Genomic DNA, 57,671 nt, shown 5'->3' with positions numbered 1-57,671 from the left:
TTGGGCTTTCATCTGGCCGGATAACAGCTTGAGCAGGGTCGATTTGCCGCAACCGTTGGGGCCGACGATCCCCACCAGCTTGCCCCTCGGCACGCTGAAAGAGATGTCCCGCAAAATGGGGGTCTGCTGATAGGCGAAGTGGAGGCGATTTACGGTGAGCGTCATCAGTCAGCCCTCTGGCGATCGTTAACAAGAAGAAACAGCAGCAACAGGCCGCCGAGAATGCGGGTCATGATGCCGGTCGCCACCTCGTGGGGGCTGGCCAGCACCCGGACCAGGGTATCGCTGGCAAGCAGTAGCAGGGCGCCGCTAAGCGCCGCCAGCCAGAGCGGCACCACCCGGTCTTTCACCAGCCAGGAGGCAAGAATGGGGGCTGCCATGGCGATAAAGACCACGGGGCCGCCGATAGCGGTGCCGAGCGCCGCCACCAGAATGGCCTGCGCCAGAATGCCCAGTTGCACCCGATCGCCGTTGACGCCAAGTCCTCTGGCCATCTCGGGGCCAAAGCGCAGCACCGCCAGCGAGCGGGAGAGATAGACGATCCAGGGGCAGAGCAGCAGCAACAGGATGGCGATGGGGGTGATGGTGCTGTAACCCACGGCGATAAAGCTGCCCATATTCCACAGATAGAGGGAACTCAGGTGCAGCAGGGCCTGAGTGGACATCACGAACTGGCCGAGCGCCTCGAACAGCTCGGAGAGGCCGATACCTATCACCACGAACAGATAGCCCTGCTCACCCGGTTTGCGGCAGAGGGCATAGAGCACCAGCGCCGCGAAGATAGCGCCGATGGGGGCCGCCCACCAGGGCCAGCTGCCCACGGTCAGGTAGAGGGAGAATACGATGATGGCCAGAGAGGCGCCGTTGTTGACCCCCACCATGTCGGGTGTGGCCAGCCGGTTGCGAACCAGAGTCTGCACCAGACAGCCGGAGAGCCCCATGGCCGCCCCCGCCACCACGACCCCAAGGATGCGCGGCAGCCGGATCTTGAACAGGGTGAGCTGCTCAAGCCGCGTCCCCTCCCCCAGCAGGGTGTTGACCACCCCGACAAAGCCGAGCTTACCGCCGCCAACACTCAAGGCCAGCAGAGCCAGCGCCAGCAGCGCCATGGCCAGCAGAGCCAGCCAGCGCCAACTCGGCAGATGGATCAGCAAAGAGCGGTTGCCAGCCCGCAGGCAGAGCATATCGGTAGGTGTGCGCATCAGCCCCTCACTTGACGGTCAGCAGGGTACGAAAGCCCCCGCGATGAACGATGGCGATCAGCACAGGTGCACCGATCAGGGCCAGAATGACCCCGTTGGGCAACTCGAACGGCTGGATCAGCCAGCGCGCCAGAATGTCGGCCAACAGCAGAAACAGCATGCCGAACAGGGCGGAGAAACAGACCTGCACCGACAGCTTCACCGGCTCCACCAATCGGCCACAGTAGGCGGCCAGAAAGCCGACAAAGCCGATAGGGCCGGCGATGGCGATGGCACTGGCGGTAAACAGGGTGGCGGCCAGCAGCACGCCAATTCGCACCCGGTTTGGGCGGATCCCGAGCGCCTGGGCCTGACTGTCCCCCATCTGCATCAGGGTCAGCTGGCGACAGAGCAGCAAGGTGATGACAAACGCCGCCAGCACGAAGGGCAGCACGGCAATGATGGCATCGAGATTGGCCGCCGACAGGGAGCCTAATACCCAGAAACGGTATTGCTCCAGCACCATCTTGTTGGAAAACAGCAAGAAACTCGACAGACCACGAAATGTTGCCGAGAGGGCTACCCCGACCAGAATGAGCTTGAGAGGATTTGCGCTGCCAGTAATAGTGCTGAGTACCAGCACTATTACGTTGCCAAACAGAGCACCAAAACCAGCCCAAATCAGGTAACTGTAAGCTGATTCCGCTCCAAACCAGGTGATCCCCACCACCAGTGCAAATACGGCCCCTTCACTGACCCCCAGCAGGCCGGGCTCCGCCAGCGGGTTGCGGGTCGCGCTCTGCAACAAGGAGGCAGCCAGAGATAAAGAGGCGCCGACCACCATGGCGCAGAGGGTGCGCGGCAGTCGCAAGGTATTGAGCACCATGGCGAGCTTCTCGTCACTCGCCCAAGGCGCGTCACCCATCAGGTAGCCGAACACCTCGCGGGCACCATAAACACCCGCACCGGTGGCGAGCGAGAGGCAAAACAGCGTGCAGAGAAGGAACAATGCCAGCCAGAACAGAGGGGTCTGGTACTTAACCACCCTTTACGACTCCTTGCGTTGGGCCTGACAACATGCAGCCAAACCGACGTGAAAACAGGACGCTCTTGTGTCAACGGAAATAAAAACGCCGCCCGGACGAATACCCGGACGGCGCAATACTAAATGCAAATCATTTTTATTTGCAAGGGTGAATCAGGTATTCTTTCGCATCCGCTTAATTATCCATCACATCGTGACGGGTCTGGTGATAGGCCTCTTCACTCTTGCCCCGGCGCCAGTACGGCACGGCGTAGAGTGACTGACGATCCACCTCGAGCACGGAACGAAAATGGCGGCGCAGCGGCAGCACCAGCGCCTCTTCCCCACCCAGCCAGAAGAAGCCACCATCGCGCACCAGCGGCAGAGCAATCACATGCTCCAGCAGGCCGCTGGACTCGGGCTCGCCGACAAACCAGTGACAGCGCACCCCGACCGGCAGCGTCAACGGCTGAGCATCGGCCTGATCCGGCACCAGAATCGCAATTTCCCCTCTGGCATCGGCAGGCATCACCTCACACATCGCCATGATGGCGGGCAAGGCGGTGAGATCCCCCACCAAGCAGTAGTGATCGGCCGATTGCAGCATGGGGTTGGGACCACCCGGCCCGGAGAGGATCACCTTCTCTCCCGGCTTGGCATGGGTAGCAAAGGCGCTGGCGGGCCCGCCGTCACCGTGCAGCACGAAGTCGATATCAATTTCCTGCTCATCACGGCGAAACGCGCGGATGGTGTAGGTGCGGATCACCGGCTTGTCAGCCGGGTCACTCCAGCGCGGGCCGCTCGGGGTCATGGCAGGCAGCACCGGCTCTACCTGATGGGGCTGGGCCAGCATCACCTTGATATGGGCCCCACCGCAGGTAAAGGGATAGTCAGCCAACTCGCTGCCACCAAAGGTGATGCGACGCAAATGGGGGGTGATCTGGGTGATGGCTTTGACAGTCAGCAGACGGGGACGATTGGGAGGCAGAGATGGGGACACGATGGGGCTCCTCGTTGAGTGTGTCGCCCATGCTACACGCAAATAGGAATTACTATCAAATAAGATTATTTCTCGTCTAATAGCTACAAGCTGGATTCAAACATCCCCAACCACTGGCGTCCACCCCCCAATCCAGACATAGGCTTTATGCACGCTAGCTCCATGATTGGGCAAAGAAAGCAGCCGGACAACGCCATAGTTACAAAGGGTTCCATTTGCTTATTTCGACCATAGTTTTTCGAGATCAAATTTTATTTCCCAATAAGTTTCCTATCCTTAGTGAAGCAGTTAATGTAAGCACAGGATGCCAAACAGGATTGTATGATGGATGACCAGATCCTGATTATTGATGATGACGATCTCTCCCTCCCCGACGCACAGCAAGCGGGCTGGAAGGTGATGATTGTTGACGATGAGCCTGAAGTGCATCGCATCACCAAAATCACCTTGAACAAATTCGAGTTTGACAATCGCCCCATCGATTTTCTGCATGCCTATTCCGCGGCACAGGCCAAAGAGTTGCTGGCCACCACCCCGGACGTTGCCCTGTTGCTGCTGGACGTGGTGATGGAGGTCGACCACGCCGGCCTCGATGTCGTCAAATACGTCCGTGAAGATCTGCAAAACAAGATGGTACGCATCGTGCTGCGTACCGGCCAACCCGGCCAGGCGCCGGAAGATGACGTCGTCACCAACTACGACATCAACGACTACAAGGATAAAACCGAGCTCACCTCCCAGAAGCTGCGCACCCTGCTGCGGGCCAGCCTGCGCTCATATCGGGATATCCGCACCCTGGAGAGTAACCGTCAGGGGCTGGAAAAAGTCATCGAAGCCTCCAAGGGGATCTTTGAGAAACGGGCCCTGCGCCAGTTTGTCGAAGGCGCCCAGGAGCAGCTCAGCGCCCTGCTCCATCTGGGGGAAACCCAGATATACGACGTCAAGCAATACGCCTATGAGGTGAAGGATCAAATATTGGAGCCCCTGCTCCCCGGCCATCCCGCCATGCTCCTCACGGACGCGCCGGAGATCCTGCGCCAGGCTATGAGCAAGCGCAGCAACGTCTATAACGCCACCCAGATGGTGCTCTACTGCCAGAATCCGCGCCACCACCTGCTATTCCACATCGAGACCACCCGCCAGCTCAGCCAGATCGATACCAGTCTGCTGACGCTGTTTACCGAAAACATCATAGTGGCGCTGGAGAATATCCGGCTCAATGAGGTGATCGCCGACAACCAGCGGGAGATCATCTATCGCATCGGCGAACTGGTCGAAACCCGTTCAAAAGAGTCAGGACTGCACGTCAAACGAGTCGCGCTCTATACCGAACAGTTCTGCCACCTGATGGGCATGAGCGAAGAGCAGAGCGAGCTGGTGAAACGTGCCTCGCCGCTCCATGATATTGGCAAGGTGGGAATTCCCGATGCCATCTTGCACAAGCCGGGCAAGCTGACAGCGGAGGAGTGGGAGATCATGAAAACCCACGCCCAGCTCGGGCAGGATATGCTCTCCGGCAGCGATCTGGCGCTGTTCCAGATTGGTGCCACCATCGCTGGCAATCACCATGAGAAGTGGAATGGCAGTGGCTATCCCCGCGGTCTGAAAGGGACGGATATTCCGCTGGAGGGGCGGATTGTGGCGCTGGCTGACGTGTTCGATGCCCTGGGTTCGGATCGCTGCTACAAGAAGGCGTGGCCGCTGGACAAGGTGCTGGCCCTGATTGAAGAGGAGAAGGGGCAGCATTTCGACCCCCAGCTGGTCGAGCTGATGATGGCCAATCTGGACAAGTTCCTCGAGATCCGCGAGCAGAACAAGGATGTCTATATCGGCGAACACTGATAGCCAGCTTGTTCTGTTTATGAACTAAAAAAAACCGCCCTGCTTATCAGGGCGGTTTGCTATATCTGGCATCACGCCACTTCAGCACGAGGGTTACTGCTCTGGCAGATTGAGATCCAGCTTGGCAGCAGGTTGTCCGGCTTGCTGATTCTCGGCCTGCGCAGCGGCCAGAGCACGCTTCAGGGCACGCCGTTTTTGTATCACAACAAACCCGACCCCACCCAATACTGCCAGCAGCACACCACCACCCGCCAATGCCCAGATCAGCCAGCCCATTTCCTCCTCTGCCGGAGCTTCATGGGTCGCCTCGGCACTGGAGGCCGGTGCAGCGGCCGACACCACCTCTACAGGAGGCGGCGGTGGCGGGAAGACATTAAAGGTTTTCACCGGCAACTCGATTTTCAGCTCACGGCCGAGGCGAGTGGTGCCATAGAGAGTTGCTTTCACCTCATGCTGACCGACCTCCTTGATGTTGGAGAGATCGATATCAAGCTTGGGGTCACTGGCGGTCTCGCTGAACTCGTAGAGGCCGCCCACATTGCTGGTCACACTCCCCTTGACCACCACGGAAGCGGGATCCAGCTCATCACGGTCGATTAGCAGTGAGAGCTTGGCACCCAGCTCATCCGAAGGCGGCGACAAGTTATAGCTGAACGGATAGGGGTAAAGCAGCACATCCTGATAACGGGCACGGACAAACACCTGATTGCCCGTGCTGAACATTGCGCGGTACTTGCCACCGGGAATATCCTGCAGCGTCACTTCCGCCGTCATGATGCCATCGCCTGGCACCTCATCTAGCCCCTTGCCATCATCGCGATAGTGGCCAAGTACTTGATCCAGCACGACCTCTTTCTTATCGGCATCGCTGAACGATTGCAGCTTGACGGTCATGCCAAGATCAGAGAGATAGTATTTATCTTTCGGCGGCTTACCATTGATCAGCAACCACGCCTTGAGCTTGACCACCTCCCCCTGATAGAGCTGCATCGGCAGGGCAGCGATATCGAGCCGGATATCGGAGAGAATGCGCACCCGGTTGTCGGGATCCACCTCGCCAATCGCCTGCCAGGGGCCCGGCATGGGATTGCGCAGGGTAATGAGATCATGCTCCGGCAGCGCCAGCCAACCCACATCTGCGGGTTTGACCTTGCCCACGTAAAGCTTGCTGCCATCGGGGCGAACCAGGATCACGGACGGGGTGCCCGGCTTGCGCTTGATGATGAAGGTGATCTCCTTCACGCCGTAATCGATGCGAAAGCGGTTATCCAGCAGCGGAATATCGGAAGGGGCAAATACCTCGGTCGCCGCCGCCCCCAGCGAGAGCAACAACAGCAGACCGGCACACCACTTGCTCATTGCCGCCACAGACAACTTCCTCCCTTCTTCTGTACCAGATCCAGTCTCGCTTCGTGCAGGGCCTGAACCTCGGCACAGGCACGCACCACCTTGATGGCGGGTCGGTTGCTCTCCAACCGGCGAATGCTGGTGTCCTGATTGTTTTCGTTTTCGTTGCTCTCGGTGGCCAGATTGAGTTTGGTCTGACCACCGGTCATCAACAGATAGACGTCAGCCAGGATCTCCGCATCGAGCAGAGCCCCGTGCAGGGTACGGTGGGAGTTGTCGATACCGTAACGATCGCACAGCACATCCAGGTTGTTGCGCTTGCCGGGGAAGAGATCCCGCGCCATCGCCAGGGTATCTGTGATGGTGCAGATATCCGCCGTCTTGAAGTTGAGTCCGAGCTTGCTGAACTCGTAGTCCATGAAGCTCACGTCAAACGGTGCGTTGTGGGCTATCAGTTCGGCGCCGCGGATGAACTCGAGGAATTCATCGGCAATCTGGCTGAACGACGGTTTGTCACGCAGGAACTCGTCGGTGATACCGTGCACCTGGATCGCTTCCGGGTCGACCAGACGATCAGGCTTGATATAGACGTGATAGTGGTTACCGGTCAGCTTGCGGTTGATCACCTCCACACAGCCGATTTCGATAATGCGGTGCCCCAGATAGACAGGGCCGCCCGCCGTATTCATACCTGTGGTTTCAGTATCCAGAATGATCTGGCGATTCAGTTGGGGTGTGTTCATGATCCAATCTATGTCAAACTTCGGCTTTACTTACTCGCTAGTTTACCCCAAGCCTCATGTTAAAACAGATTGATTGCTCATGTTAAAACAGATTGATGTCTATACCGACGGCTCCTGCCTCGGCAATCCGGGCCCGGGTGGTTACGGGGCCGTCATGGTCTACGGCAAGCACCGCAAAGAGATTTCCGCCGGATTCAAGTTGACCACCAATAACCGGATGGAGCTGATGGCCGCCATCATGGGGCTGCGCACCCTCAACGAACCGTGCAAGGTACGCCTCACCACCGACAGCCAGTATGTCCGCCAGGGGATCACCCAGTGGATCATCGGCTGGAAGAAGAAAGGGTGGATGACCGCCAACCGCCAACCGGTCAAGAACGTCGATCTCTGGAAGGAGCTGGATGCGGAAGTGGGTCGCCACCAGATTGAGTGGCTCTGGGTGAAGGGTCACTCCGGCCATCCGGAGAACGAACGGTGCGACGAGCTGGCCAGAGAGGCCGCCTGCGGCAAGGATCTGGCCGAAGATACCGGCTACCAGCCCTGACGGGCCATTCCCGGTGTGGCGAGGGACTTTGGCAGTTGCCAGCGCCGCCGCACCGGGATCAGTGGAAAGCGCCGTTTACGGGCTGCAATCACGTATACCGATGCAAATGCCCTGCAATAATCCCGCCCGATACTCTCTCGCCACCAACTGTGCCAACTCTGTTTTCCCATAAACGAATAACCAAAGCGCTCGTCGAACATCACCTCGCATCCCAATAGATGCAGCCAGTCCGTCACCCGCCCCGGGGTGAACATCCGTGCTGACCAGGGCATTCTGCGCCGCAAGAACGGCACACAGTGACCGATCCCGACCAGACTCATGGGGTTATAGCCACTGATGATCAGCCAGCCATCATCGGTCAGCACTCTTTCGGCTTCGCGCAACACTTGGTGGGGATCGGCGGAGAAATCGAGGCAGTGAGCCAGTAGGCAGGCATCGACGCTGCCGGTCCGCACTGGCAGATCGAGGGGATCGCCATACATGTCGAGCAACCGCCCGCCGGGGGCGACCCCGACCTGGTGACGAATGGAGGAGCGTTTGCAGGAGAGTTCGGCGCTCAGGGCGCCAATTTTCAGCAGATGATACCCAAACAGATTGGGGCACCAGTTGTCGAGCCGATCCTGGATCTCGGCCGCCACCCAGTCCCCCATAGGCAATGCAGACCAGCTGGTCGGGATCTCGATTTGTTGTTCGGTACGTGCCACCTGCATAATAGGGCTCAACTCGGGGTTTCGAACGCCATCCTGTTATATAAGATACCCTCCCTAAAGAGAAGCAGACTCATGTATCCAGTGATCACAGTTCCAGCCTTTAATGACAACTACATCTGGTTGATCCGCCACGAAAATCACTGTCTGGTGGTCGATCCGGGCGATGCCGCCCCCGTGCTGGAGCGGCTCGAGGCATTGGGGCTGGTGCTCGATGCCATCCTGCTGACCCATCACCATCACGACCATGTCGGGGGCGTCACCGACCTGCTTGCCCACTTCCCCCACGCCCGGCTCTATGGCCCCAAACTTGACCCGATGCCGGATCACCACGGTCAGTGGCTGGAAGATGGCGATCAGATCAACTGGCACGGCCTCGCCCTCGAAGTGATCCATGTGCCCGGGCACACTCGCGGCCACATCGCCTACCACGGTAACGGCATGCTGTTTTGTGGCGATACCCTCTTCTCGGCCGGCTGTGGCCGCCTCTTTGAAGGGACGCCGGAGCAGATGTACCACTCGCTGCAACGACTCGCCGCCCTGCCCGATGAGACACTCATTTATTGTGCCCACGAGTACACCCTCTCCAACCTGCGTTTTGCCTATGCGGTCGAGCCGGACAACCCGGCGATCCGCCGCCAGATCGGGCTGATCAGCAAACTGCGGCAACAAGGGCTGCCAAGCCTGCCAACCCGGCTGGGTGACGAACGCACTTTCAACATTTTTCTGCGCTGCGAACAGGATTCAGTGAAATTTTCTGCTGAAAAGCATGGGCTAAAATGCGTGGAAAATCCGGTAGATACCTTCACCATCCTGCGTCAGTGGAAGGACGTTTTTTGAACAAACCTTGATCAGGGGGCCATTGCCCCTTATGATGCGAGCTGTTTTTCCTAAAAATGACCGGAACGAGATGAAGGTACGAACGGCCTTATTGGCAGCGCTGTTGCTCAGCGGCTGCCAAAACCTGAGCCATCAGGATGACCGGGCGCTAACGGCAATCGAGCCGATCAAGTCCCCCCAGGTCAAGAAAAAAGCGCATAAAAAACACTCTTCCCATTTCCTGTTTGGCGATGAACAGCTGGACGAAATGGAAGAGACGGACAATCTGTGGGTGCGTATCAGCGATGATATGCAACTGGAAACTCCGGACAACCCGCGCATCCGCCAGCAACGTGAGTGGCTGTTGCGCAATGATAAGCATCTGGCGACCATTGCCAGCCGGGCTGAACCCTACCTCTATCTGATGGTAGAGGAGATTGAACGGCGTGAGCTGCCAATGGAGCTTATTACTGTCCCGATGATCGAGAGCATGTTTGATCCTCATGCCCGATCCCGCAGCAATGCCGTCGGACTCTGGCAGTTTGTGCCAGCGACAGGCAGAAACTTCGGTCTGCGCCACGACAACTGGTATGACGGACGGCGCGATGTGCTGGCCTCCACCAATGCGGCGCTCGACTATCTGGAATACCTGAACCGCTTCTTTGACGGTGACTGGCTGCAAACGCTGGCCGCCTACAATGCCGGTGAAGGACGGGTGCGCAACGCCATCCAGCGTAACCAGCGCGCAGGCAAGCCGACCGACTACTGGTCGCTCGATCTGCCGCGCGAAACCCGGATGTATGTGCCCAAGATCCTCGCCATGGCTGACATGATCAGCAATGCGGACAAGTACAATATCCAGTTGCCGGTGCTCGCCAACGAGCCGAAGCTGCGAGTGGTGGAGACCGGCAGCCAGATCGATCTGAACGTGGCCGCCCAACTGGCAGGTCTGCGCACGTCACAGCTCAAGGAGGTCAATCCGGCCCTGAGCCGTGGTGTGATGTCGCCCCGTGGCCCTTACCGCCTGCTGGTACCGGTAGAATATGCCGATACCCTGGAGCTGGCACTGGCCGATCTGCCCAAGAGCGAGCGTATTCGTACCCGCTCCTATCAGGTCACCAGTGGCGATACCCTGTCGCGCATCGCCCAGAATCATGGCGTCAGCGTGAACGAGCTGAAGCTGGCCAACAATCTGCGCAGCAACAACCTGCGTCGCGGTCAGCAACTGGTGATCCCGACCCACGGTCAGGTCAGCAGCAAGGCCAGCTCCGCCAGCAAACCGCAACAGCTGGCAAGCCGTGGCAGCAGCCAGAAGGCCAAGGTCAGTTACAAGGTGCGCTCGGGTGACAACCTGTGGAGCATCAGCCAGGCACACGGCGTCTCCCACGAAGAGCTCGCCAAGTGGAATGGTCTGAATGCCAAGTCGGCGCTCAAGCCAGGCATGAAGCTGGTGGTCTATCCCAAGCAAGGGAAGAAGAGCGACAAATCGATGGTGTATCAGGTTCGCCGTGGCGACTCCATCTCCTCCATCGCGGCTCGCTTCCAGGTGGCCATCAACGATGTGATGCGCTGGAATCAGCTGGATAAAGGGGATTACCTCAAGCCTGGTCAGGAGCTGACCCTGTTTGTGAAGAACAACAGCTAAGCCTCACCGCTTGAACCCGATAAAAAACGGGGCCAGTCATCTGACTGGCCCCGTTTTTTATTACTGCGGCTAACCGCTGCTGTGTCTGAGCCGCCGACTAAAACAATGGCTTGGCGCCACCTGCGGATGCATCACCGCTCTGCAGGCAAAACTATCACCGCTATTCCCAGAGCCTTGTCGGCACCACCATAAGTACGGTGCGCTGGCCGATCGCCACATTGGCATTGGGGAAGACTACCGCCTCACGCGGCTTCTCGACGGTGTAGCGCAGCTCACCATCCTCGGCCAACACGAACCCTTGCGGAAATTCGGTGAAGTTGTCCACATCGCTGGCGAACAGGAAGCGAAAGTCCGCCGATTTTTTGGTGATTACCCGATCGATGGCAAACAGGGTGAAATCATCCGCCCGCCACGGCTCCAGCGCCACCTCATCCTGAGTGACCAGCTCCTGCAGCGCTTGGCGGGTTTCGATAAAGCGGGTCATATCGTTCTCGCCAAACGGGCGCACCTTGCCCAGCTCCACCGTGAAGGCATGGGCGCCATGCTGGCGGGAGCTATAGTAGCTGAAGGTCGTGGTCGGGCTGGCGGAGAGCAGAATGGTGCGCACCCCGCAGGCACCGAGGAACTGCACCTGCTCGCGGCAGTGAGGCCGCTCGTGGGGGAAGGGGTAGACGGCAAACTTCTCGTGGCGCGAACCGCGAATGGCGGTGTGCAGGTCGTAGTGGTAACGGGGACGAGCCGGATTGGCAAAGAAGCGGCTCACATACTGCTCGAGGCGCATGGCGCGGATCCGCTCCCGATTGCACAGCCCCTCCCCCTTGCTGTGTGCTCCGGAGAAGAGCCGGTTCATGTTCTCCTCCACCTCCCGCAGCCCCAGATTCATAGCAGCCGGATTGCCAAACAGGAACAGCACCCGATGACGGGCGCTCAGCTCGCCTGAGAGCAGACGACTCAGCAGCTGGTTGCAGATCTCGATGGGGGCGGTCTCGTTGCCGTGGGTGCCGCAGGAGAGGACGATATCCTTGCGTCCTCCCCGCTGGTCGCCCGCGCCACTGGCAGGCTCCAGACAGAGCACGCCCGTATCCCAGACGCTGACCCACGCACCATCGGGCAGAGCAAATTCAAAGGGATCGAGCTGCCACTCATGGCTGCGGGTCATGGCCAAAAAATCGTGCTGGGGAATCATCCGTCTCACCCTCTTGCGCTGGAACACTATGGCCGGATTATACGCAAGGCATCACGGCTTAAAATCGTTTTTTAAACAAATTCAAACATTAACGATACAAGTGTGATAACAATCGAACGACGACAGCAATGACGGTAGCGATATGGAATAAAGAGGAGAGGAAAAAGGATCAACGTAAAACGGGGAGAGATAAAACAGACAATGACAGACTTGGCGGCCGGGCGCCACGGGGCAGAACAGCAAACGACTCAGCAGAAAAACAAGGCATCCATGCCCGGTAGATCAACCACGCCAGAACGGCTTGGTGGTCTCTTGATAACGGTCAGCTTCGTTCAGGCCGATGTCTTTGAGCAGGTACTCGGGCAGCTCGGAGAGCTGGCGACGGCTGCGGCTGCGCTCCAGCCAGGTCAGAACGGTCATTTTAATGCGAGCAACCAGATTCAATTGGCTGGAATGCTGGTAACCGGTTTCGGTATAAGTCATGTTGGCCATGATGTGGCTCCTCTGAATATTTGTTTACGCACTGGGCTTTATTTGATGCGCAAAGCTTAGTCAGGGCGCAGGGCCGACTCAATTGACGAATTTTGATACGTTACATTAGGAAAACTAATAGTAAAAAACTGACTGATACAATTTTAATGCTTTGATTTATAAAGAATAATTAAGTCGCTATTCGACCATCAACGGCCCGCAGCATATTGTGCTGCATGGCACCACCTTACATATGCAATTTACCGCATTGCCTATGCACTCGCCAACAGACGTGCCATGGGTGGCAACCCCGTCATTACATTCGATCGTTAATTTTGCGATCTCTTTGTGATCTTAAATTAACACAATGAAACATAAAACAAACTTACTTTTCCTCCCGCGCAGCTCCCTCGATGAAGACCCGAAAACGCCCCTCTTGGCGCGCAACCGGCATACTGATATGGTTATTTACACAGTAGTTTATTCCCCTGCCCTGACGCCATCGTTTATGCCGTCAGAGGCGGATGAAACCACAGGATCATCAATGGATACCTTTACCCCGACCGCCGCCCTGCGTCAACAGATGGCCGCCATTGAAGCCTCTCTCAACCAGCTGGCCGATCTGCTTGGCCAACTCAAGCTGCAGGAGGCTCATGTCTATCCTCTCCCCCCGGTTGCACAGGGGGAAGAGCACGACCCGATCGAGCAAATCGAGGTGGGCTATCTCAACGGTGAAGCCGCACTGGCGGCCACCCTCGCCGCCTATCGGGATCACAGCGCCCGCCCCGGCTGCTCCACCAAGGCAACTCATCGGCTGCCCGGCTGGTTGCGCTTTCCTGCCGCCGCCGCTCCGTTGATCCAGCCTCTGGTTGAGGAGATCAATCAGCGCAAGCTCGATTTCAAAGCGCTGGTGCAGCAGGCGGGGGGACGGGACGAGAAGTTCGAGCTGGTACATACCGCCCTGCCCGGGGTGATCACCCTACAGGTCTACCGCAAACTGACCCTGTTGGCGGGGGAGCTGCAATCCCTCGGCTTTACCTGGGCTGACAAGCAGACCATCAATCGCCTCAGTCGCGAGCAGGTGCTTGAGATGCTGGAGCGCAGCCGCCGCTACATACCGGCCCTCTCCAACAACGAGGAGTGGAGCAAGATGGTGGATCAGGAGGTGTACGATATTCGCCGCCTGCCCGCCGATGCCGAGCTGCGGATCCGCCGCCCGGTCAAGACCCACCCGATGATCAATCTGCTCTGGCTGGAGCGCACCCCGCGCAAGCAGCAGATCAAGGCGAGCCTGCCGCTCTTGCTCTGCTCGGATACCCCGCCTGCGGTCACTCATCTGGGCAACTATCCCCCCAAGAGCCGGCAGGCGCGGCGAGATCGCAAGATTGGCGGCGAGCCCATCATCGAGCGGCTGCACCTCTATCTCTATCAGGGGTGACTGGATCAGGGATAGCTGGTTCAGGGATAACCGGGCCGCCTTGCCGCGATAAACGAAGTATCCCGCATCAGCACCCCAAATAAGAAAGGGGAGAACATCTCTGGATGTTCTCCCCTTTTCTGTATCGATAGACGGTATGTAAGGCGGCGTCGCCAATCAGCCCATCAGCAGGGCCCGCAGGCTCTCCACATCCAGCCCGCGCACCTCGGACTGGCCGCTCAGCAGGCCATCGGCCAGCGCCCGCTTCTCGTCGTGCAGGGCGACAATCTTCTCCTCCACCGTCTGCTCGCACACCAGCCGGTACACGGTCACCGGCTGGGTCTGGCCCATGCGGTGAGCCCGATCGCTCGCCTGATCTTCCACTGCCGGGTTCCACCAGGGATCGAGGTGCAGCACGGTATCGGCCTGGGTGAGGTTGAGACCGGTGCCCCCCGCCTTGAGGCTGATGAGAAACAGCGGCACCTCCTCATGACGAAAACGCAGGATGGAGTCCTGACGGGACTTGGCAGAGCAGCCCCCATCCAGATAGCAGTAATCCCAGGATTTCTGCTCGATGCGGGCCCGCAACAGACTCAGCAGATCGACAAACTGGCTGAACACCAGCACCCGATGACCACCGTCGATCGCCTCTTCCAGCAGGGCCATCGCCTCGTCCAGCTTGCTGCTGGTCTGCGACCACTCGGGCATCACCAGCTCCGGTGAGCAGCAGAGACGGCGCAGCCGGGTCAGGCCACTCAGTACATGCATCAGGGCGCGACCATCGGCGCTTTGCACCTGCTGCACCACTTCCCGTCGGGTCGCCTCGTAGAGCTGACGCTCTTCGGGGGAGAGGCTGATGTGGTGAATGATCTCGGTCTTGTCCGGCAGCTCGGTCAGCACCTGCTGCTTGAGACGACGCAGGATAAAGGGGCTGATCACCGCCCGCAGCAGCGCCATATGCTGGGGATCCTTGACCGCCTTGCCAAAGCGGCGCTTGAACTCGCCAAGGCTGCCGAGCAGCCCCGGGTTGATAAAGGTGAAGAGGCTCCACAGCTCCCCCAGATGGTTCTCGATGGGGGTGCCGGAGAGGGCGAGGCGAAAATCGCCGTCGAGCTGGAACAGCAACTTGGCGCGCTGGGTGCCGGCGTTTTTGATTTGCTGGGCCTCATCAAGCACCATGGAAGACCAGCGGCGGGACTTGAGCGCCTCCGCCAGGCTGCCGAGCATGCCGTAGTTGATGAGGATCACCTGACCGGCCTTGGCCTCGCGAATGATCCCCTCCCGCTCGGCCGGGTTCTCGAACACCACCACATCCAGCTCGGGGGCGAAACGGGCCACCTCCTCCTGCCAGTTGGTGACCACTGACTTGGGTACCACCACCAGCGCAGGGCCAAGGTGCTGGCGCATCCGCAGCACGATAAGCGCCTGCAGCGTCTTGCCCAGACCCATGTCATCGGCCAGACAGGCACCAAAACCATGATGGGCCAGGGTCGCCATCCAGCGCACCCCCTCTTTCTGATAGTCCCGCAGGGAGGTAAGCAGCTCGTCCGGGCAATCGACCTCCTGCTGCCACTCCTGCTGCAGGGATTGCCACGCTGCATCCCCTTCGGTGGTAATGACCGAGAGCAGACGAGTGAGCGGATAGGCCAGCTTGTTGTTGATGCGCTGCTCTTCATCGAGCATGGCCCCCAGCATGGTGAGCCGCTCCACCAGCTTGTCGCTCAGCATCAGGCTGGTCTTCTCGTCGAGCTGAACGGTGCGCTGCCCCGGGGTCATCTGGCGCAGAATAAGGCGCAGATCGAGGATCTGGTGCTCATCAAGCGCCAGTGCCCCTTCGACCTGGAACCAGTCCTGCCGCCGCTCGATGCGCAGGCTCAGAGCCGCTTCATCGAGGCTCTTGAGGCGGGCGCTGTCCTGATGCCAGTGAATGACCACACCGGCATCCACTAGCTCGGGCAGGGCATTGACCAGCGCCAGCGCCTGTTCCCCCTGCAGCAGCCACTCGCTGCCGGGCAGGCCGATGGGCAATTGATTGCGCAGTAGCTGGGCCTGCAGCTTCTCGGCAGCGAGATCCCTCTGCCAGTAGTGGTACGCCTTGATCCCCTGCCGCACGATCGCCTCCCCCTTGCCAAGGGGCTGGGGCGGCAGATCCTCAAAGCGGGTCACCAGCTTGACCGACAGCTGGCCATCCTGCCAATCCAGTTGCACCGAAGGAATGCCCGGCCAGGAAGCCAGTTCGGCGTTGCCGCTAAGCCCCGCAACCTGACTATGCCAGGGCAGCTCGGGAATGGCGTCCAGGGTGCGTTGCAGCTCGGCCAGCCCCTCGGCGGGCAGCAGCGGGATAGATTCGAGCGCTGGCAAGCGGTCGAGCAGCGGCTGCGGGGTAAGGATCAGCTGCCACAGATCCTGCGCCAGCGGCATGATATGAGCCCCGCGGGCGGCCGCATCGGGGCAGAGCTGCGCGCTCATCCCCTGTTCGGTGGCCACCACCTGCAGCAGGGGGGCGCTGATGGCCAGTTGCAGCTTCTGCCCCTTGGCGTTGAACAAGCGGGGGTGATCGGCCAGCGGCGCCCAGACATCCCGCGGCAGTCGTCCCATCACCCGTGGCAGGGTGCGGACCAGTGCCCAGTCGTGCTCATCGAGCATGGCGGCATACTGGGTAGAGAGCAGGGCTGGATCGACCCGGCGACCGGCGGTCCACTCCCCCTTGGTACTGAGCTTCTGGATCTTGCACTCCAGCTCGGGACCATCAGCATGGAGCAGCCACACCAACCGCTCCTGCGGCTTGCGCACGCCACTGGAGCGTCCCAGTCCCTGCAACCAGTTGAGCCAGCTGGCAGAGGCCGCGGTTTTATCCTCGTCCCCGTCATCATCCTGCTCGTCACTGCCCTCTTGCGTACTCTCCTCACTGCCGCGCAGTTGGCACAAGGGCGCCCCTTTGGCCGCCTCGCCCAACAAGATGCGCAGCAGATCCTGACAAAACGCCATCAGGCGATGATGGGGCTCGGCATCGAGCAGATGGGAGAGATCCCACTTGTGCAACATGGCCACCTGCGGGCTCTGGGCACCGTGACGGGCCAGCGCACAGAGATCGAGCCAGAGATAGCCCCAGTGGAGCTCCTCCACCGGCAGTTGCAGGGTATCGAACAGGCCGACCGCCTGACCGTGGCGATCGCCCGCCCACTGGCTAAGCAAGTCGGCAAGCAGGGGGAACTGGCCAGTCAGACTGCGCTGCCACTTCTTGCGCTGTTCGCTGGCGATGACGGGATCGGCCTGCTGCAACCAGCCAAGCCAGAGCAGGGCGCTGAATGAACGGGGCCACTGGCCCGCTTCACCCTCATCGGTTGCCTGCCACTGGCCCAGTGCGGTGAGCAGTCGCTCGCCAAGCGGGCCGCTCTGGCTCTGTTGGGCCAGCGCCTGCAGGGCTGGCCAGCCGGGGGCGGCATCCTTGTCCTCGCCGGTTGGCGATGTGCTCTCGCCATCCCCGCAGAGCCAGCGCCACTCCGCCTCGAACGCTTTGGCCCGGGCCTGCACCTCGGGGGCGCAGCGCACCAGCGCATTGGCCAGCGGCCAGCGATCTTCATAGGGGGCATCAAGCAAGAGTTGCAGCGAGAAGTGCTCCAGCAACATTTGCTGCCAGGCGGGGCTGGAGCCCGCCAGCAACTGGTGAGCGTCCGGGGTATCGAGCAGGGTCAGCAGATCGCTGGCCGAGAAATAGGTCGGGATCTCCCCCGCCTTGCCGCGGCAGAGCTCGCGCACCACCGCATGGGTAAGATCCTGCCCGGTCAATGAGGGCACCCGGCTCCAGTCAGGCGCCGGGCAGAGACCGGCACGCACCCCCAGGATCAGCGCCAGCGTCCCCTCGGCGGTCAGGCTCCACTGCTGCTCCCCGCGCAATCTGACCAGCCCCGCATCCTGCAGTCGGGTCAGTTTATCGATCAGGGCATGGCCTATCGCCAGTTGTTCTTGCAGCAAACGGGTACTGGCAACGCGCTGCAATTGCAGGGTGGCGAGCAGGGCATAACTATCCGAAGAGAGGGTGGACGCAGACATCAAGACTCACGGGCAAGTGCAAAAGCGGAATTTTAACGGTAAAGCGCCAGCGGCTCGACCCTTTACCGTGAAATAACTCAAAAAAAAACGGCCATCCATGATGACCGTCGAAAGTAACGAAGGAAATAGCCGGATCATCCGGTTACCTCCCACAGCGGGAAAATCGGGAGCGCTAGCCCCTAATTCGTGGAGCCAATGCTAGAGGTTGGCGCCCGAAAAAGCTTTGAAGCGGATCACAGTTGAAAAGGATTTCTGAAAACGGTTTCAATTTTTAGCGGCAAAAAACCATGATTTCGCGCCAAATGAGCCATGTCCAAACCCCTCCTGCTCACCCGGCACAAGCGGTAGAAAACCCTATAACGGTCGCTTGTCGAACGCCCCTGTGCGGGCAGCTGTCAGCTGTATAGCCTCATCAGAACCTGCCGCCCGCAGGCTAGGTTTCAGGGCCACCGGACATGGCCGAGATGGGCCAGGAGAGCACGAATCGGCTCCCTCCCCGTCCGGTAGATTGGCAAACCGCGCTGCCGCCGTGGGCCTCGGCAATCGCCTTGACCACGGCGAGCCCAAGTCCGCTGCCGCCGCTCTTGCGCGAGCGTGACGGCTCTCCCCGACGAAACGCATCGAAGATACAGGCGGCGACCTCCTCGCTGATGCCTGGCCCCTCATCTTCCACACTCAGGACGCACACACTCTCCAAGCGATACAGCCGCACGGTCAGCAGGCCCGGCAGCGCGTGCTTCTGGGCATTTTCCAACAGCGCCATCAGAGCCTGACGGATACGAAACAGATCGCAGCAGACATGAAGTTCGCTATCGAGCTCCCGCTGCAACACAAATCCGCTCGCCGCCAGAGGGCTGGCAAACGCCTCAAGCACCACGGCAAGCTCGTCGGCCAGCCTGACCTCGGTCCGCTGTAACTCCAGATGGCCGCTGTCGTTGAGGCTCAATACCCGCAAATCCTCGATCAGGTGATTGAGCCCCTCCACCTGACGCAGCAACCCCTCGAAGAGTTCGCTGCTGGGAGGAAATACCCCTTCGGCCAGCCCCTGCAAACGGCCGCGCAAAATGGTCACCGGAGTGCGCAACTCGTGGGCAATGGCGGCATTCCAGAACTCCCGCTCGCGGGTCATGCTCTGCAGCCGCTCGGCCATGGCGTTGAAGTCGCGCACCAGTTGCGCCGTCTCCCCGATCGCCTGCTCATCCTCCGGCACGCGGGCATCGAGTTTGCCCTCGGCCACCTCGCGCAGGCTGGTTGCCACCGAGTTGAGGGGAGTCAGGATGCGACGAGAGAGGCGCACCGCCACGTACAACGCCATCCCCAATGCAATGAGAATGGTGGAGCCGATCCAGATCATCTCGACTCTGGAGGGCACCCAGGTCTCGGAGATGCTGCCCGGTACAAACGCCACGGCGATGCCATAAAACACATAGGTGCCGATCACCGCGAGGGAGATGATACCAAGCGTCATCAAGCCCAGAGAGCGGATGATCTGCCTGCGAAGGCCGGGCGCCGATTTCATGCATCGCCCCCGAAGCGATAGCCAACGCCCCAGACACTGGCGGGGACCCCCTGAATACCGTGTGTCTCCAGTTTTTTGCGCAACTTGCTGATGTGGCTATCCACCGTACGCTCCTGGGTATCCCCCTCCGGCAAGCAGTGAGTCAGCAGTTCGGCGCGACTGAACACCCGTTTCGGCGCCCGCATCAAAGAGGCGAGCAACTTGAACTCGGTCAGGGTCAGCTCCAGCACCTGCTGCTGGTCATCGCGGAAAATGCTGGCCTCGTGGCTCTCCAGATCGATCTGAAACTGGCCGACCCGCAGCACGTTCGCCGTGGCAGGCTTTACGGCCTGGGTGCGCCTGAGCACGGCCTGCACTCGCGCCACCACTTCGGCCGGATTGAAGGGTTTAACCACATAGTCATCCGCCCCCATGCGCAGCCCCATCAGCTTGTCGAGATCCTGATCGAGGGCGGTCAGCATGATCACCGGCGTATCGCCGCGCGCCCGGATCTCGCTGAGCACCTGCCAGCCATCCAGCTGCGGCATCTGCACATCCAGCAGCAGGAGATCGGGTTTGAATGCCTGATGCATGGCCAGCGCTTCACGGCCATCGGCGGCGTGCAGGGAGCGCAAGCCATGACGTTGCAGGTAAGCGGCGAGGATGTCGGCGATCTCGGCTTCATCCTCTGCAATCAGTACCAGTGACTGGCCCGCCGGGCTGGCGGAAGCATTGAGATGGGACATAGTCGGACTCGAAAAAAGGTGGCGTTGAACTTTATCATCGCCTCCATGGATTCTCCACAAAGCCTCGAATCATTCGCAATAGCCCCTCGCCATAATAGCCGCTCGATGCACTCTCCGGTCACATCACACCGGAGAGACGGTTTAACGAGGTGAGTGGATGATGTTTGTCAAACAGCGGTATGCGGGCGCCCTGCTCGCCGTCATTGCCGCATTCGGGTTGGCGGGTTGCGATGTCGCGCCGCAAGAGCAGGAGGCCCCCGCCCTTCCTCAGGTGTCGGTGCTGACTCTGACTGGTCGGGAGCTGGTCATCAGCGAGGATCTGCCCGCCCGGGTGGCGGCACTGCGCAGCGCCGACATTCGCGCCCAGATCAGCGGCATCGTACAGCGCCGCCTGTTCGAGCAGGGCGCCGAGATCAGCGCAGGTACCGTGTTGTTCCAGATAAACCCGGCCCCCTTCAAGGCCGATGTCGACAGCGCCGCCGCCGCATTGCAACGGGCCGAGGCGGTGCTGGCCCGCGCCCGTATCCAGATTGAGCGCCTGCAGCCGCTGCTGCGCACCGATGCCATCAGCCGCCAGACCTATGACGATGCGGTCTCCCTGCGGGATCAGGCGGCTGCCGATGTAGCCCAGGCCAGGGCGACTCTGGCCCGGCACCAGCTGAACCTGCAATTTGCCAGCGTGGAGGCCCCCATCGCCGGGCGCATCGATCAGGCGCTGGTGAGTGAAGGGGCCCTGGTGTCGCCCACCGATGCCACCCCCATGGCTAGGATCCAGCAGATTGATCAGGTCTACGTCGATGTGCGTCAACCGGCCTCGGTGCTGGAATCCCTGCGCCAGCAGGCTGGCTCAACGGCACCGGAACTGGCGGTAGAGATCCTCGGCAGCAATGGCACACCGCTGGGCATGCAGGGGCGCATCCTCTTCTCCGGCATCGAGGTCGATGCCGGGACCGGCGACGTGCTGCTGCGGGTGCTGGTGGATAACCCTGAGCGGCGCCTGTTGCCCGGTCTCTACGTGCAGGCGCGCATTCCCCGGGCCCGCTATGACAACGCCCTGACCGTGCCCCAGCAGGCGGTAGTTCGCACATCGGGTCAGACCAGCGTGTGGGTGGTGGATGGCCAGGGGCAGGCACAGCTGGTTCCGGTCAACACCGCTGAACTGGTGAATAGCCAGTACCGCATCGCATCCGGGCTCAGTGCCGGGCAACAGGTGGTGATCGAAGGGATCGATCGTCTGACCCCGGGAGTTCAGGTCATTGCCTCCCCCTGGCAACCACCCGCCGTCAGCCAACCGGCTGACAGCGGCATTCGCTGAATCGGAGAGTTATCCATGCCGCAGTTTTTTATCCATCGCCCGGTGTTTGCCTGGGTGCTCGCCCTGTTCATCGTGCTGGCAGGGGTCATTGCCATCCCCAAGCTCCCCATCTCCCGCTATCCCTCGGTGGCGCCGGTGTCGGTGACCCTCTATGCCACCTATCCGGGCGCCACGCCGCAGACACTGAATGATGCGGTGGTGAGCCTGATCGAGCGCGAGCTGTCGGGAGTGAAGAACCTGCTCTACTTCGAGTCCTCTGTGGACGCCTCGGGCAGCGCGCAGATCACTGCCACCTTCAAGCCGGGCACCGATCCGGAGCTGGCCCAGATTGACGTGCAAAACCGCATCAAGGCGGTCGAACTCCGTTTACCGCAAGCAGTGCGGCAAACCGGCCTGCAGGTAGAGTCAGCCTCATCCGGCTTTCTGATGATGGTCGGCATGACCTCACCGGATGGCCGCTTCGATGAAGTTGCCCTCAACGACTACATGGCACGCAATATTGTGCAGGAGCTGCGCCGCATCGACGGGGTAGGACGAGTGCAGCTGTTCGGCGCCGAGCAGGCCATGCGCATCTGGGTAGATCCGGCCAAACTCGCCGCCTACGGGCTGACCATCAGCGAGGTGGCACAGGCCATCGAGCAGCAGAACATCCAGATTGCACCGGGACGTCTCGGTGACGAGCCCGCCCTGCCTGGCCAGCGCCTGACGGTACCCCTCACGGTTCAAGGGCAGCTAACAACCCCCGAGGCATTCGCCGCCATCGTGCTGCGAGCCGGTGGCGATGGCGCCAAGCTGGTGCTGGGTGATGTCGCCCGGGTCGAGCTGGGGGCGCAATCCTACGCCTTTTCCAACCGGGAGAACGGCGTGGCCGCCACCAGCGCCGCCATCCAGCTCTCCCCCGGCGCCAACGCCGTGCGTACCGCCGATGCGGTGCGCACCCGTCTCGCCCAGCTCGCCCCCACCCTGCCGGCGGGCATGGCCTATTCGATCCCGTTTGACTCGGCCCCCTTCGTCAAGGTCTCCATCGAAAAGGTGATCCACACCCTGCTGGAAGCCATGGTGCTGGTGTTTCTGGTGATGTTTCTCTTCCTGCAGAACCTGCGCTACACCCTGATCCCGGCCATCGTCGCCCCCATCGCTCTGCTTGGCACCTTCGCGGTGATGCTGCTGGCCGGTTTTTCGATCAACTCCCTCACCATGTTCGGCATGGTGCTGGCCATCGGCATCATAGTCGACGACGCCATCGTGGTGGTGGAGAACGTCGAGCGCCTGATGGCCACCCGGGGGCTGTCGCCCCGAGAGGCGACGTCGCAGGCCATGAAGGAGATCACCGGGGCGGTGATCGGCATCACCCTGGTGCTCACGGCGGTGTTCCTCCCCATGGCGTTTGGCAGCGGCTCGGTGGGGGTCATCTACCAGCAGTTCACCCTGTCGATGGCGGTGTCGATCCTCATTTCGGCCTTCCTGGCCCTGACCCTGACGCCTGCGCTCTGCGCCACCCTGCTGCGTCCGGTCAGTCCGGATCATCATGAGAAGCGCGGCTTCTTCGGTGCCTTCAACCGGGGTTTCGAGCGGTTCACGGCAGGCTACGGTGCGCGGGTAACCCGGCTGGTCGGGCGCAGCGGACGGATGATGGCAACCTTTGCCGCCCTCTGCGCCGTGCTAGCCATCGCCGCCGCCCAGCTGCCCTCCTCTTTCCTGCCGGACGAGGATCAGGGCTACTTCATGACCTCCATCCAGCTGCCGACCGGCGCCACCAGCGAGCGTACTCTTGAGGTGGTCAAGGCCTTCGAGGCTCACGTCGCCTCTCGCGAGGCGCTGGACACCAACCTGGTGGTGCAGGGCTTCAGCTTCTCCGGCGCAGGCCCCAATGCCGCCATGGCCTTCACCATGCTCAAAGATTGGGATCAGCGTCATGGCGCCACGGCAGCCGAAGAGGCGGATCTGGCACAAGCGGCCATGGCAAATATTCCTGAAGGCACGGTAATGAGCCTACTGCCGCCCGCCATCGACGAACTGGGCACCGCCTCCGGCTTCACCCTGTTCCTGCAAGACAGAGCCAACCGGGGGGAAGCCGCGCTGCTGGCCGCTCAGGCACAGCTGCTGGAACTGGCCGCCAAAAGCCGGGTAGTCAGTGATGTGTATCCCGACAATCTGCCTCCCGGCGAGAGCATTCACCTCGAGATCAACCGACAGAAGGCCGAAGCCATGGGACTCTCGTTCGCCAGCATAAGCAGTACCCTGTCGGCCGCAATGGGGTCGCTCTACGTCAACGACTTCCCCAACGGCGGGCACATGCAGCAGGTCATTCTGCAGGCCGACGCGTCGGCGCGCATGCAGCTCGATGACGTGCTCGGTCTGCGGGTGCGCAATGCCAACGGCGGCATGGTCCCCTTGCGGGAGGTGGTGACACCGGAATGGCGCGAATCGCCGCAACAGATGATGCGCTTCGATGGCTTCCCTGCCGTGCGTATTGCCGGGGGGGCAGCGCCCGGCATCTCCAGCGGAGCGGCGATGGCGGAGATGGAGCGTCTGGCGGCGCAATTGCCGCCAGGCTTCGCATTGGCCTGGACGGGACAGTCGTTGCAAGAGCGCCAGTCGGCCGAGCAGGCCCCCCTGCTGATGCTGTTGTCGGCGCTGGTAGTCTTCCTGGTGCTGGCGGCACTCTATGAAAGCTGGTCGATCCCGCTCTCGATGATGCTGGTGGTGCCGCTGGGCCTGCTCGGTGCCGTCGCGGCCGTGATGCTGCGCGGCATGCCCAACGACGTCTTCTTTAAAGTAGGCATGATCACCATCATCGGTCTGTCGGCCAAGAATGCCATCCTCATCGTGGAGTTTGCGCGCCAGTTGCACAGCGAAGGGCGCTCACTGCTTGATGCGGCTGTCACTGCTGCCCGCCTGCGCCTGCGCCCCATTCTGATGACATCGCTGGCCTTCACCCTCGGTGTGGTGCCCTTGATGCTCGCCAGTGGCGCCAGCGCGGAGACCCAGCACGCCATCGGCACCGGCGTGTTTGGCGGCATGATCAGCGGCACCCTGCTGGCCATCTTCTTCGTACCGGTCTTTTTTGTCTTCATCATCGGGGCGCAGCAGCGCCTGCACTCCTGGCAGGCACGGCGAGCATCCAACCGCATTCATCCGGGCCGATGACCACAGATACACAGGCGGCCGGATAGTCCCTCAGCACATCACCAAAAGAAAAAGCCCAACCTGCTAAACAGGTTGGGCTTGGTATGTGGCGGAGAGACAGGGATTCGAACCCTGGGTGGCATTGCTGCCACAATTGATTTCGAGTCAATCCCGTTCGGCCACTCCGGCATCTCTCCGTGGGGAGAGAGTTTTACCCAAGCTGGGCCGAGGATGCAATAAAAATTTCTTAGATATCAAATGGCTGAATCAGATATCTGGGAGCAGGCTCACATTGCTTTACGCACGGCTTACGTTGCGAGGCCACTCTTGTATGGCCCTGTATCCACCCGCTCGCACACCCGGCCATTATCCACGTCGTGATATTCCCCCATTGCCATCAGGCGTCTATTTTTCCTGCTTGGTGCTCAAATTTATGGGTGATGCCGATTTTGGCCGGTTTCCTATGTATCCCCACATCATTGCTTGTGCGCGGCAAGCTGGTAATCATGGGCTGATTGAGGAACAATCGCGCCATTCTGGCGGCTGTGTTGATGATGTTCCGCCCCGATTGAACTGATGGATCTTCTTATGCGATTGCCGAAACTCAAGCCCCTACCCTTAACGCCCGCCCTTTCCCTGCTGCTGACAGCCATCCTGCTCTGCGCGGCGCCGGCAGAGGCCAAACGCTACCCGCTGCCAGCTGCCGGAAGTCGCCTCATCGGTGAGCTGGAGGATTACATCATCCAGCAGAATGAACATCTGGAGCTGGTTGGCAAAAATACGCAAATTGGATTTTTGGCACTGCTTGAGGCAAATCCGGGTGTAGACCCCTATTTACCCAAGCCTGGCACCCGCTTGACGCTGCCCACCCAGATGCTGCTGCCTGATGTGCCTCGCGAGGGGATCGTCATCAATCTGCCCGAACTGCGTCTCTACTACTTCCCCAAAGGGAAGAGCGAGGTCATCGTGCTGCCCATCGGAATTGGTGATATCGGCCGTGAGACTCCGGAGATGACCACCACCGTCATCGAGAAGAATCCCAACCCGACCTGGGTACCCGGCCCCATGGTGCGCAAATCCTGGCTGGAGCAAAAAGGGATCACCCTGCCCGCCGTGGTGCCCCCCGGCCCGGAGAATCCCCTTGGCAAGTTCGCCATGCGCCTTGGCTATGGCAAGCGCGACTACCTGATCCACGGCACCAACAAGGAATTTGGCGTTGGCCTGCGGGTAAGTGCAGGCTGCATCCGGCTGCGACCTGACGATATCGAAGCCCTGTTCAAGATTGTGCCGATCGGCACGCCGGTACGGGTCATCAATCAACCGGTCAAGGTAGCCATCGAACCGGATGGGCGCCGCTGGCTGGAGGTACACTCCCCGCTCTCCCGCACCGAAGAGGAGCTTGAAAATGGCGCCCCGCTGATGTTATCACCGGCCATAGAGAGCTTTATCAGCGCACCTGACGTGATGCAGGATGAGGTGACGGCGGCGCTGGAGAGCAAAAACGGCCTGCCCCGCCCCATCAGCAGCCAACTTGTCAGTGGCTAAGTCACCAGCGCCCGAGTCGCACCGGAGTCACCTTACCTCATGAAATTCCTGCCCCTCCTACTCCTGTTGGCCTGTCACTCCTTGTGGGCCAAGGACATCCTCTGGATGAACAATGGCGATCGTCTGACCGGCAACATCGAGGAGGTGACCGAACAGTCGGTGCGCATCGCCCTGCCCTATGCCGGCGCTGTGACCGTCAAGCGGGATGCCATCAAGCGCTGGCGACTGGACAAACAGGATAAACCCAAGGCGACCGCCAAAGGTGGATTCACCCTGTTCAAGGATGAGCAGGATGAACGCAAGGCCTGGCTCTGGACCGGCAGCGGCGATCTCAATGTCAAACTCAAACAGAATGACAAGCAGACCAACAACGTCAACCTCAAGTGGAAAAGCGAGCTGGCCAATCTGGACTGGCGTTACAGCTTCTCCGGTGAATATACCTATGAGACCGCTGACAACGTCACCGACAGCCATGATTATCAGCTCAACCCTACGCTGGACTACTTCTTCAACCAGCAGTGGTTCTTGCGCACCTCACTCGATGCCGAATATGACATGCTGGATAAAGATCGCTATCTCTACATGGACTATGGCTCGGGGCCTGGCTACCGCTTCTGGAACGACAAACGCCGCCGACTGGAGCTGATGGCCCAAGGGGGATTAAGCCGACTCTACTTCCGTGAAGATAGCGAGGTTCCCAAGATTTTTCTGGGTGAACGGGTCATTGACTACCCCTTCGCCGGTTTTAACTGGGATTATCGCCAACCTTTCTCCCTCTGGCAGGAGAAAATGGAGCTGTTCAGCCAGGGGCGATACCTGAAATATCTGGCACAAGCCTCCCCCTATTTCACCCGTAATCAGGATCTGAAAGGCAGCATAGGATTGCGCTACTACTTCAACGACCATCTGCGCCTCTCCTGGTCGAGTGAGCTGGATTGGGAAGATGCTGACATCCTTGTCGATACAGGCAGCCCGGAACCCCGGGAGAGCGAATTCAGACACCTGCTCAGCCTTGGCGCCAGTTTCTAGCCCCCGCCCCCCAACAAGCAAAGAGGAGCCAAATTGGCTCCTCTTTCTTATCGGACAAACGGACTCGCAACTAGATCAGCCCCCAGGCGGCAATCTGGTAGATCCATACCATCGCCAGCAGGGTGCCGACCAGCCCCATGATGACGCCGATGCGCACCATCTGGTGACTCTCCACCAGACCGGTGGCGTGGGCCAGCGCATTGGGCGGGGTACTGATGGGCAGAGACATCCCGAGCGAAACCGAAATGGTGACCGCCAGGATCAGGGTATGACTGCCACCCCACTCGGCCAGCTCCGGCATGCTGACCGCCAGTGCTGCCACCAGTGGCAGCAGCAGGTTGGCGGTCGCGGTGTTGGACATGAAGTTGGCCATCACCACCGCCAGCAGGCAGGCGCCGACCAGCACCGCCAGCGTGGAGTATTCGTGGAACGGAATATGGGTGATGAGCCGCTCGGCCAACCCGGAGTCCTCCAGCGCCAGTCCCAGCGCGATACCGCCCGAGACCAGCCAGAGCACGTCGAGGGAGATCTTGTGCAGATCGTCCTTGGTGATGATGCCGGTGGTCAGGAACACCGCTACCGGGATCATGGCGACCACGTAGGAACTCATGCCGTGCAGATCCCCCAGTAGCCAGAGCACTATGGTGGTGATAAAGGTGAGGTAGACCACCCAGGCGCGAGGGGTCTGCATAAAGCGCCCCTCAATCTTGAGATCCATCCGCTTGAGGGTGCTCGGGAAGAAGCGCCCCAGCAGAAACCAGCCAAGCAGCAACAGCAATACCACAAAGGGCACCGCAAATCCCATCCACTGACCGAACGAGATGGCATGCTCGCCGGTCAGGTATTTGAGGGCCACTGCGTTGGGCGGAGTGCCGATGGGAGTGCCGATCCCGCCGAGGTTGGCCGCCAGCGGAATGGCCAGCACAAAGCCGATTTTGGCCGGGTCCTTGTCGGGAAACGCCGCCAGCACCGGGGTAAGGATGGCCAGCATCATGGCGGTGGTGGCGGTATTGCTCATGAACATGGAGAAGGTGGCGGTGATCAACATCAGCCCCAGCATGACGATCCGGGGATCCTGACCAAACGGGCGCAGCAACACCCGCGCCAGATTGACGTCCAGATGGTACTTGGTCGCCGCAATGGCGAGGAAAAAACCGCCGAGAAACAGCATGATAACCGGCGAGGCAAAGGTCGCCATCACCTCGGTGGACTTGAGCAGCTCACCAAAGCCCGGCTCTGCCTTGTCGGCAGTCATGAACCAGAGCCCCTTGTCGGAGAGCAGCAGCAGCTCCAGCACGATGATCAGCACCGAGGTAGCAAAGATAGGGATGGGCTCCAGGATCCAGCAGAGGGCGGCCAGCACGAAAATGGCCACGACCCGCTGTTCGATGACGGTGATCCCCTCCAGCGGGATCCAGTGGGTCGGGATCAGCAGGATGGTGAGGCTCAGCAGCAGTGGCAGAATAATCTTGTTATTGATGGGCACTATTGTCTCCAGGATCGGGAGTAAGAAGCCAATAGTGGCATAACATGCTATCACCTCACGCGGCCAACTCGCCAAAATGAGAGCTGGCTAACTGCACGGCGCACCGTTTTGTGAGTCATATCAAGCTGGGGTCGGCGCGCTATGGCTGACGCCTCAACCCTTGCAACAAACAGGCAAAAAAACGGGCCCGCTGTTCGTTGCACACGACAGCGGGCCCGTTTCACCATTCATACCGATGAGGGGGCTCAGAAGTAGATGCGGGTCACCGACTCGATGACGCAACCCGGGCGGCGGATCCCTTCGATCTCAACCTTGATCTCTTTGAGCAACTCCAGCCCACCCTTGATGGGGGTGACCCGGGCCAGCTTGGTGCGGGCGCGGATGTTGCTGTCCACCTTGATGGGGTACGGGAAACGTACCTGATCCAGCCCGAAGTTCACCACCATGCGGGCGGTCGGGAACTCGGGGGTGGCCTCATCGACCGAGCCGGTCAACTGCGGCAGCAGCGCCAGGGTCAGGAAGCCGTGGGCGATGGTGGTCTTGAAAGGCGACTCGGCGGCCGCACGCTCCGGATCGGTGTGGATCCACTGATGATCCCCGGTCACGGCAGCAAACTGATCGATCATCTGCTGGCTGACGTGCAGCCACTCGCCGACGTGGGTCTCTTCACCAATGCGGGCCTGCAGGGCGGCATAGAGCTCGGTCGCCTCGGCCGCCAGCTCAACTGCGGGTTCCTGAGCCACGGCAGGCTGACCGTTGGCTACTTGTGCCACGGTTGCTGCATCCTGTTGCTGCTCGCTCTGGGACTCGGCTTGCAAGTCCAGCACACGCCCCAGCAAAGGATGAAGATGTGCCTTTTGCTGAAACTCACGCCAGTAGTCGCGGATCGCCGGAGAGAGCCAATCCTTGAGCTCAAAGGGGTGCTGCGCCAGAATTTCGCGCTTGCGCTTCAGAAAATCGACAACTTTCATCTACCGATCCCTATTTGATTCAATGCCTGTAAAGAGGTCTAACCAGTCCTATTTTATTAAAGTTTCAGCTGTAAGTGCAAAAAAATCTCGGCGTACACCTGTACCAAGGCGGAAGTAACTACTTACACCATGTAAACCAGCACGATCTACCAATGAGGAAATCGATTGCCAAAGATGCCGCCAGCAGGGGAAATTCATCGGGGTCGTTATGAAAAAAGGCCCTCATCGGGCCTTGTGGTGGGGAGTCAGCGCGCGCTCGACCAGCCGCGACGCAATCCCTCTTCATCCAGGAAGGACCAGGCGAGGATCCGGCTCACCTTGTTGCCCTGTGCCATGTCGATCACCCGTACCTGACGCGCCCCCACCCGGCTCAACGCCTTTTTCGCCCCCGGCAGGTTCTCTTTTTTCGACACCAGCGAGCTGAACCAGAGACACTGAGTGGCAAACTCCTTGCTCTGGGCAATCATGTTGGCCAGAAACGCCGCCTCGCCCCCTTCGCACCAGAGCTCTGCCTTCTGGCCGCCAAAATTAAGCACAGGGGCGCCTGTCACCTCCTTGCCCAGATTGCGCAGCTTGCGCTCCGTCCCCTTGCTCGCCTCCTCCAGCGATGCATGGAACGGCGGATTGCACAGCGTCAGGGCGAAGCGCTCCTTCGGCCCTATGATGCCGCGAAACACATGGTTGGGGTTGCCCTGCAGGCGGCACTCAATCTGGTTGCCGAGCCCGTTGCTCTTGGCCAGCAGGGTGGCCGCCTTGACCGAGACCGGATCGATATCCGATCCCACAAAACGCCAGCCATATTCGCGGCAGCCGAGCAGCGGATAGATGCAGTTTGCCCCCACCCCGATATCCAGCACCCTCACCCCCTTGCCGGTAGGGAGCTGGCCTGCGCTCTCGGCTAGCAGGTCGGCCGCCCAGTGCAGGTAATCCACCCGTCCCGGGATAGGCGGGCAGAGGTAACCGGCAGGCAAGTCCCAGTGGGCAATCCCGTAGTGATGGGCCAGCAGGGCGCGATTGAGGGTCTTCACTGCATCGGGATCGGCAAAATCGATGGTGCGGGTGCCGTAGTCATTGATAAAGACATGAGCGGCCAATTCGGGAGTTCGCAGGCAGAGCGCCTCAAAGTCGTAACCCGCCTGATGGCGATTACGGGAGTGAAGTCCGGATTTGCGGTCGCCCGACTTGGGGCCACCGGCTGATGGGATGCGGGGTTTCATGCTGAGCCTGCCGAAGAAAACGGGCCCACACTATAGTGATTTGACTCGGGAAAGTCTAAACGAGGGCAATAAAAAACCGGGCTATCGAGCCCGGTTCAAGTGAGGTTGGAAAAACAGTCCGTACTGCGAGCCGTTTGTCCAGCCTGACTCAGATATCGATCCGGCGAGCTTGCCAGAACTTGTTGCGCCAGTATTGGCTATCCAGCTTGGAGCGCGTCACACCGGCTCGGGTCGAGGCATGGATGAATTCGCCATTGCCGACATAGATGCCAACGTGGTTGAGACGACGATTGATTTTGAAGAAGACCAGGTCACCCTCGACCAGATCCTGCTTGGAAACGCGCGTCCCTTCGTGGACTTGAGAGCGGGTATCGCGGGGTAATTCGATACCGACGGCATTGCGGAACACTTCACGGGCAAAGGCGGAACAGTCGATACCGCGCTGGCTGCTGCCACCCATCCGGTAAGGAACACCACGCCACTCTTTATATACAGTCAGGATTTCATTCACATCGGGTGTCTGGGAAGCTTCCGGTTCGATGACAGGTTCAACCATGGAAACTTCGATCTTGCTCGCGACCTCGGGTTGGGGTGCCGAGGCACAACCCACCATTCCGAGCGCGACCAGCAGTAGCATCAGGTGGCGCAATCCTTTATCCCCGCTAAATAGTAAATCTTGTTAAAATACGGCCCCAAAGGGCAATTTATAAGGCAACAGCACCCGACTATATCCAAGAATTCTATCGAGGCAAGTGAAAATCCCTATCAAGCTCACATTTTTGCAAGGAAATGCACGATTTTTCATAATTAATGTGATCATGCCCAAACAATATACAATCGCAAAAAGAGCCTTGGGCCTCATAGATAACTGGCTTTTATCCCTGCTTCAGCACCTTTTTAAAGTGAAAAATCATGATCGAAATCGATCTTTTTTTGTTAAAACCGGCCAAGGTATGCCAGGAACTGCTTTCTCAATTGCCTGAATGGCTGTCAACCGATGAGCTGCATATCTGGCAAGCCATGACCCATCCTGAACGGCATCAGGAATATCTGGTGAGCCGCGCCCTGCTGCGCCAGCTATTGGCCGAGCGGCTGCAACAACCTGTCGCCAGTCTGCAATTTTGCAACGGCCCCCACGGCAAGCCCCGACTGCATGATGATGCTTGGCAGTTCAATCTGAGCCACAGTGGCAGCTGGCTGGTGTTGGCGCTCTGCCCGCATGGGCCGCTTGGGGTGGATATCGAACTGGGCAAACGTCGGCATCATCCCCTCCCCCTGGCCCGCCGGTTTTATGCACAGAGTGAATATGAGTGGCTCTGCGCACTGCCTGCCCAAGAGCAGGAGAGTGCCTTCTACCGGCTCTGGTCGCGCAAGGAGGCGGTACTGAAAGCCCACGGTGGCGGCATAGCGGCGGGACTGGAGAAGGTACGGTTTCTCCCGGAGGAAGGATGGCGACTCGACAACCGGCTCGATGACACCCCTTATCAAGTACAGGATTGGCCCTTTGCCAGCGGCTGGCTCAGCCTCGCGGCGGCGGCAACCCCCGTTGCCTTTTACCGGCTGGATGAGCGCTTGAATTGCCACTCGCTTAACCCCATGTTACTCAACACCCTTTCTGAAGAGTCCAACTCATGATCGTCGACATTACTCCCCAGAATTTTCACGCTGAACTTATCGATGCGTCCATGAAGAAGCCGGTCGTCATCTATTTCCATGCTCCGCAGATGCCGGAGTGCCAGGGGATGACACCACTGATCGAATCACTGGTTGGGCCCGCCAATGAGCAGGTCACCCTGGCCAAGGTGGATATGAACGATCCCCAGCTGCAACCGCTGGCCAGCCAGCTCGGCCTGCGCGCCCTGCCGGCGCTGGTGCTGTTCCATCAGGGTCGCCCTGACGAACAGGGGATCATCGAAGGGCCGCAGGATGAAGCCACCCTGCGCCAGTATTTCGCCGCCTTCGCCCCCAAAGAAGAGGAAGAGTTGCTGGCCAAGGGGCAACAAGCACTGGCTGACGAGCAGCCCAGCATCGCCTATGCCCATCTGACCAAGGCACACCAGCTGGCTCCTGAACGTCACGACATCAGCCTGTGGCTCATTCAAGCTGCGCTCGACCTCAACCTGCTGGATGAAGCGCAGGAGCGCCTCGGCACCATCCCGATGGCGGCGCAGGATGGCCACTTCCATACCCTGAGCTCACGACTGGCGCTGGCCCTGCAAGCGGCAGACAGCCCGGAGCTGCGCGCGCTGGAAGCCCGCCATGCAGAACAGCCTGATGATTTTGCCCTGGCTCAGGAGCTGGCGGTGCAATACAACCAGGCTGGCCGTCAGGAAGAGGCGTTGGGACTGCTGCTGGAGATCCTCAAGCGGGATTTGGCATTCGGCGATGCCAGAAAGACCTATCTCGATATTCTGGCGACCATGGGCAGCACACCGGCGGCGCAGAGCTATCGTCGAAAACTCTATAGTCTGCTCTACTGAGCGGAATCGAACTGGCTGGTAATGATGGGGGAGTGTCGGGAGACCGGCATGACCTCATGGGTCAAGTACGAAGAAGGGGCTGTGGGGATAGTGGAGATTCGGTGAATTTCAGGCAAAAAAAAATGGCGCAAAACTGCGCCATTTTTTTCGCATGGATTACTTCTTGTAGGAAGTAGCCATGTTGTCGATGCGCTGGTTAGCACGCATAGCTTCTTGCTTGGCTTCGGCAACATCAGCAGCGATTTTGGACTGATCAGCACGAACTGCGCTAACATCTTGAGCCAGTTGGTCAACTTTGTTAGACAGATTCTGAACGGAAGTTTCCAGTTCGCTGGTGTTTGCACAACCGCCCAGCAGAGCGGACAGACCAACAACACCTACCAACAACAATTTTTTCATTTTTAAAGCTCCCTTGAACTCGCCAGACGTTTAGCAAGCGGCGTGATTATGGCACAAAAAAATCCTACTTTGCATAGTCCCCACCACAGATAAATGCATTAAAACCCTCATTTTTTTTTGAATGAACAGTTTTTGTCCAGATTCGTCTAAAAAATGAGTGCCGTGTGGTGGGGGCACGGACAAAGGTTAACCAAATTTTTGCCTTATTACAATTTCGTATGAGGCTCAGGCTGTACGTTCTGACAACAATTGACGATATTGCACCAGATCCTCGATGGTCAGCACCGGCATCTGGTGCTTGCGACCGAACGCAACCAGATCTGGCAGACGCGCCATCGAGCCATCTTCTTTGGTCAATTCACACAACACACCAAACGGTTTGAGACCAGCCAGCAGCATCAGATCGACCGTCGCTTCGGTATGACCACGGCGGGTAAGCACCCCACCGGTTCGCGCCCGCAGCGGGAAAACATGACCCGGGCGGTGCAGATCGCCCGGTTTGGCGCCGTCTGCGATGGCTGCACGGATGGTGGTGATGCGATCAGCAGCCGAGACACCGGTCGTGACCCCCTGCGCCGCTTCGATGGTCACGGTAAAGGCGGTCTGGTAGTGGCTGGAGTTGGCCTCCACCATCATCGGCAGTTCGAGCTGGCGAACCCGCTCGTCGGGCAGGCAGAGGCAGACGATACCGGAGCACTCGCGGATCATCAGCGCCATCTGTTCATTGGTCATGGATTCGGCGGCGAAAATGAGGTCGCCCTCGTTCTCCCGATCTTCATCGTCGGCCACCAGCACGCCGCCTCCGGCACGCAAGGCAGACAGGGCCGCTTCGACACGGGCAACGGGATCACCGAATTCACTGAGTAGAGACTGATTCATGGTAAAACTCCTAAACAAGACAAGGACCAGAATCAGGGCATGGAAAGGCAGACAGAGACGGGCATGCGGCGGCCAGCCCACAAGGGCCAACACGGCAAGGTCTGTCTTATCCTCTTTCATCCGGACTATGACCGTCGGCTCCGGCATCTCACCGGATCTGCTGACCCCGACCCGGCAATCAGCCAAGTCGGGCGCTCGCGGGCTCCCCGAGTCAATCGGGATACCGCCGGTGGGGAATTGCACCCCGCCCTGAGAATAAGCGCAGACAGCCTAAAGAAAAACGGTTGCAGATACCAGCCAAAATCCCCCGCAGGCTGAAAAGCGTTTCAACATTGCGCCCGGGATCCCGCTCTGCGGCCTGCTCGCCAGCGTGCAAGGCTATGACTGGCGAATTTCTTTATGGCGCGGATCGGTTTATGGCATAGTTCCCGAAACCAAAAAACAGGGCCCGAAAAGAGAGCCTGAACAACGCTGCCGGCGCAGACAGCAGCGCCAACACCACAAACGGAAAATGACAGAGATGGAAAAGAAAATACTGCTCACGGATTGCCCGGATGCCAAAGGGCTCATCGCCAAGATCACCAACATCTGCTACAAGCACCAGCTCAACATCATCAAGAACGATGAGTTTGTGGATCACGAGAATGGCCGCTTCTTTATGCGTACCGAGCTGGAGGGGCGCTTCAACGACGAGACCCTGCTGGCCGACCTCGATGATGCCCTGCCCATCGGCGCCCAGCGCCGTCTGGTCAAGGCAGGCAAGAAGCGCATCGTCATCCTGGTGACCAAGGAGACCCACTGCCTCGGCGATATTCTGATGAAGAACTACGCGGGCGCGCTGGATATGGATATCGTCGCGGTGATCGGCAACTACGACACCCTGGCCGAGCTCACTGGCAAGTTCGATATCCCGTTCCACACCGTCAGTCACGAGGATCTGAGCCGGACCGAACATGAAGAGCAGGTTCGCACCATCATCGACAGCTATGAGCCTGACTATGTGATCCTGGCCAAGTACATGCGGGTGCTGACCCCGAGCTTCGTCGAGGCCTACCCGCGCAAGATCCTCAACATCCACCACTCCTTCCTGCCCGCCTTCATCGGTGCCCGCCCCTACCGGCAGGCGTTTGATCGCGGCGTCAAGCTGATCGGTGCCACCGCCCACTTCGTGACCGACGATCTGGATGAAGGCCCCATCGTCGAACAGGACGTGATCCACGTCGGTCACGCCTTCAGTGCGGACGACATGGCCAAGGCGGGTCGGGATGTGGAGAAATCGGTGCTGAGCCGCGCGCTGGAGCTGGTACTGAACGAGCGGGTGTTCGTCTACGGCAACAAGACGGTGGTCTTCAAGTAATCCGCCCACATGGCTCGTATGCAAACGCCAGAAACAACAACGGCTCCCGTGGGAGCCGTTGTTGTTTCTGCGCCGAGTGTCAGAGCGGCAGATCGTTTACCGTCACCGCGCCCTTCTCCAGCTTCAGCTCGGAGGTCAGCGCTTGCTTGTCGGCCTTCAGATAACCCATCAGGGTCAGCTGATCGAGCATGGGGGCCAGTTGCGGCACCGCCTTGCCCAACTTGTCGCTGAGGCTGGCATGCAGCACGCCGGATAGGGCCTGCATCCCCGCGTCGCTGTTGAACAGCTGCTCCAGCGAGGTGGAGGCCAGCTTCACGTCCCCCTTCATGGTCACCACCTCACCGTTGAGCTTGGCGCTGAGATCGGCCAGTTCAAGGGTCGCGCCACGTTTGAGCATCTTGTCCAGCGCCTGCTGGATGGCTGCATCTTCAACCCCCTTGCCACCGGCGGCCTGCAGCCCCTGATACCCTTCCAGATCCAGACCGTTGAGGTTGAGCGCCAACTTGCTGTCGGTCACCGCCAGGGTGTCGGTCTCGTTCTCCAGATCCAGCTTGGCAATTTTCATCTGATAGCTGCTGGAGAGGGTCTGGGCATCATCACCGGTCAGCTGAGTCTCGGTTGTCATCCCCTGCAGGGCGACCTTGACGCTGTCAGGCAGTTGTACCGTGAGGGCCGAGAGGGTCATCTCGCTCTGGGGCGAGAGGAGCACACCGCTGATCTCGGCAATGTCGGCACTCCCTTTCAGATCGGCCAGCACCAAGTCCATCTTGCTCTGCTCTTCATGGACCGTCATCCCCTGCCAGGTCATGGTGAGGTGACCATTCCCCTCCAGATTGCCGTGGAACTCGCCGCTCAGGGGCAGGAAGCTAAACTCGTCCAGCCCCTGTTTGATCTTGAATTCATTGGCCCAGAAACGGCTGCTGTTACCCTGGGTCCAGAGACTGGTGACCGACTCCAGACCGAGTTCCCACTGCTCCATGCCCAGTGCGGTGAAAACCGGCGCCAGAGTGCCATTATGGGTATCGAGCAGGAAGTGGCTCTTGATGTAGAGCGGCAGGATCTGGCTCTTGACCACAAGTTGCAACTCGATGGGCTGACTGCCCTCCAGCTCGCTGTCGATGGCAGCCAGCTCCTCCGGCGTCACCACGACCTTCAGGACCCCGTCACGGGTGAAGAGGTTGCTGCTGCCCGGCTGCCACTGCATGTCGAGCCCGCTCTCTTTCTCCACCTTGGCGATCTGTTCCGCCATGATGTTGTCGAAGCTGTTGCCCGTGTACCAGCACGCAGCCAGACCACCACCTACCAGTGCCGCACCCACGGCGAGGGCCACTATCTTTTTCATATATCCATGTGTCTCCAGGGAGTTGTCACTGCACTCTACGGGGCGGACTCGGGGCTAGGCAAGTCCAATCAGATGGCGAGTCCACTTTCTTGCGGCTCGCCACAACATCACAGCAAGGGGCTGAAGAGATAGAAGATGTTCTCCATCGCCTTCTTGTACCAGGGGCGGGCCTGCCATTGGGCCAGGGTCATCGGGGTGGCTTCCGCCATATAGCCCTGTACCAGCCGGGTCATCTGGGCCACGAACGAGGGGTTGTCCACCAGCAGGGTCACCTCGAAGTTGAGCCAGAGGCTGCGCCGATCCAGATTGACCGTCCCCACCAGCGCGAAGTCATCATCCACCAGCACGCTCTTGGTATGGAGCAGACCGGCATCGAAGCGGTAGATCTCCACCCCGGCCGCCAGCAGCTCCTCCATAAAGGCGTTGCAGGCGTAATTGGCCATGATGGAGTCGTTGCGTGCCGGCAACACCAGCTGCACCTGCACCCCGCGCGCCGCTGCCGAGCTGAGTGCAGCCGCCAGCGGATCGTCGGGTACAAAGTAAGGGGTCGTCAGCACTAGATGGCTGCGTGCCTGATAGATGGCCAGCAGCAGGCTCTGCTGGATGCAGTCGCCGCCGACGAAGGGGCCGGACGGGATCAGCTGGGCGCGGTAGTTGGTCTGGGGCCAGGCCTCCGGCTCATGCTGCAGACTGTCGAGCAGCCGCTCGCCGGTCTCCATCTCCCAGTCCCAGACAAAGATCGACCACATCAGCGGCACCATGGGCCCCTGCACCCGGATCATGATGTCGACCCACTGGCCGACCCCTGCATCCTGCTTGAAGAAACGGGGATCCACCATGTTCATGGAGCCGGTGTAACCCACCCTGTCATCGATCACCACCAACTTGCGGTGCATCCGCAGATCCTGACGCTGGAACAGAATGCGCCAGGCGCCGACCGGCAGCACCTCCACCAGCTTGACCCCCGCCTTGCGCAGCTTTTTGGGCCAGTGGGAGCGGAAGAACTGCTTGCTGCCCACCGAATCGAGCAGCAAGCGACAATCCACGCCGCGTTGCGCCACTTCAATGAGCGCCTCGCACACCTCGTCGGCATCGCCGCCCGGATGCCAGATATAGAACTCCAGATAGCAGGAGAGCGTCGAGCGACGGATATCCTGGGCTATCTCGCGCAAGATCCAGTCCGGCTTGTTGAGCAAGGTCATGCGGTTGCCGGATAGCATCGGCATGGCGAGCCGTCCCTGGATGAGATCGTGCAGCGGCTGTGCCTTGGCGCCCACTTCGCAGCAGTGCTGCGGGAACAGACGGGCCAGTTGGCGAATCCAAATGGCATAAGGGCGATACATGGCCTGGGCGCGCTCGGCACGGCGGCGCCCCAGCTTTATTTCACCAAACAGCACATAGAAACCCACCCCGGCAAACGGAATGGCATAGATCAGCGCCAGCCAGGCCAGCGACACCCCGATGGGACGGCGTTTCATCACCACCCGAAACGACACACCGGTGACAATCACGGTATGAAAAAGCAGTAGCAGCCAACCCAGAAAACGGGAAAACAGCAGTTGAAGATCGTGTTCCAGACCGTTAAACAACGGGGACTCCTTCTAATCGACAAACAGCGCGGTGGGCAGACCCCAACCGGCCGGGATGGTATGCTGTAAGGCAAATCCATTCTATCAGGTCGCACGCATGATCCTGCAATCTATGCTGCTCAGCCTGGCCATGCTAGGCCAAGGCTCATATGACATCAATGAGCAACAGATAAACCAGTACCTGCAATCTCAGGTGCAAGTCGACAAACAGCTGGAGCTGCCGGGCATCATCAAGGCCCATGTGACGCTTGAGCAGAGCGACGTCCAGATCGGTCGCCAACGCCCCGATACCGCCCGGGTCTATGGCAAGGGCAAGCTCAAAATCGCCCTGCCAGACAATACCGAATATGACGCACGCCTGCAGATGACCTATGAGGCGAGACCCCGCTATGACAAGAGCCAGAGCGCGCTGTTTCTCGATAACATGAAGCTGGTGGAGTACAAGCTGGAGCCGGAGGCGGCCGAGAAGAAGTTCGGGCTGATGCTCAACATGCTGCTGCAGAGCATGGAGAAGCGGCTCGAGACCAAACCGGTCTACAAACTCAATGACAAGGATCCGGATCAGGCCTGGCTGAAGGAGAATCTGCTGGGGCTGGAGCTGTCACCGGGCAAGATCCACCTGCTGACCAAACCGCGCTAAACCGCTCAATTCAGGAGGGGCTGGGTGGTATCCCGTACCAGCAGCTCCACCTGATACCCCTGCTGCTGCTGCCGCTCGTAGAGGGAGAAGAGCGACCCGCTCAATTGATTGAGGGGCATATCGGCAAACCCGGCCTTGAGATAGAAAGGCTTCTCGAAGGGCAGCGCCTGACAGACCACAGGTTTGTCCAACAGACCGTGACAGGCGTGCTGCAGCAGCCGTGACCCCAATCCCAGCGACTGGTAGTGGGGCAACAGGCGAAAGCCGCACAGATGGTAAAACTCCTCCTCGTCCCGTAACCGAACCGCCCCCACCAGCCAGTGAGCATCACGCACGACAAAGATCCGCTCGGCCAGATCCGGCACATAGTGGGAAAACGTCGTCTCGTAATAGTCCCTGATTAGGGAGAGGTCGGCGTCGCAGTACTCTTCGAAAGTGAGTTCCATCGCCAGCTTGCTTGTCACAGACAAATCCTTTGATAATCAGTTATTAGTGCCAGATACGGTGCGCTAATCCGACCACATGACGCCAGCACGATAGCATGCCTTTCGTCAACAAAAAAGCGGACGTCATGGGCAGCTTGCTTACCCGGTGGAAGAGGCCATGACCCACCGCCTGACTGCCAAAACCGTGCTTTATGATGACAATCCTTTATTGCGGCGGATACTTTGATCCCGGTCACCGAATCGGATCATTTGCCCCCTGTTGGCCGCTTGTTCTGCCCTCGTCATGATGCTTTACTCAACATGGTCATCACAAGAAGGAGTATCAGGGTTGAAAGCATGGATGCTGGCAGGCCATATGTTGTTGATCCCCCTGAGCGGATGGAGCCAGACTCCCCCCCCCGCGGAGGTGATCTTCCTGACCGCAGCTCCCTCCCCCTTGCGTCCGGTCAAAGATTCAACTCCCGTCCAACAACCCGACACCGCTCAAACGACGGCAGTCGCCACCAACGGCAAGAAGCAGATCCAGGTCTATAAATCGGTGCAACAAAACGGGGTGGTTCGCTACTCCGACATGGCGCCCGAACAGGGCCATTACGAGCTGCTGCTGTTCAACGACTGCTTCGCCTGCGACCCCAAATCCAGCGTCAACTGGCAGACCACAGGGCTGTTTCTCTATGACTATGCCAGCACCATCAAGGCGGCCGCCAAAACCTATCAGGTTGAGCCGGCGCTGATCCGGGCGCTGATCCATGCGGAATCCGCTTTCAATCCTCTTGCGGTCTCCCGCAAGGGAGCGATGGGGCTGACCCAGCTGATGCCCGCCACGGCGCGGGAGTTGGGGGTCGGCAATGCCTTGCTGGCGGAGCAGAATATCTTCGGCGGGGTGAAATACCTGGCGGGACTGCTCAAGCAGTATGACGGCAACGTGGCGCTGGCGACCGCGGCCTACAACGCCGGTGCGGGCGCCGTACAAAAACATGGCGGTATCCCGCCCTATGCGGAAACCCGTGCCTATGTGGAGCGTGTCCAGCTCCTCCACCTGCGCTACAAAGAGATGCTGCAGGCCAAAGGGCTCTGAGGTTAGCCTCGGTTAATGCTCTTTTCTCGCCCCTCCAGAAACAAAAAACACGCCCGCAGGCGTGTCGATACCACACTTTGTTTCGCAAATGATTACTTCTGCTCAGTCGCCACCAGGCGATAAGCCAGCGCACCCAGAATGGCACCGACAATCGGGGCAACCCAGAACAGCCACAGCTGGCTGATGGCCCAGTCACCGACAAACAGCGCAACACCGGTACTGCGGGCCGGGTTGACCGAGGTATTGGTCACCGGAATGCTGACGAGGTGGATCAGGGTCAGGCACAGACCGATGGCGATCGGCGCGAAACCGGCAGGCGCACGGCTATCGGTGGCGCCCATGATGACGAACAGGAAGAAACCGGTCATCACCATTTCGCATACGAGTGCGGCAGTCAGACTGTAACCACCCGGAGAGTGCTCACCGTAGCCGTTGGAAGCAAAACCGGCAGAGAGATCAAACCCGGCCTGACCGCTGGCAATTACGTAAAGCACGGCAGCGGCGGCAATGCCACCCAACACTTGCGCCACGATATAAGGCAGTACACCGGATGCCGGAAAACGACCACCCGCCCACAAACCGACGGTCACGGCCGGATTGAGGTGGCAACCGGAGATATGGCCGATGGCAAACGCCATGGTCAGCACGGTCAGACCGAAAGCCAGCGAGACCCCCAGCAGACCAATCCCGACGTGAGGGAAGGCTGCAGCCAGCACGGCACTGCCGCATCCGCCCAATACCAGCCAGAAAGTGCCCATAAACTCAGCAGCAACAGGTTTCACATTATTTCTCCCATTTGAGATAACACCGAACAAGACCCGAGAAGGGCCCATGCTTGAACAAGCGCAGCATTATGGGAGTGTGAGTCCAGATTGCGAACCCGGCAGGCGGGGCTCACTCAATGTGACATTCGTCACAATTAGTTGATTAGATAAGGGATTTATCATTAAGACAGCTGGCTGCACATCTCATACCCAAGGGCGTCATGCGACAACTTGTGACACCGTTTAGCTCGAGTGTTCATCCCTTGAACGATATAAACGGAGGCGTGGTCAGTCTCCTGCAGGGGCAAAACGGCTGACAACCTGCCCCTGATGCTCAATCCACTCCATAAACATGGCGACGGGTCGGGCATAGACCTGACCATCCTGCTCGGATTGATAAATGACCAGCTGCTCCTGGGTTTCGGTATGCAAAGCCAGGGCAAGCACTTGATAGTAACCCCCCTTGAAGTGGCGATAGCGGCCTGGAACGGGAGCTTGCATGGGAAAACCTCGCAGAAGTGAACACCGATGAGCGAACCACATAAAGATGACACCATGAGTGCCATTCAACTCATCGAAAAGGGGGACGAAGACGATTTTTTACACAAGCCAATCGTGCCACAGGATCCGGATATTGCAACACAGTCAGGCAGCTTTGTTAATTCGTTCCCCATGTTTCACTAGTTAACCTTGGTTAGCACCAAAGATCGTGCTGAATTTAACGTTCTAGTAACCCTGTTTTAGGGCTAAAAATCAGGGAATTCTTCTAAAAAGAGGATTGTTCTAGCATTCAATTCTGTGAAGAATAGGGGAAAAGAAATTTGATACTAAAAATCGCCTTTTTCGCCAACGCGTCCCTGTGGGGAAGGAATCACACTCACCATGTTCACAATCGACAAGTCGCACAAGCTCGACGATGTCTGCTATGACATCCGCGGCCCGGTGCATAAAGAGGCTCGCCGTCTCGAAGACGAAGGCCACCGCATTCTCAAGCTCAACATCGGCAACCCGGCACCGTTCGGCTTTGATGCGCCGGAAGAGATCATCAAGGATGTGATCCTCAACATGCCGCTGAGCCAGGGCTACTGCGACTCCAAGGGGCTCTTCTCTGCCCGTAAAGCGGTGATGCAGTACTACCAGCAAAAAGGGATGCGCAAGGTCGATATCGACGACATCTACATTGGCAATGGCGCCAGCGAGCTGATCGTGATGGCGATGCAGGCGCTGCTCAACAATGGCGACGAGATGCTGGTACCCTCCCCCGACTACCCGCTCTGGACCGCCGCCGTCACTCTCTCCGGTGGCCATGCGGTGCACTATCGCTGCGACGAAGGGGCTGACTGGTACCCGGATCTCGACGATATCCGCGCCCGCATTACCCCGCGCACCCGCGGCCTGGTACTGATCAACCCCAACAATCCGACCGGTGCAGTCTACGGCAGCGAGTTCCTGCTGGAGGTGATCGAGATCGCCCGCCAGCACAACCTCATCATTTTCGCCGACGAGATCTACGACAAGATCCTCTACGACGATATCTCCCACACCAGCGTCTGCACACTGTGTGACGATGTGATGGTGGTGACCTTCAACGGCCTCTCCAAGGCCTACCGTGCCTGCGGCTTCCGTCAGGGCTGGATGGTCATCACCGGTCCCAAGGGCCGTGCCCGCGGTTACATTGAAGGGCTGGAGATGCTGGCCTCCATGCGGCTGTGCGCCAACGTGCCGATGCAGCACGCCATCCAGACTGCGCTTGGCGGCTACCAGAGCATCAACGAGCTGATCCTGCCGGGCGGCCGCCTGCGCAAGCAGCGGGACAAGGCGTGGGAGCTCTTGAACGAGATCCCCGGGGTCTCCTGCGTCAAACCCAAGGGGGCGCTCTACATGTTCCCGCGCCTCGACCCCAAGGTGTATGACATACGCGACGATCAGAAGATGGTGTTCGACCTGCTGCAACAGGAAAAGCTGCTGCTGGTACAGGGCACCGGCTTCAACTGGCCGGCGCCGGATCACTTCCGGCTGGTGTTCCTGCCCCGCGAAGAGGAGCTGGAGGATGCCATCGGCCGCCTCGCCCGCTTCCTCAAGGGCTACAAGCAGTAAGCAAAGCTCATGAAAAAGGCTCCCGCGGGAGCCTTTTTGTTATCTGTCGTTTTCAATCCGCACCATCAGCCGTGCAGCAGGGCACCGGCCACCAGTACCGCCATGGTGATGAGAGCCACACCGATGATAAATGGCAGCACCCAGCGCACAAAGCGATCGTAGGGGATCTTGGCGAGCGCCAGACCTGCCACCAGATGGGCGGCGGTAGGGGCGAACAGGTTGATCCAGCCGGAGGCGGACTGATAGGCGGTGATCACCAGATCCCGGGAGATGCCGGAGAAGTCCGCCAGCGGCCCCATCAGCGGCATGGAGACAGTCGCCAGCCCGAGGTGGAGGGGATGAAGAAGCTCAGGATGATGTGCACCAGATAGGCCATCAGGATGAAGACCGACGAGGAGAGTCCGGTCACCAGCCCTTCAGCCCAATGCAAAATGGTGTCGATGATGACGCCCTGCTCCATCACCACATAGATGCCACGCGCCACCGCCACCACCAGTGCCACCCCGATAAGATCCCGAGCGCCGCTCAGGAAAGTCGCCACATAGTTGGACTCCGGCATCCGGTTGATCAGCGCAATCAAAATGGAAGCACTGAAGAACAGGGTGGAGAGCTCGTCGAACCACCATCCCAGGGTAGGCAGCAGATCGATGCCCAGATCTGACCAAGGCACCACCGCATAGATCATCAGCAGGAAGGTGCCGAAGAAGACCAGCATGGTGAGTTTCTGCTTGCCGGTGAAGGCGAGGTTGCCGCTCTTCATCTGGGAGAACTCGTCGTCATAGACGATATCGGCCAGCACGGAGCGGGACTTGTCCTGCTGTACCTGTTTGGCGTAGCGCATCACGAACCAGGAGGCGAAGATCACCAGCAGCAGCCACTGGATGACCCGCAGGCCAATCCCCTCACCAATGGGAATGCCGGCGAAACCGGAGGCAATGCCGGTGGCAAACGGGTTGACGGTGGAGGCGAGCACCCCGACCCCGGAGCCGAGCAGGATGATCCCCGCCGCCACCATGCGATCGAAGCCCGCCGCCATCATCACCGGCACGATCAGCGCCCAGAAGGCTACCGTCTCCTCCGCCATGCCGAAGGTGGAGCCGCCGAGGGCAAACAGGGCGATCAACACAGGAATTAGCAGCCGCTCACGCCCGGCAAAGCCACGCACAATGGCCCCTACCCCGGCATCAAGCGCACCGCTTTGCATGGTCACCGCGAGAAAACCGCCGATGATGAGCACGAACAGCGCCACATCGGCCGCCTTGTGAAAACCCTGGATGGGCGCCTTGAGCACCTCGAATACCCCTTGCGGGTGGGCGGGGAGTTCGGTGTAACTGCCGGGCACCGGCAACAGCCGCTCGTCGCCGCTGTAATCGGCCACGGCCGCTGCCGCCACCGGCTTCTGGGTCTTGGCGGTGACATAGTCATATTTGCCCGCTGGCAGCACCCAGGTCAGGGCGGCCATCAGGGCGATGATAATAAAAAGCAGGGTATAGACAGTGGGAAGTTGGCGCTTCTTGGGCGCCTCGTTTGGAGTGGTCATAGCTTCCGTTCCTCGGCAATGCCGTCTGTGATCCGATCAGCGCAAGACTAGCGGGTTTGATATGGGAAAAAGGTGATCGCTGATAATAAAATTCCGCAAATTAGCGGGATTTTTGCCAAAAAAACAGGGCCCCGCGGGGCCCTGTTTTCACTTGAGTCAGACTCAGAGCTCGACCACGTCGAATTTCACGTCCGGATTTACATCCGCATCGTAATCGACCTCATCCAGACCGAAACCAAACAGGCGCAAGAACTCCTGCTTGTAGCCGGTGTAGTCAGTCAGCTCGGAAAGATTCTCGCTGGTGATAGATGGCCACAGGTCGCGGCAGGTCTGCTGCACATCTTCGCGCAGTTCCCAGTCATCCATGCGGATGCGAGCCTGCTCGTCCAGCGCCATGTCGGACGCGTAGAGACGGGTGCGCATCATGCGATCCACCTGCTCCATGCACCCCTCGTGAATGCCCTTCTCCTTCATGATCTTGAAGGCCATGGAGATATAGAGCGGCATCACCGGAATGGCGGAAGAGGCCTGGGTCACCACGGATTTGAGCACGGCCACGTGAGCGGTGCCGCCCTTGGCAGCCAGATCGCCACGGATGGCAGCAGCGGCGCGGTCCAGATCTTCCTTGGCGCGGCCCAGAGTGCCATGCCAGTAGATTGGCCAGGTCAGATCGGTACCGATGTAGGAGTAGGCCACGGACTTGGCGCCGTCAGCCAGCACACCGGCATCACGCAGGGCAGCCATCCACAGCTCCCAATCCTGACCGCCCATGACGGTGATGGTGTTCTGGATCTCTTCCTCGTTCGCCGGCTCGACGGTAGCGGTGATGATCTGATCCTTGTTGGTATCAATGGCGGTGGTGGTGTAGACCTCGCCGATCGGTTTGAGGGCAGAGCGCACCACTTCGCCGGTTTCCGGCATCTTGCGCACCGGAGAGGCCAGGGAGTAGACAACCAGATCGATTTGACCCAGATCCTGCTTGATAAGCTCGATCACCTTGGCGCGGCACTCGTTGGAGAAGGCATCGCCGTTGACGCTCTTGGCGTAGAGGCCCGCCTCTTTGGCTGCCTTGTCGAAGGCGGCAGAGTTGTACCAGCCAGCGGTACCGGTCTTGGACTCGGTGCCCGCTTTTTCAAAGAAGACGCCGAGGGTGGCGGCGCCGCTACCGAAGGCAGCCGCAATCCGGGAGGCCAGGCCATAACCGGTGGAAGCGCCGATCACCAGCACCTTCTTGGGACCATTCTCGATGGTGCCCTTGGCCTTGGTATAAGCGATCTGGCGACGAACATTGGCTTCACAACCGACCGGATGAGTGGTGGTGCAGATAAAGCCGCGAACCTTGGGTTTGATGATCATATGGGGTCTCGGATCCGTTTAATGGATGAAATCGGGGCATAAGATACCTCATCTTGCCGCGATAAGGTGCTCTGATGTGTTGAACTGCGGCAAAAATGGTGTAGCCCGCCGCCGAAAATGAAAAAGAATTGCGGGGAAAATGAAAAGCTACCGGCCCAGTAGTTTATCAAACTTGATGGCACCGGAATCACTGAGTTTGATAACCCCGTTAAACCGGCATTAAACCTCTATTCCTCATAGGTCGGTAAATCCGGCGCCTCTCCTGCCAGCTCCCCTCCCCTGTAAAACGCCTTCTTGCCGATGGCTACTCCGGTGCCCCGAACTGTGACCACCCCGCCCGCCAACGTATTGAGAGTGGTGGTCGTGGTACCTACTGCGGTCACGGTACCAACCAGCAAGGGATCAGCGCCGGGCACCAGCTCCAGGAATCGCTTAAACAGGTTCATACAAATCGCTCCACACTCAGCTGCTGGCGTACCGTCATGGCCCTATTCTGCAACGCAGCAGAGACCCTGACGCCCCGGTTGTAGCCCTTCCAACCGTCCACGGTGAGCAACGCCCCCGGCAGGATCAAGCCGGTATCAGCTGACAACGGCAGTTCAATGGTCTGGGTACGCTTGGGCATGGTCTTGGCCAGCCCCACCACACCCTGGGCACGGGCGGCCGTCACATCACATACCAACGGGTGGGTGATGGTCGGCGCTTGTTGCTCGCCAGCCGTCCCTTGGCGCACCACCCGCGCACTGATGCCCTGGTGGCCACCGCTGACCCAGATCCCGTTGGCGGCATGACCCGGCTGGAAGTCACTGCCCAGGGTAGTAATGATGGCGCGGGGGATCGCCACATCGGCCTGCGCTGTATCGAGCTGCCACGGCACTGTGGGATAACGCGGCTTGATGACCAGATGGCGGTTGCGCTGGTGTGGCAACACAAAACCACCGGCCGCCTCGACCAGGTACCTGACCACCTCGATCGGGGTCTGGTTGTCCAGGCTAAAGAACCCTGCAGGCACCAACCAGTCAGCCGCTTGCCAATCCAGCGTCCACCCCACCGGCAATACGGCCGCAGCCAGCTGGGCCATGGTCGCGGCTGCACGCTCACTCACCGCCTGCGCCAATACATGGGTTGGCGACAAGTAAGCGGTTCGCGAGCGGCCCGTCAGCGTTGCCGACTCGCGGCCAAAGCTCTGGCTCGATTGCCAACCATCGCACACGCAGTCCCATCGCTGACCGTTGATATGGATGCTGACCTCTTCCTCATCGGTCAACGCAGCTGCCGCAATACGGGGGATCTGGGCGCTGAACTGCCACGCCCAAGAGTCGGTATCGAGCTCGATGCTCACTGCAGTGGCCGGGATATCGAGCCCATCCCGTACCCGCACGATCTTCGCTGTATTGCTCACCAGATAAACCCTCCGGGTTGGAATGACGATTGCCGCATCACTGCCCTGCCAGACGAACTCCAGCTCTGCCGTGTCGCGCTTGCGCCCGAACGCCAGCCGCAACACCCGCTTATCGGGGCGGATGGGGGGCTTGGGTGGTTCTGGCGGCGGCGTCTTGCCCTTGGATGGCCACATAGCCTCGTCCCAGCCATCACGCCAGCCCTCTATCAGCGGCTTGCCGTGATGCCAGGCTTGAGCGGCCACCCCTTTACCGATGGGGATGCCCTCTTGCCACTGGTCAGCCTGCCAAGCCTTGTCAAAGCGCGGCGGGTTGGTGAACCCGACCAGGCGCCAGCTGCTGACCGGGGCCGCCTCAACCCACAGGGACTGATTCGCCACATGGCCAGCGGCCAGGCTGTCATAGCCCTGGCGGTTCTGCTTGCTGACCGGCATCCCCTCGGCAAAGCGCTGTTGATTGGCCATGAACGTCTGGTGCATCTGCTCGCCCAGCTCGGCCACCTGCTGCTGATGCGCGGCGGCCTGCTGCCACAGGGAGCGGCTGGTTGCCCGCTCGGTGCCTGCCTTCTGCCATTCGCTACTGAGTGCCTGGGAATGGCTATCTGCCCGCTCCCAAACATCCCCCATTGCACTGGCAGGGCCTCGGAATACGTTCTGGTCATACTGCCCGGCGAGCACAGGCTGCGGGGCGCGGGATGTGCTCGCCATGGTGCATTCAATGACGAACGCACCGACCAGCTCCCCACGGCCATGGGTATGGCTGGCAAGCACCGCATCAAGTACCACAGAGCCGTCCAGCATCGCGCTGGAGCGATTAGGGGCGCCATCCAATACCGATGACAGCACCAGACCCGGTGACGCACTCAGGCGTGGCGGCAAGTTGGTACTATGCAGGATGCCTACCAGGCGCACCACGTCTGACTGGTTCAGCTCCAGCTGGCCATTGATGCTGCGAGCCTTACGCAGCGCTAGGCTGGCATCCTTTCTGGCCATATGGCCCCCCGGTTACGGTTCGGTGATGGTGGCGTTATTGATGCGGATCAGGGCACCGGCAAAAAACTCGCTGGCCGGTATCTCCAGATCGGCGCCACTGCCTGGCACCCCCACATCGAGATCCGCCACAAAGGCGCCATCCCGATCCGCAATGCGCCCCCAGGTGGGGGCGCCGCTGGCGGTGGCCATCTGCTCGGCCAGGGGTTTCAGGGTCAGCACCCCGCCGCTGACCGTCTTGGCACAGGGGTGGCTGAACTTGAGCACCACCAGAGCCAGCTGGTCGGTGATGGCCGCCCCCGGAGCCGGTCTGGTGCCGGTGTAGACGGTCAGGGTAGCGCTGGGGCCGCTGCCGGTGTCGATGGCCGTTGCCAGCAGCTGGGCGCGGTTGGTGCGCAGCGTGTCCACATAGGTGAGCATGGCTATTTCCTCTTGAGCGGGGCCAGCATGGGGAACGGCGCAGGGGCCACACCCCCGCCAGGCGGGTAGGGTTTCGGTGCCTGGTAGTCGGCGGCCACGGCGTTGTAGTCGGCGGGGCCAAAGGCGGGATCGTCCTGGGCGACCAGCATATAACGCTTGTTCAGCCACAGCAGATCGAACCGATAGACCCCATCCGATGCGCGGCTGTAGGTCTCGCCAACCAGTTCGCCATCCTGGGTAAAGCAGAGCACCCGCCGCCGCACCTCCACCCCGCTGATGGTCACCGTGCTCTCGATATAGCCCTGCAAAACGTTCTGCACCCCATCACGCCACCAATAGTAATCCCGCCCCTTGCAGAGGGGGTACTGGGTCTGTTGCTGGAGGTTTACCGGCCCCGCACACATCGGCGGGGTGCCACGCCAGGCTACATCTTGCGGCTGGAACTGGCTGCGCAGTTCCTGGTTGGCGGCAATTGCCGTAATTCTTACCGGCAGCTTAAAATCAGGATCACCAATAACAAAAGATTGGCGGCCGGTTATCTCCTCCTGAGTCAGCTCTCGGCCATAAATCGCTACATGAGATAACTGACAGTTACCGGTGACATTACCATCGTAGTAGTACCCCCCTATGGCCAGATAGGTATTGGCCAACTGCATAAACACATCAAGGGGCACCGTCATACCGGCATCCAGCACCCCATCTATATATATTTTGGTGCTGTTACTGGCCGCCTCGTACTGCATCACCACATGATGAGACCCGCTCGATAACAGCTCCCATGTTTTTGCCGAGCGATAGGTGACGGGCTGGTTCACGGAGGTGATGTTCTGATAGGAACAAAACCCCAATGTTTCGTGGTAAAACATGATGTAACGGCTATTGAAACCGGTGAACGGCTGATTTAATCCAAAAACCGTGCTGTAGATGTTTGACCCCTTGGCACCGGCCAATCTGAACCACCCCTCTATCGACACTATTTTTGGTAGCGTTGACTGCTCAATACGCAATGCCGCATTTAAATTCCCAGTTTGCATTGACGGCAATAAATCACTGTTCATTGCTGGCTGGGAAAAAGCGGGTGAGCCGTGCGCCACCAAATGCCGATTGTTGCCGCTATGGTCTTTGTTATCTATTAGCGGCCAAAACGCGATAGGGCTGGCCGCCTTGATAGTGTCATACAGCGTTACCATCGCTTACCTCCAGGGGCCGGTGATATCGAACCCAATCAGTGAGCGCGGATCGGCGTTGTAGACATTCACCTGATAGAGCCCACGAATGAAGCGCACCTTCTTGCCGGGCAGCGCTGGCAAATCGCCAAAGTTTTTACGGTGCCAAGCGGTGATATCACCGTATGGCACGATAAGTCCTGGCATATAGCCGCGCAGATGGTTGCCGTTCTCCATCACCATGCAGGGGTCGGTAGAGAAGTAAAATCCGTTATCTGGGCCGTTGGGTACGGCCAATCCCACACCAAAACGGGCAAACATGCCCTTGAGCCACCATGATGTTGTGCCAAACAACTGATGATATGGGCGAGCAATCGCTCGTTGATCGGTGGTGTTGAACGTGGTGAGTGTTGTTCCCCAATAAGCGGCACCACTCGCATCCCGGTTACCCCAGTTTGACTCGTTGGCATTCGCCGCCGTAGTGAAGTAATGGCACAGGACAGCATGGTAACGGTCACCGGGTCTGACTGAACGGATATAGCCGGTGCAATAGACTGTTTGATAGCTGTAGTTGCCAATGCTCGGTAGCCAGTAAAAGAACTGGCTATCGCCTATCAGATCCCAGGTCTTTGCCGTATAGCGCTGGGTCGCAGGCCAACGATGGTCATAGATAGTGGTAAAGGTGTTGATATCCACCACATCCTCAACCATGGTGATCTTGGCCAGATAGGAGGCAAACCCATACTGGTTAGAGCCCGTCCATCCAGTGAATGCGCTGTTATCAATTCGCCACGATACATTCCCCGACTCACTGACGTTGGTGGGGCGCACGATAAAAATCTTGCCGTCACCGCTCTCATGGGTGATCGTCCAGCCCAGCGGCGCCACCTTCATGGTCATGGCTGCGCCAGAACCGGCAGCGCCGGGGTTGCCGCCGTCCAGCTCAAACCAGACCTGAGTGGCGGTGACCTGCATCACCCTATGCTCGCCGTTGTAGGCGGCAGGCGATACCCCATCAACCTGGATAACTGAATCTTGCTGATAGGCATGGCCGCCGCTAAAGGTGGCCACCGCCCACCCCTTTGCGGCATCGAAAGCCAGCGCGTTGATGGTCAGCGTGCCAAAGCCGGTGACCAGCACCGCCTTGAGCAGCGCAGCCAGGGCGCCATCTGCGGTATCGCCCAGGCTCGGGGCGCCTTGCATCTCGCTTGAAAACCACTTTACCGGATAAGCAGCCATCTGATTTTCTCCATCAGCGGGGCATTTTGCCCCACGACAAAATAATGGGCGGGGCACGGTGCCCCACCCGGTTAGCGGTTAACGTTGCCGCGCAGTTGCAGCTCAAAACGGTCGCTCTCGCTGGCCGCCACCGATTGCAGCACGGTACGGATGGCCCAGATCGGGAAGTTGGCCGCCTTGGTGTTGAAACGCAGCACGTTGCCGCTCGCCCAGCCAGCGCCCCAACCGCGCTTGTCCAGCCGAAAATAGGGCTGGCCGTTGTTGGGGTTGATGGGGGCAAAGTCGGTATTCACATCCCCCAGCGCAATCTGGCCCACATGCTCACCGACCAGCACAAAGGTGGTGCTGGTCTGGAAGATGATGGCCCAGCGCTCCTCCAGGGTGGCGCGGTTGGTCACCACGATGGGAAAATCGGTGTCGTTGTACTGCGCCGTGGTCGGCTCACCGTCTACAAAGTCCTGCCATTTGTTCGTCCAAACCTTCTGGTCAAACAGGTTGGTGTAACGCGCCCACAAGTCGCCCATGATCAGTGCTGACGACACCAGGGTGTCAGCAGCGTCATAGGCGTGAGACAGGGGGCGGGCCAGCACCAGGCGGCCAGAGATCTCCACATCGGTGACCAGACTCATATCCTCAATCCGGTGAACCACCGCCAACGGCTCCACATAGCCGGTCAGGTTCAACGGGGTGGCCAGGGTGACCACGCCACTATCCAGATTGGCGCTGTAGAGCGCAGGATCGAGCAGCTTGCCGTTCTTGTCCTCCACATGGCAGTAAGCCAGCCGCTGGCGCCCGGTGTTGAACTGCTGGCCAGCCGTCACCCCCATCGGGTAGGCACCGCGCTTGGTGCTATGCACCACCACGATGTTGCCCTTGCGGATAAACGGCACACGGCCATCAGACGGCAGCCGCACCGGATCCAGCCCGATAATGTCGGCATCGAGCGGTAGATAGCTGAACACCACGCAGTTGAAGCGGATAGAGTCAGCAACCACGCTGATCGGCTTCCAGATCTTGCCATCCTCCCCCACCTGTTCGGCGTCATACCATGGCTGGGTCTCGTTGCCCGCTGCCGTGACCTTGCGGCCAAAGCGCACGGTAACGATGCCGGTCTGATAGTTCACCTTGCCATCCATGTCGGGGGTGGTGAAAAAGCCGTCCCCGTCTGCCGTGGCCTCGATACGGCGCCCGCTGGCGGTGTTGGCGCTGATGTAGAGGCTGCCCGGTGCCAAGGGTGCGCCTGGGGTGCGGAACGTCACCGCATCCACTGACTGGGCGCTGAATGAAGTGGCCAGACTCTGGAGCGATGGCTGGGCCGGTTGCCCGGCTGCCCAGTCGGCCAGCACCGCCAACCCGTTGGAATAGTCGATGGTGCCCGCCTGGATGCCTGCCCCTGTCTCTGGATCCGGGTCGCGGTAGAGCACGCCTTGGCGGTCTACATAGACCGCCCCACCCAGGGTGAAGCGCATCGACCCCTCCAGAATCGCCTCGGCAAAGCCTGGGGTAACGTCTATGCGCAGCGCCTGGGCGGTCAGGGTGGCATTCTGGGCCTCGGCGCTGTTGTTGTTGCGGTAGGTCACATCCACCCACCCCTGTTCGCCATCAGGGAACGTATAGGCGGTGTTGTGGTACTCGATACCGGTCATCGTCCAGCGCTGCACCGCGATCTGGTTGTTGCCTTCCCAGCGGGTGCCCACGGTCACCCAGGCGTATTTCGGCTTAGGCAGGGGGCTGGAGCCATCCGGCATAAAGTGCAGGGTTCCCGCCGCATAGTCGATGGCACCCAGCACCACACCGCTGGCATCGATCAGCTTGCCCAGCCCGTCATCGCGCAAGGTGATGATGGGATCGCGGGTCTGGATCACCAGCTCCTGATCGTCCACATCGAACTTGTGATAGAGGGCGTTGAACTTGACCCGCAACGATCCCGGTGTGAGGTTGTGGGCGCCGCCGCCGTCCTTGCCGTCCAGGGTGATGGAGAGGTGCCCCACCTGGCCGGGGGTATTGAGGCGCCCCGGTTCGATATGGCGCTCGGTCACCGGCTCACCATACTGGTACTGGGCGGCGTACTCCTGACCCAAGGCTGGCAAGGTGACGTGCTCCAGGTCGATGATCCCCTCTGCATAATTGATGATGCCGGTAATATCGCCGGTTATCTTGCCGTCCCCCGCCGCATCGGTGGCCCGCTTGCCGTTGCCCCAGGTGAGGATCACGCTCTTTGGGGTGATCCCCTTGTGGGGGAGCTGCCAGGCGCTTTTGCCGATGCTGATGGCCTGCCCGCTGCGGTTGGTGTAGTTCACCGGGGTGGCCCAGCTGAACATGATGGAGGTATCCACATCCGGCAGGGCGCCCAGGGTCAGCATCACCGACCCGGTGGCCAGATTGATGGTGCCAGAGCCATAAGAGCGGTCGATGCCCAGCAGCTCCCCGCGCCCGTTGTCTTTCAGGTCATACCATTTGCCTTGCGCCATAAAGCTGACGGTAGTGGTGCCAGGCGCAGGGGTCGGATGAAGGGTGATAGTGTAGGCATAGCCCCGGTTGTAGGCGGCGATCTGGATCTGGGCCGTGTCAGCAATACGGGCAGGGCGGGCCGCTGGCCAGAAAGAGACGGTCTTGCTCTGGGTGCCGTAGTTCGGGCACTGGGCATTGAACTCCAGCTGGCCACGGCCATAGTCGATGGAGCCGACTACCGACCCGGCAACAACCAGCTCGCCCCCCTTGTCTGTGATGGTGGCCGCGCCGATGGTGATGGCCACCGTGCCAGGCTTTGCACCGCTGCCCAGGAACAGGCCACGGCTCGGGGCGATCACTGCTGCGGTGTTGATGCTCACCAGCCCACGGCCAGAATCCACCAGGCTGGCCAGCTCACCGGCAGCGGTCAGATCCACCGCCGGGGTTTCGCTGCGGGCAGCAGGCACCAGCTGGGTAAAGATGGTCTTGGCCCGTACCTGCATCGAGCCAAAGGCGGCATCATCCACCATCCGGGTAGATGCAAAGTAGTTGGCCGCATCCGCTACCACGGTTTCGCGCAGGGCAGTCTTGGGGTTGGTCACCACATCATAGGGGGTCGGCTGCTCACCCTCGAAGGTGTAGCGCAGCGGATCCGCCAGGGTGCAGGTGACCACGTTGCGGGTGAACTCGGGCACACCCTGGATCTGGAACTTGGTCAGCTTCTGAGTTACATCCAGCACCCGCACATACTGCTCGAACTCCCCGGCCTTGTTCTCGTTGCCGACCAGCACCAGGGTTTCGCCCACCTCCGGCAATCGCGCCTCAACCCGCTGGAAGAAGCGGATCGCTCGCTGCCCTTCCAGCTGGGTATCGTAGAGCACCCCTTGCCACTTCGGGCCTCGGGCCTGATAGCGCTCCAAAGTGTTGCGTGCGTTATCGCGGGTGTCGTTGTGGTCTTTAGTGGTCATCAACGTCAGGTTGACGCTGGGGTCACTGGGCGGCAGCAGTACCATGGCATTGGCGCCATAGTAGGTGTCGGTGTCGTCCGTCTGAACCGCCAGAAACGCCTTGCACATATTCACAGTGCCATAGGCCCGATCCATATCGCTGACGTCAGGGAACAGGCTGTTATGGTTGCCGCTGATGATCTCGCGGCCAGTAATGCGGCCACCGCCATCATCGGTATCAACCAGGCGCTGGCTGGCCAACAACACGATATCGCCAGATAGAATGGTCATGGGGTTACTCTCCGCGCTCAATTTCGGTCAGATTCAGGGTCAGGGCGTAAGGGTGATCACCGTCTGGGTCAGCCAACTCGTACAAGGGCGTGGCCACCACACCAGGGCGGCGCCACATCACGGTGCGGGCCACGCCATCAAGCAGGGTCAACGTCATCAGCCGAGCCACCTGCGCCTCCAACACCTTGAGCTCCTGCACCTTGGCGCGGGAGCAATGCCCGCTCAGGGTCAGCGGCCGTCCCTCGGGCTTGGCGGTCTCCTCCACCAACAGGGCGCCGCTCAGGGTCGGGGTCACCACCTGCTCGACCGGCGCCCACTCGAACTCGTCGCGCCAGACCAGATCATCTGGCAGTTGCACGCTGTTTAAGGTCACGTTCATTGCCGCAGTCCTTGCTGTTTAAGAAGGGAAATCAGGGCATTCGCATTGGCCTCATCGGCCTGCAGTTCGGCCGCCCCCCCTGCCCCTTTGAGCTCGATGGTGATCCGCTCGGACAAGGGCCTGCGTGTCCCTGGGGTGTTGGTGCCGGGGGTAGATGGCGCGACAGCCGAGGCCGGTGGCTGGGTGGCGGCCTGGTTGGTTTTGGCACTCTCCTTGGCCAACGCTTTGTTGAGTTCCTCTTTTAGGCGGGCCTGCATCGCCTCCATCTCTTTTTGGAACTTCTCGCCGTAATACTTGCTCCACTCGCTGTAAGCCGGAATGTCCTTGACCTTCTGGCTGTAGCGGGCCAGCTCCTCCTCTACCCCTGCCAGCCCCTCGGCATTGCCACGCAAGCTGTTGATGTCCACGCTCTTGTAGTAGAAAGAACCGGCGTTCACGGTGCGGGTGATATCGCCTCGACCACCGCCTCCGCCACTACTGGCAAGGCTGGCATTCGTCTGCTTGGCTTCATCCTGAACCCATTTAAGCCCCGAGCGCATCGCATCGGTGGCGCTTTTGGCCCGTGCGGCGGCCTCGTCAAAACCATCACCAATGGCCGCGACTGACCGCGCGGTATCGCCACTCCCCCCTTTCACCTTGGCCATGGCATCGGCGGCGATGGCCATGGAGCGGGCCAGCGCATCCCCGGTGATCTTGCCCTGGGCGGCCAGTTGCTTCTGACGCGCGATCACCGCATCGATCTCGGCGGTGGTCTTGGCGCTGTTGTAGGCGGCGGCCAGCGCCTCCTCGATGGCGGCACTACTGGCGCCCGTGTGCGCCACCAATACATCCAGGGCGCCGATGGTCTTCTGAAAACCCTCACCGATACGGCCATTGGCCCGTTCAAAATCCAGCCCCAACACAGCAAAGGCCTTGGCCAGTTCTGCCGCCCCATCGGCGCTTTGGCGGGTGGCTTGCCCCATCAACTGCTGCTCGCTCACCATGCGCTGCGCGGCCTGGGTGGAGCGACTGTCCAGTAGCAACAGGGTCTCGACCACCGCAGCCAACTGCTGGCCCCAGCCCTGCCACTGGGGGGTGGATTGGGCCAGCAGTTCACTACTCTCGGGCAGGCTCTGCTGCAATGCCTCCTGCGCGTCGGTCAAGGTAGTCGTTGCCGTGGCAGCCTGTGCACTGCCGGGGCCAAGAGCCTCCAGCTCGGTCAGGAGCCCTTGCAGCTCTTCGCGGCCAACAACACGGGCAACCAGCTCCAGCGCAAGTTTTAGGGTTCGGGGGTCTGACATGAGCAGCCTTACCAATCAGTGAACAGACATGCTCATTCTGCTCATGCAAGGCGATGCCAAGGGGTTATGGTGGATTAAAAAAAGAGCGCCACAAGGAGGTGAAACGCTAGAATGAAAGGAAGGATGTGTGATATTTTGCCACTCCATCCCTGCATAAGTGATGGTTAACAGCCAATATTTGTATGGTTTATAAGCGAATTCGTGTGTACTCAGCCTCTTCTTGGCGC

At 59.8% G+C, this 57,671-nt stretch carries 47 protein-coding genes, 1 tRNA gene, 1 pseudogene and 1 riboswitch (1 of these 50 only partly in view); of the genes and pseudogenes, 15 read left to right on the top strand and 34 right to left on the bottom strand.

Translation table 11 applies throughout. The features are described from left to right. From BN1139_RS08880 to BN1139_RS08865, 4 genes are all read right to left on the bottom strand, one after another. On the bottom strand, positions 1–165 hold the start of the coding sequence (locus BN1139_RS08880) for an ABC transporter ATP-binding protein (protein ID WP_005353252.1). Its footprint begins 639 nt before the window's first position; the window shows 165 of its 804 coding nt (coding positions 1–165); the start codon lies at positions 163–165; its stop codon lies off the left edge, out of view. Continuing rightward, positions 165–1,202 carry a FecCD family ABC transporter permease gene (locus BN1139_RS08875; protein ID WP_005353255.1) on the bottom strand — a complete coding sequence of 346 codons (1,038 nt, stop codon included), beginning with the start codon at positions 1,200–1,202 and terminating at the stop codon, positions 165–167. Before BN1139_RS08875 ends, BN1139_RS08880 begins: the two co-directional genes overlap by 1 nt. 7 nt (positions 1,203–1,209) lie before the next feature. Beyond that, on the bottom strand, positions 1,210–2,226 hold the full coding sequence (locus BN1139_RS08870; protein WP_005353257.1) for a FecCD family ABC transporter permease: 1,017 nt from the start codon (positions 2,224–2,226) through the stop codon (positions 1,210–1,212). Positions 2,227–2,401: 175 nt separating this feature from the next. Then, positions 2,402–3,205, bottom strand: coding sequence for a siderophore-interacting protein (locus tag BN1139_RS08865; protein WP_005353263.1), 804 nt, complete (start codon positions 3,203–3,205; stop codon positions 2,402–2,404). Positions 3,206–3,529: 324 nt separating this feature from the next. On the opposite strand from BN1139_RS08865, the gene BN1139_RS08860 reads away from it, so the two are divergent. Then, positions 3,530–5,047, top strand: coding sequence for an HD domain-containing phosphohydrolase (locus BN1139_RS08860; RefSeq protein WP_005353264.1), 1,518 nt, complete (start codon positions 3,530–3,532; stop codon positions 5,045–5,047). 93 nt (positions 5,048–5,140) lie between these two features. Here the strand turns inward: BN1139_RS08860 and BN1139_RS08855 are convergent, their stop codons facing one another. Together BN1139_RS08855 and dnaQ are read right to left on the bottom strand one after the other, a co-directional pair. Then, positions 5,141–6,406 (bottom strand): TIGR03503 family protein, encoded by a 1,266-nt coding sequence (locus BN1139_RS08855; RefSeq protein ID WP_005353265.1) that lies wholly within the window; start codon positions 6,404–6,406, stop codon positions 5,141–5,143. After that, positions 6,403–7,137, bottom strand: a complete 735-nt coding sequence (gene dnaQ / locus BN1139_RS08850; RefSeq protein ID WP_005353266.1) for a DNA polymerase III subunit epsilon — start codon at positions 7,135–7,137, stop codon at positions 6,403–6,405. Before dnaQ ends, BN1139_RS08855 begins: the two co-directional genes overlap by 4 nt. Positions 7,138–7,216: 79 nt before the next feature. Between dnaQ and rnhA the strand changes: the two genes are divergently transcribed. Continuing rightward, positions 7,217–7,681, top strand: a complete 465-nt coding sequence (gene rnhA / locus BN1139_RS08845; protein ID WP_005353268.1) for a ribonuclease HI — start codon at positions 7,217–7,219, stop codon at positions 7,679–7,681. Here the strand turns inward: rnhA and BN1139_RS08840 are convergent. After that, on the bottom strand, positions 7,669–8,391 hold the full coding sequence (locus tag BN1139_RS08840) for a methyltransferase domain-containing protein (RefSeq protein ID WP_005353269.1): 723 nt from the start codon (positions 8,389–8,391) through the stop codon (positions 7,669–7,671). The two genes, rnhA and BN1139_RS08840, sit on opposite strands and share 13 nt — an antisense overlap. A 72-nt stretch (positions 8,392–8,463) precedes the next feature. Between BN1139_RS08840 and gloB the strand changes: the two genes are divergently transcribed. Together gloB and BN1139_RS08830 are read left to right on the top strand one after the other, a co-directional pair. Further along, the gene (gloB, locus tag BN1139_RS08835; RefSeq protein WP_005337817.1) at positions 8,464–9,228 is read left to right on the top strand and encodes a hydroxyacylglutathione hydrolase; all 765 of its coding nucleotides are present in this window, start codon (positions 8,464–8,466) and stop codon (positions 9,226–9,228) included. A 70-nt stretch (positions 9,229–9,298) separates the two neighbouring features. Further along, complete coding sequence (locus BN1139_RS08830) at positions 9,299–10,852, top strand: lytic transglycosylase (protein WP_005353270.1); 1,554 nt, start codon at positions 9,299–9,301, stop codon at positions 10,850–10,852. 160 nt (positions 10,853–11,012) lie between these two features. Here BN1139_RS08830 and astE read toward each other — a convergent pair whose 3' ends face one another. Continuing rightward, the gene (gene astE, locus BN1139_RS08825) at positions 11,013–12,038 is read right to left on the bottom strand and encodes a succinylglutamate desuccinylase (RefSeq protein ID WP_005353271.1); all 1,026 of its coding nucleotides are present in this window, start codon (positions 12,036–12,038) and stop codon (positions 11,013–11,015) included. Positions 12,039–12,320: 282 nt separating this feature from the next. Further along, entirely contained in the window at positions 12,321–12,530 is a 210-nt protein-coding gene (locus BN1139_RS08820) for a DUF1127 domain-containing protein (protein WP_005353272.1), read from the bottom strand. A 523-nt stretch (positions 12,531–13,053) separates the two neighbouring features. Between BN1139_RS08820 and BN1139_RS08815 the strand changes: the two genes are divergently transcribed. Next, entirely contained in the window at positions 13,054–13,947 is an 894-nt protein-coding gene (locus tag BN1139_RS08815) for a DNA replication terminus site-binding protein (protein ID WP_005353273.1), read from the top strand. A gap of 156 nt (positions 13,948–14,103) precedes the next feature. Here BN1139_RS08815 and BN1139_RS08810 read toward each other — a convergent pair whose 3' ends face one another. From BN1139_RS08810 to BN1139_RS08800, 3 genes are all read right to left on the bottom strand, one after another. Next, positions 14,104–17,979, bottom strand: a complete 3,876-nt coding sequence (locus BN1139_RS08810) for a DEAD/DEAH box helicase (RefSeq protein ID WP_005353276.1) — start codon at positions 17,977–17,979, stop codon at positions 14,104–14,106. A 433-nt stretch (positions 17,980–18,412) separates the two neighbouring features. After that, positions 18,413–19,498: an ATP-binding protein gene (locus BN1139_RS08805; RefSeq protein WP_005353278.1), complete on the bottom strand. Its 1,086-nt coding sequence runs from the start codon at positions 19,496–19,498 to the stop codon at positions 18,413–18,415. Next, positions 19,495–20,223: a response regulator gene (locus BN1139_RS08800; RefSeq protein WP_005353280.1), complete on the bottom strand. Its 729-nt coding sequence runs from the start codon at positions 20,221–20,223 to the stop codon at positions 19,495–19,497. The genes BN1139_RS08805 and BN1139_RS08800 overlap by 4 nt, the downstream gene beginning before the upstream one ends. A 157-nt stretch (positions 20,224–20,380) precedes the next feature. On the opposite strand from BN1139_RS08800, the gene BN1139_RS08795 reads away from it, so the two are divergent. Then, positions 20,381–21,538: an efflux RND transporter periplasmic adaptor subunit gene (locus BN1139_RS08795; protein WP_013723585.1), complete on the top strand. Its 1,158-nt coding sequence runs from the start codon at positions 20,381–20,383 to the stop codon at positions 21,536–21,538. A 15-nt stretch (positions 21,539–21,553) separates the two neighbouring features. Continuing rightward, positions 21,554–24,688 (top strand): multidrug efflux RND transporter permease subunit, encoded by a 3,135-nt coding sequence (locus BN1139_RS08790; protein ID WP_005353285.1) that lies wholly within the window; start codon positions 21,554–21,556, stop codon positions 24,686–24,688. 86 nt (positions 24,689–24,774) lie between these two features. Here BN1139_RS08790 and BN1139_RS08785 read toward each other — a convergent pair. Beyond that, positions 24,775–24,864 (bottom strand) — tRNA-Ser (locus tag BN1139_RS08785). 391 nt (positions 24,865–25,255) lie between these two features. Here BN1139_RS08785 and BN1139_RS08780 point away from each other — a divergent pair. Both BN1139_RS08780 and BN1139_RS08775 read left to right on the top strand, forming a co-directional pair. Next, positions 25,256–26,212: a L,D-transpeptidase family protein gene (locus tag BN1139_RS08780; RefSeq protein ID WP_005353288.1), complete on the top strand. Its 957-nt coding sequence runs from the start codon at positions 25,256–25,258 to the stop codon at positions 26,210–26,212. A 39-nt stretch (positions 26,213–26,251) separates the two neighbouring features. Continuing rightward, positions 26,252–27,241: a DUF481 domain-containing protein gene (locus tag BN1139_RS08775; protein ID WP_005353290.1), complete on the top strand. Its 990-nt coding sequence runs from the start codon at positions 26,252–26,254 to the stop codon at positions 27,239–27,241. A 70-nt stretch (positions 27,242–27,311) separates the two neighbouring features. Here the strand turns inward: BN1139_RS08775 and BN1139_RS08770 are convergent, their stop codons facing one another. From BN1139_RS08770 to BN1139_RS08755, 4 genes are all read right to left on the bottom strand, one after another. Beyond that, positions 27,312–28,727, bottom strand: a complete 1,416-nt coding sequence (locus BN1139_RS08770) for an SLC13 family permease (RefSeq protein ID WP_005353291.1) — start codon at positions 28,725–28,727, stop codon at positions 27,312–27,314. A gap of 245 nt (positions 28,728–28,972) precedes the next feature. Next, positions 28,973–29,698, bottom strand: a complete 726-nt coding sequence (locus tag BN1139_RS08765) for a MaoC family dehydratase (RefSeq protein ID WP_005353292.1) — start codon at positions 29,696–29,698, stop codon at positions 28,973–28,975. Positions 29,699–29,943: 245 nt separating this feature from the next. Beyond that, entirely contained in the window at positions 29,944–30,915 is a 972-nt protein-coding gene (gene rlmF, locus BN1139_RS08760; protein WP_005353293.1) for a 23S rRNA (adenine(1618)-N(6))-methyltransferase RlmF, read from the bottom strand. 148 nt (positions 30,916–31,063) lie between these two features. Beyond that, positions 31,064–31,552, bottom strand: a complete 489-nt coding sequence (locus BN1139_RS08755) for a C40 family peptidase (RefSeq protein WP_005334331.1) — start codon at positions 31,550–31,552, stop codon at positions 31,064–31,066. Between the two features lie 275 nt (positions 31,553–31,827). Here BN1139_RS08755 and BN1139_RS08750 point away from each other — a divergent pair, with 275 nt between their 5' ends. Continuing rightward, positions 31,828–32,550, top strand: a complete 723-nt coding sequence (locus BN1139_RS08750) for a 4'-phosphopantetheinyl transferase family protein (protein WP_005353295.1) — start codon at positions 31,828–31,830, stop codon at positions 32,548–32,550. Beyond that, on the top strand, positions 32,547–33,395 hold the full coding sequence (locus BN1139_RS08745; protein WP_005353298.1) for a tetratricopeptide repeat protein: 849 nt from the start codon (positions 32,547–32,549) through the stop codon (positions 33,393–33,395). The genes BN1139_RS08750 and BN1139_RS08745 overlap by 4 nt, the downstream gene beginning before the upstream one ends. A 156-nt stretch (positions 33,396–33,551) precedes the next feature. Here the strand turns inward: BN1139_RS08745 and BN1139_RS08740 are convergent, their stop codons facing one another. Both BN1139_RS08740 and ribB read right to left on the bottom strand, forming a co-directional pair. Beyond that, positions 33,552–33,794 carry an Lpp/OprI family alanine-zipper lipoprotein gene (locus BN1139_RS08740; protein ID WP_005334342.1) on the bottom strand — a complete coding sequence of 81 codons (243 nt, stop codon included), beginning with the start codon at positions 33,792–33,794 and terminating at the stop codon, positions 33,552–33,554. 225 nt (positions 33,795–34,019) lie between these two features. Continuing rightward, positions 34,020–34,673 (bottom strand): 3,4-dihydroxy-2-butanone-4-phosphate synthase, encoded by a 654-nt coding sequence (ribB, locus tag BN1139_RS08735; RefSeq protein WP_005353300.1) that lies wholly within the window; start codon positions 34,671–34,673, stop codon positions 34,020–34,022. Between the two features lie 104 nt (positions 34,674–34,777). After that, a riboswitch (FMN riboswitch) is annotated at positions 34,778–34,934 on the bottom strand. Between the two features lie 259 nt (positions 34,935–35,193). Between ribB and purU the strand changes: the two genes are divergently transcribed. Next, entirely contained in the window at positions 35,194–36,030 is an 837-nt protein-coding gene (gene purU / locus BN1139_RS08730) for a formyltetrahydrofolate deformylase (protein WP_005353303.1), read from the top strand. Positions 36,031–36,109: 79 nt separating this feature from the next. Here purU and BN1139_RS08725 read toward each other — a convergent pair whose 3' ends face one another. Together BN1139_RS08725 and cls are read right to left on the bottom strand one after the other, a co-directional pair. Beyond that, positions 36,110–37,372, bottom strand: coding sequence for a DUF945 family protein (locus BN1139_RS08725; RefSeq protein ID WP_005353305.1), 1,263 nt, complete (start codon positions 37,370–37,372; stop codon positions 36,110–36,112). A 107-nt stretch (positions 37,373–37,479) separates the two neighbouring features. Then, positions 37,480–38,961 (bottom strand): cardiolipin synthase, encoded by a 1,482-nt coding sequence (cls, locus tag BN1139_RS08720; RefSeq protein WP_005353307.1) that lies wholly within the window; start codon positions 38,959–38,961, stop codon positions 37,480–37,482. Positions 38,962–39,058: 97 nt separating this feature from the next. On the opposite strand from cls, the gene BN1139_RS08715 reads away from it, so the two are divergent. Beyond that, on the top strand, positions 39,059–39,601 hold the full coding sequence (locus BN1139_RS08715; RefSeq protein WP_005353308.1) for a YceB family lipoprotein: 543 nt from the start codon (positions 39,059–39,061) through the stop codon (positions 39,599–39,601). Between the two features lie 5 nt (positions 39,602–39,606). Here the strand turns inward: BN1139_RS08715 and BN1139_RS08710 are convergent, their stop codons facing one another. Further along, positions 39,607–40,047 (bottom strand): GNAT family N-acetyltransferase, encoded by a 441-nt coding sequence (locus BN1139_RS08710; protein WP_041980377.1) that lies wholly within the window; start codon positions 40,045–40,047, stop codon positions 39,607–39,609. Between the two features lie 328 nt (positions 40,048–40,375). Between BN1139_RS08710 and BN1139_RS08705 the strand changes: the two genes are divergently transcribed. Then, the gene (locus BN1139_RS08705) at positions 40,376–41,125 is read left to right on the top strand and encodes a lytic transglycosylase domain-containing protein (protein WP_005353309.1); all 750 of its coding nucleotides are present in this window, start codon (positions 40,376–40,378) and stop codon (positions 41,123–41,125) included. A 92-nt stretch (positions 41,126–41,217) separates the two neighbouring features. Here the strand turns inward: BN1139_RS08705 and aqpZ are convergent, their stop codons facing one another. Together aqpZ and BN1139_RS08695 are read right to left on the bottom strand one after the other, a co-directional pair. Next, positions 41,218–41,907, bottom strand: coding sequence for an aquaporin Z (gene aqpZ / locus BN1139_RS08700; protein ID WP_005334357.1), 690 nt, complete (start codon positions 41,905–41,907; stop codon positions 41,218–41,220). Between the two features lie 270 nt (positions 41,908–42,177). Further along, positions 42,178–42,390: a DUF1653 domain-containing protein gene (locus tag BN1139_RS08695; protein WP_005334366.1), complete on the bottom strand. Its 213-nt coding sequence runs from the start codon at positions 42,388–42,390 to the stop codon at positions 42,178–42,180. A 381-nt stretch (positions 42,391–42,771) separates the two neighbouring features. On the opposite strand from BN1139_RS08695, the gene BN1139_RS08690 reads away from it, so the two are divergent. Continuing rightward, on the top strand, positions 42,772–43,986 hold the full coding sequence (locus tag BN1139_RS08690; RefSeq protein WP_005334367.1) for a pyridoxal phosphate-dependent aminotransferase: 1,215 nt from the start codon (positions 42,772–42,774) through the stop codon (positions 43,984–43,986). 65 nt (positions 43,987–44,051) lie between these two features. On the opposite strand, the pseudogene BN1139_RS08680 reads toward BN1139_RS08690, so the two are convergent. The 10 genes and pseudogenes from BN1139_RS08680 to BN1139_RS08635 form a co-directional block, all read right to left on the bottom strand. Further along, positions 44,052–45,526, bottom strand: a pseudogene (locus BN1139_RS08680) (YfcC family protein). A 162-nt stretch (positions 45,527–45,688) separates the two neighbouring features. Then, positions 45,689–46,882 (bottom strand): enoyl-ACP reductase FabV, encoded by a 1,194-nt coding sequence (gene fabV, locus BN1139_RS08675; RefSeq protein WP_005353312.1) that lies wholly within the window; start codon positions 46,880–46,882, stop codon positions 45,689–45,691. A gap of 227 nt (positions 46,883–47,109) precedes the next feature. Then, complete coding sequence (locus BN1139_RS08670; RefSeq protein ID WP_005353313.1) at positions 47,110–47,328, bottom strand: hypothetical protein; 219 nt, start codon at positions 47,326–47,328, stop codon at positions 47,110–47,112. Beyond that, positions 47,325–49,274, bottom strand: a complete 1,950-nt coding sequence (locus tag BN1139_RS08665) for a hypothetical protein (RefSeq protein WP_005353314.1) — start codon at positions 49,272–49,274, stop codon at positions 47,325–47,327. Before BN1139_RS08665 ends, BN1139_RS08670 begins: the two co-directional genes overlap by 4 nt. Positions 49,275–49,286: 12 nt before the next feature. Beyond that, positions 49,287–49,691, bottom strand: coding sequence for a hypothetical protein (locus BN1139_RS08660; protein WP_005353315.1), 405 nt, complete (start codon positions 49,689–49,691; stop codon positions 49,287–49,289). Between the two features lie 2 nt (positions 49,692–49,693). Further along, positions 49,694–50,881: a LamG-like jellyroll fold domain-containing protein gene (locus BN1139_RS08655; protein WP_005353316.1), complete on the bottom strand. Its 1,188-nt coding sequence runs from the start codon at positions 50,879–50,881 to the stop codon at positions 49,694–49,696. 3 nt (positions 50,882–50,884) lie between these two features. After that, the gene (locus BN1139_RS08650; RefSeq protein ID WP_005353318.1) at positions 50,885–52,096 is read right to left on the bottom strand and encodes a hypothetical protein; all 1,212 of its coding nucleotides are present in this window, start codon (positions 52,094–52,096) and stop codon (positions 50,885–50,887) included. 71 nt (positions 52,097–52,167) lie between these two features. Then, complete coding sequence (locus tag BN1139_RS08645; RefSeq protein WP_005353320.1) at positions 52,168–55,785, bottom strand: hypothetical protein; 3,618 nt, start codon at positions 55,783–55,785, stop codon at positions 52,168–52,170. 4 nt (positions 55,786–55,789) lie between these two features. Then, on the bottom strand, positions 55,790–56,164 hold the full coding sequence (locus BN1139_RS08640; protein WP_005353322.1) for a hypothetical protein: 375 nt from the start codon (positions 56,162–56,164) through the stop codon (positions 55,790–55,792). Continuing rightward, the gene (locus tag BN1139_RS08635) at positions 56,161–57,444 is read right to left on the bottom strand and encodes a hypothetical protein (RefSeq protein WP_005353325.1); all 1,284 of its coding nucleotides are present in this window, start codon (positions 57,442–57,444) and stop codon (positions 56,161–56,163) included. The genes BN1139_RS08640 and BN1139_RS08635 overlap by 4 nt, the downstream gene beginning before the upstream one ends. Between the last annotated feature and the right edge of the window lie 227 nt (positions 57,445–57,671).

Origin of the sequence: Aeromonas veronii bv. veronii, from assembly GCF_000820225.1 — a bacterium.
Taxonomy (GTDB): domain Bacteria; phylum Pseudomonadota; class Gammaproteobacteria; order Enterobacterales; family Aeromonadaceae; genus Aeromonas; species Aeromonas veronii.
Note: the sequence above shows the minus strand (reverse complement) of the source record. Positions and strands in the feature narration are given on the sequence as shown.

What these genes read in the sequence shown, in the direction of transcription:
- BN1139_RS08840 (WP_005353269.1), bottom strand. Translation starts at nt 8,391, where the DNA reads ATGCAGGTGGCACGTACCGAACAACAAATCGAGATCCCGACCAGCTGG.
- BN1139_RS08860 (WP_005353264.1), top strand. Translation starts at nt 3,530, where the DNA reads ATGGATGACCAGATCCTGATTATTGATGATGACGATCTCTCCCTCCCC.
- BN1139_RS08795 (WP_013723585.1), top strand. Translation starts at nt 20,381, where the DNA reads ATGATGTTTGTCAAACAGCGGTATGCGGGCGCCCTGCTCGCCGTCATT.
- BN1139_RS08660 (WP_005353315.1), bottom strand. Translation starts at nt 49,691, where the DNA reads ATGCTCACCTATGTGGACACGCTGCGCACCAACCGCGCCCAGCTGCTG.
- BN1139_RS08665 (WP_005353314.1), bottom strand. Translation starts at nt 49,274, where the DNA reads ATGGCCAGAAAGGATGCCAGCCTAGCGCTGCGTAAGGCTCGCAGCATC.
- rnhA (WP_005353268.1), top strand. Translation starts at nt 7,217, where the DNA reads ATGTTAAAACAGATTGATGTCTATACCGACGGCTCCTGCCTCGGCAAT.
- BN1139_RS08800 (WP_005353280.1), bottom strand. Translation starts at nt 20,223, where the DNA reads ATGTCCCATCTCAATGCTTCCGCCAGCCCGGCGGGCCAGTCACTGGTA.
- BN1139_RS08655 (WP_005353316.1), bottom strand. Translation starts at nt 50,881, where the DNA reads ATGGTAACGCTGTATGACACTATCAAGGCGGCCAGCCCTATCGCGTTT.
- BN1139_RS08650 (WP_005353318.1), bottom strand. Translation starts at nt 52,096, where the DNA reads ATGGCTGCTTATCCGGTAAAGTGGTTTTCAAGCGAGATGCAAGGCGCC.
- BN1139_RS08765 (WP_005353292.1), bottom strand. Translation starts at nt 29,698, where the DNA reads ATGAAAGTTGTCGATTTTCTGAAGCGCAAGCGCGAAATTCTGGCGCAG.
- BN1139_RS08745 (WP_005353298.1), top strand. Translation starts at nt 32,547, where the DNA reads ATGATCGTCGACATTACTCCCCAGAATTTTCACGCTGAACTTATCGAT.
- BN1139_RS08750 (WP_005353295.1), top strand. Translation starts at nt 31,828, where the DNA reads ATGATCGAAATCGATCTTTTTTTGTTAAAACCGGCCAAGGTATGCCAG.
- BN1139_RS08670 (WP_005353313.1), bottom strand. Translation starts at nt 47,328, where the DNA reads ATGAACCTGTTTAAGCGATTCCTGGAGCTGGTGCCCGGCGCTGATCCC.
- BN1139_RS08715 (WP_005353308.1), top strand. Translation starts at nt 39,059, where the DNA reads ATGATCCTGCAATCTATGCTGCTCAGCCTGGCCATGCTAGGCCAAGGC.
- BN1139_RS08830 (WP_005353270.1), top strand. Translation starts at nt 9,299, where the DNA reads ATGAAGGTACGAACGGCCTTATTGGCAGCGCTGTTGCTCAGCGGCTGC.
- BN1139_RS08815 (WP_005353273.1), top strand. Translation starts at nt 13,054, where the DNA reads ATGGATACCTTTACCCCGACCGCCGCCCTGCGTCAACAGATGGCCGCC.
- ribB (WP_005353300.1), bottom strand. Translation starts at nt 34,673, where the DNA reads ATGAATCAGTCTCTACTCAGTGAATTCGGTGATCCCGTTGCCCGTGTC.
- dnaQ (WP_005353266.1), bottom strand. Translation starts at nt 7,137, where the DNA reads ATGAACACACCCCAACTGAATCGCCAGATCATTCTGGATACTGAAACC.
- BN1139_RS08810 (WP_005353276.1), bottom strand. Translation starts at nt 17,979, where the DNA reads ATGTCTGCGTCCACCCTCTCTTCGGATAGTTATGCCCTGCTCGCCACC.
- BN1139_RS08805 (WP_005353278.1), bottom strand. Translation starts at nt 19,498, where the DNA reads ATGAAATCGGCGCCCGGCCTTCGCAGGCAGATCATCCGCTCTCTGGGC.
- BN1139_RS08725 (WP_005353305.1), bottom strand. Translation starts at nt 37,372, where the DNA reads ATGAAAAAGATAGTGGCCCTCGCCGTGGGTGCGGCACTGGTAGGTGGT.
- BN1139_RS08875 (WP_005353255.1), bottom strand. Translation starts at nt 1,202, where the DNA reads ATGCGCACACCTACCGATATGCTCTGCCTGCGGGCTGGCAACCGCTCT.
- BN1139_RS08755 (WP_005334331.1), bottom strand. Translation starts at nt 31,552, where the DNA reads ATGCTACTGCTGGTCGCGCTCGGAATGGTGGGTTGTGCCTCGGCACCC.
- fabV (WP_005353312.1), bottom strand. Translation starts at nt 46,882, where the DNA reads ATGATCATCAAACCCAAGGTTCGCGGCTTTATCTGCACCACCACTCAT.
- BN1139_RS08635 (WP_005353325.1), bottom strand. Translation starts at nt 57,444, where the DNA reads ATGTCAGACCCCCGAACCCTAAAACTTGCGCTGGAGCTGGTTGCCCGT.
- BN1139_RS08645 (WP_005353320.1), bottom strand. Translation starts at nt 55,785, where the DNA reads ATGACCATTCTATCTGGCGATATCGTGTTGTTGGCCAGCCAGCGCCTG.
- BN1139_RS08690 (WP_005334367.1), top strand. Translation starts at nt 42,772, where the DNA reads ATGTTCACAATCGACAAGTCGCACAAGCTCGACGATGTCTGCTATGAC.
- BN1139_RS08710 (WP_041980377.1), bottom strand. Translation starts at nt 40,047, where the DNA reads ATGGAACTCACTTTCGAAGAGTACTGCGACGCCGACCTCTCCCTAATC.
- rlmF (WP_005353293.1), bottom strand. Translation starts at nt 30,915, where the DNA reads ATGAAACCCCGCATCCCATCAGCCGGTGGCCCCAAGTCGGGCGACCGC.
- BN1139_RS08855 (WP_005353265.1), bottom strand. Translation starts at nt 6,406, where the DNA reads ATGAGCAAGTGGTGTGCCGGTCTGCTGTTGTTGCTCTCGCTGGGGGCG.
- BN1139_RS08640 (WP_005353322.1), bottom strand. Translation starts at nt 56,164, where the DNA reads ATGAACGTGACCTTAAACAGCGTGCAACTGCCAGATGATCTGGTCTGG.
- BN1139_RS08695 (WP_005334366.1), bottom strand. Translation starts at nt 42,390, where the DNA reads ATGCAAGCTCCCGTTCCAGGCCGCTATCGCCACTTCAAGGGGGGTTAC.
- astE (WP_005353271.1), bottom strand. Translation starts at nt 12,038, where the DNA reads ATGATTCCCCAGCACGATTTTTTGGCCATGACCCGCAGCCATGAGTGG.
- BN1139_RS08780 (WP_005353288.1), top strand. Translation starts at nt 25,256, where the DNA reads ATGCGATTGCCGAAACTCAAGCCCCTACCCTTAACGCCCGCCCTTTCC.
- BN1139_RS08790 (WP_005353285.1), top strand. Translation starts at nt 21,554, where the DNA reads ATGCCGCAGTTTTTTATCCATCGCCCGGTGTTTGCCTGGGTGCTCGCC.
- BN1139_RS08740 (WP_005334342.1), bottom strand. Translation starts at nt 33,794, where the DNA reads ATGAAAAAATTGTTGTTGGTAGGTGTTGTTGGTCTGTCCGCTCTGCTG.
- purU (WP_005353303.1), top strand. Translation starts at nt 35,194, where the DNA reads ATGGAAAAGAAAATACTGCTCACGGATTGCCCGGATGCCAAAGGGCTC.
- gloB (WP_005337817.1), top strand. Translation starts at nt 8,464, where the DNA reads ATGTATCCAGTGATCACAGTTCCAGCCTTTAATGACAACTACATCTGG.
- BN1139_RS08820 (WP_005353272.1), bottom strand. Translation starts at nt 12,530, where the DNA reads ATGGCCAACATGACTTATACCGAAACCGGTTACCAGCATTCCAGCCAA.
- BN1139_RS08775 (WP_005353290.1), top strand. Translation starts at nt 26,252, where the DNA reads ATGAAATTCCTGCCCCTCCTACTCCTGTTGGCCTGTCACTCCTTGTGG.